Below are 57671 nucleotides of genomic sequence, written 5' to 3'. Positions count from 1 at the left end.
CAATTCATCGGTACAGCAGTCGTTGCTCTTCTCATTGAGCAAATGATTAAAAATCAGAAGATGCAGCGAAGTGTCATACAAAACAAGAAGCTTGAGGTTGTCAGTCATTTAGCTGCTTCCATCGCTCATGAGATTCGCAATCCGCTCCAGTCGATTAAAGGTTTTACGCAACTGTTGCAGCAGGAGCGCCCGACGCCTGCTAAACAACAAGAATACCTCTCCATTGTTGAAGAAGAGATAAAGGCAGCTGAACGGATTCTCAATAATTACCTCATGTATGCCAAACCAGGTACGACCACTACCACTCCGATCTACTTGGAAGATGTGGTGGATCATGTGGTCCAGCTGTTAGAGCCATATGCCAAACAGCACCATACTCAAATTTCTTTTTCACCAACTCACAAGGCCCAGCAAATAGAAGCTGACCCTCACCATCTCAGCCAATGTCTCATTAACATTGGCAAGAACGGAATTGAAGCGATTGAAGGTAGTGGAACGCTTACATTGAGCACTGAGCCAAACGGACATTACGCCCGCCTGCGCATTCAAGACGACGGCATAGGCATGACAAAAGAAGAAGTCGCTCACTTGGGCGAACCTTATTTTACGTTAAAGAAAAACGGGACGGGGCTTGGTCTTATGGCTGTCTTTACGCTCTTGCAGAACATGAAAGGCCGGGTGACGATTCATTCCGAGAAAGGAAGCGGCACAGAATTTATTATTGATCTGCCATTGGCCAAGCGACCGTCCGCTTCCGAATAGAAAAGCTTGCTGCTAACGACGCAGCAAGCTTTTTTCTTTACCCCCTAAGAATGTACAGGAAGGTAACGGTATAAGTGTAACTAAGGATCAGCCTACGCCACAGGATCGGCTTTGCCAAGTTTACTTTAGTTTTGCGGTTTTAGCTTCCAGAGTTGGGAGGCATATTCTTGAATGGTGCGGTCACTGGAAAACTTACCAGAGTGGGCAATGTTGGTCGTGCACATTTGCAGCCATTCGGTGCGGTCACGGTAGGCACGTTCCACATTCTCCTGGGCTTCAAGATAAGGTTCAAAGTCTTTTAACACAAAATAGGGATCATTATGATAGAGCAGGTTGTAATATAAGTCTTTAAATGCAAGTACTTCTGGAGCGAAACTGCCTTCATGTAATTGGTCGAGGATACGGCGTACGCGTGAGTCTGTATTGTAAAGGTCGCGCGCTGAATACTCTTTGTTTGAGTAATAGGCCTGCACCTCTTCAGCTCGTAAGCCAAAGAGAAACATGTTTTCTTTTCCGACGAGATCTCTAATTTCTACATTTGCTCCGTCGAGCGTACCCAATGTTAACGCTCCGTTCATCATCATCTTCATGTTGCCGGTTCCGGATGCTTCTTTGCCAGCGGTTGAAATCTGCTCACTTACATCGGCAGCTGGAATCATCCGTTCGGCCAAGCTTACGTTATAGTTTTCTAAAAAAAGCACCTTTAGTTTTCCGTTTACAGCCGGATCATTGTTGACCACGGAAGCCACGGCGTTAATTAACTTAATAATTTCTTTTGCTAAATAATAGCTTGGAGCCGCTTTTGCACCAAACAGGAAGGTCCGCGGTGTCAAATCTAGCTTTGGGTTATCCTTTAGTTCATTGTACAAATGAATAATGTGAAACGCATTTAACAACTGGCGTTTGTATTCATGCAGGCGTTTGATCTGCACATCAAAGATTGAGGTTTCTTCTACTCGGACGCCGGTTTCATGGTAAATGTAGCTGCTTAATTTGCGCTTGTTCTTATGCTTTACTTCATCGAGCTGAGCCAGAAACGGGGCATCATTTGCGTAGCGAAGCAAATGAATGAGAGCACTGGGTTCTTGCACCCATTTCGGACCGATGGCCTCCGTGATTAAGGAGCTTAATTCAGGGTTGGCCTGCAGGAGCCAGCGGCGGTGACTGATGCCGTTCGTCTTATTGTTAAAACGGTTCGGAAAAAGGGTATGAAATTGTTTCATTTCTTGCTGTTTTAAAATATTCGTATGCAGGCGCGCCACTCCGTTCACGCTAAAGCTTCCTACAATCGCGAGATGAGCCATTTTTACGACGTCGTGTTCGATAATGGCAAGCTCATGAATGTGCTCTCTTAGCTCTGGATGGTCGAACCATAAGCCCTGGCAGAAGCGTTCGTTGATTTCGTGAATAATCATATGAAGCCGCGGAAGGAGCGCTTGTATCATCGTTTCCGGCCAGGTTTCCAACGCTTCTTGCAGCGTGGTGTGGTTCGTATATGCGCACGTGTTAGTCGTAATGCGCCACGCTTCCTCCCAGCTGAGCCGCTCTTCATCCATTAAGAGCCGCATTAATTCAGGGATGGCAAGCGCAGGGTGGGTGTCATTGATTTGAATCGCAAATCGGTCGGCAAAGGACTCCCACCCTTTTCTGTTCTGGTCTTTAAAGGACTGGACCATGGTTTGCAGGCTGGCAGAGACGAGAAAGTATTGCTGCTTTAAACGCAGTTCTTTACCTTCGAACGAAGAGTCATCTGGATACAAGTAACCGGATATTTGCGTAATCGCATGTTCATGGTCCAGCTCATGGTAGTAATGGGTAGGCTCGGTCTGTACCGGGTCCCCGAGCGGTCCGGGAACTTCGGCACTAAAAAGACGGAGCGTATTGACAAATTGATTCTGAAAGCCGGTGATCGGCACATCATATGGCACCGCCAACACCTCATCAGCTCCGGCTAACTCAAAGTCGAGGCCACCGTCTTTATGGGTTTTCGCATGAACCACGCCTCCAAAACGAACCGAGATCGCTTCCTCTACTTTCCTTACTTCCCATGGATAAGGGTGTTTGAGCCAGTAGTCAGGCAGTTCAATTTGTTCACCTTGAATGAGGCGCTGCTGAAACAAGCCGTAGCGGTAACGAATCCCAAACCCTTTGGCGGGATAGCGAAGTGAAGCAAGCGAATCCAGAAAGCAAGCCGCCAGCCGCCCAAGCCCACCATTGCCAAGCGCTGCATCAGGCTCTTGCTCGAATACATCTTCAGGCGTAAAGCCGAGCGAGTAAATCGCAGCTAAAGCTGCTTCCAGGTAACCGCGGTTAATAAGTTGGTTTTCAATTAATCGCCCAATTAAAAACTCCATTGATAAGTAGCAGACTTCTTTATTGCCGTTGCTCTCCCGCTGGTGTTCGGTTTGTTGCCAGTCAGTGTTGACTTCTTCACGCAGACAAGCCGCGATGGCGTAATACACATCCGTGGCCGTACAGTCTTTGACGGTGGTGTTACGCTCTTGTTCAAGTTGATGTTCGATCCGGTTAAAAAACGAGCTTGCCTCAGAAGCTGTCATGCGTTTCTTCCTTTCCTCACTTCATGTAGCGAAGGTTGATCCTGTGCTAATGCATGTAAGTACAGAGAAGCATAAGCGTTAGCAGAGGCCTGCCAGCTAAATGCCTCGCCAGTTAAATTGGTGTAAAGGGTGTTGAAGCGTTCAGGGTCGTTATAGACCTCGAGGGAGTAAAGCAGAACGTGTAACAATTCGTGGGCATTAAAATGGTTAAAACTAAAACCATTGCCACTTCCTTCATACTCATTATAGGGCTGAATCGTATCTCGCAAACCTCCTGTCTCCCGGACGATCGGTGCTGTTTTGTACTGCAGGGCAATCAGCTGAGCTAAGCCACACGGTTCAAATTTAGACGGCATGATAAAAAAGTCGGCTCCGGCGTACAGCTTGCGGGCTAGTGTTTCATCAAATGCAAGCCGGACCGCCATGTTTTCAGAGTAGGCGTCCGCAAGTCCTTGAAAGGCGCTCTCAAATACTTCTTCACCCGTGCCAAGGACGACAAGCTGGACATCGTTTTGTAAAAATTCGCCTGCAATCCGAGTCAGCAAATGAAAGCCTTTTTGGTCTGTCAAACGCGAAATCACGAGATACAGTGGAAGGTCTTTATTGACGGGAAGCCCCAGCAGTTCTTGGATGTGGGTTTTGTTGGCAAGTTTACCTTCCCGCTCGTTTTGATAGGGAACAGGGAGAGCTTTGTCGTTAGATGGATTATAGCTTTCGGTATCAATGCCATTTAAAATACCGGTCAGGTCATAAGCCCGGTCATTTAACACAGGATGCAAACCTTCGCCGTAATAAGATGTTTTGATTTCCTCGGCATAAGAAGGACTTACAGTCGTAATCTGGTCGGCGTGAAACAGTCCTGCTTTTAGCAGATTAATCATGCCATCCCATTCAAAGCCATCAAAGTGTTTGAGCGGACGTTCAATCAGCTGGTCAAACGCATCATGATGCATTTTCCCTTGAAACTGCAAATTGTGTATCGTCAGCACGCTTCGCACAGGGAGAGGGCGGTCGGCGGTTTTTAAGAGGGCCAGCAGTAGAGAAGTCTGCCAATCATGGGCATGGATGATATCAGGTTTTTTAAAAAAGTAGGGCAGGGCTTGTTCAATCGCTTTATTGTAAAACACGAAGCGCTCCCCATCGTCCAAGTAACCGTAGATCCCCTCACGTCCGAAGTAAAAGTCATTTTCGATAAAATAAAAACGGATGCCCTGATGAACATAGGTAAGTAAGCGTGCTTCATGATAGCGCCAGCCAAGCCTGACGGGAACGGTGCGAATAGGCTCTAGCTTTTTGCGCCACTCCGTCCCGATATCGCGGTAAAGGGGGAGGACAACGGCCACTTCGACTTCTTTTGTTTGATTAAGGGCATGCGGGAGCGACCCGGCAACATCCCCGAGACCGCCTGTTTTGATAAAAGGAGTGGCTTCAGATGCTGCGAATAATACTTGTTTCATTGCTTCTGCCTCCAATCTGCTCAGACGAGCACTTTTCGTTTAGCCAAGGTGTATGGTTTTTCCGCTGAGCCGATCAAACGCTGATTTTCTAAAATGTGTACGTCCTTATCGAGGATCACGTTTTCTAAATCTACCCCGCTGGCTACGTCGCAGCGCTGCATGATAATCGAATCTTTTATGTGCGTGTCTGGGCTGATGTGCACCCCGCGAAAGAGGACGCTGTTTTCCACCGTTCCTTCGATTACACATCCATTTGCCACAATGGAACTGCTTACCTGGGCATTCGGACCGTATTTAACGGGAGGTTCATTGCTGACTTTCGTCAGTACGGGCGGGCGGTTCAGGAACATATTTTCATAATTAGCTGGTTTTAACAGCTCCATATTTTGATGATAAAAGCTTTCTAGCGAATCAATGAAAGCACTGTAACCGGTATGGTGGTACGTCTGTACAAACAGCTTATGCAGGTTGCCTTTTATGGTGGCTTGGAAAAAGTCTGTTTTCTCATAAGCAATGCACGCGTCCACGAGCTCAAGCAGCAGCTCTTTATGAATAATGTACGTACCGCTAAACTGGATCGGATTAGTGATGTCGTTATGGAGCGATTTGACCCAGTCATCTTCATCCAGTTCAACCCGGGGGCGCACCTGCTGATTGCCTGGCGCCAGTTTGGTCTCGGTAGTAAGAAGCGTAATATCAGCACCGGTATAGAGATGTTTTTGAAACGCAGCATTATAATCCGTGTTGGCAATGAACTGGCTGCCGCTTACCAGCACATAATCGGCTTTTGAGCGATGGAAATAGTCGCGATTGTTATGGAAATGGCGTAAATCTCCGCGGGAAATGTCACTTGGGTCGTGCCAGTCAGGCGGCAAGATGAAAAGTCCACCGTGGCGTCGAGCGAGCCCCCAATGGACACCAGTGCCTAAATGGTCCATTAACGCTCTGTATTTTTGGTTCGTAAATAAAGCTACCTCTTGAATGCCGGAACGTACCATGTTGCTGAGTGTAAAGTCAATCAAGCGGTAGCGGCCGGCAAAGGGAATGGCGGCTGGACAACGGAAATAAGTTAGCTCCTGAAATGTATCACGTTCATGTTCAAGGTTAATCAAACCCATCATTTGTTTCATTCGTGACCTCCTTTATAAATAATCAACAGTGACAGCCCGTTTTGGAAGCGTGTCATCATCGATCACCATGGGCTCATCCGTTGGAGGTGTAGAGATGACCGTTCCTGCAGGTATTGTCGTGTTTTCTTTAATGATAGCGCGTTCAATTCTGACGTTTTTGCCAATCGTTACGTTTGGATGGATGATCGAATGGCTGATTGTGCTTCCAGCTCCGACTGAAACGTTTTCAAATAAAACGGATGTATCAATCGTTCCGTTTATATAAGAACCGGAATGAATAAGGGCATTTTGAATGTTGGCTGTTTCTGCAATAAACTGCGGTGGTTCATTCGTCACTTTTGAATAGGTGCGCCATTTTTTGCAGTTTAACGACACCGACAGGTCTTCATTTAACAAGTCCATATTTGCTTCCCAATAACTTTGAATCGTGCCCACATCTTTCCAATAGCCTTCAAATTGGTAGGCGTACATGGAGTTGCCGACAGAAAGCATTTTAGGAATAAGGTCTTTGCCAAAGTCGTGCGTCGATTCGAAACAGATGGCATCTTCAATGAGATGTTTGCGAAGCTCTTGCCACTTAAAGAGGTAAATGCCCATCGAAGCCAGGTTATTCTTTGGCGCGGCTGGTTTTTCTTCAAATTCATAAATGGAGAGGGAATCGGTCGTATTTAAAATGCCAAAGCGGCTGGCCTCCTCCCATGGGACTTCGATCACTGAAATGGTGGCGTCCGCATTCGTTTCGATATGCTGTTCGAGCATGAGGTTGTAATCCATGTGGTAAATATGATCGCCTGATATTACCAAGACGTTTTCCGGGTTGTATTGATCAATGTAGTGAATGTTTTGGTAAATTGCATCTGCTGTGCCTTTGTACCAGTCCCCGCCTTCTTTAGCGGTGTAAGGAGAAAGAATTGATAGCCCTTCTGTGGGGAGGTCCAGGCCCCACGGACTGCCTGCTCCGATATGTTGATTTAATACAAGCGGCGAATACTGAGTTAACACTCCTACCGTTTCAATCCTGGAATTCGTGCAGTTACTAAGGGTGAAATCAATGATTCGGTACTTTCCGCCAAATGGAACGGCAGGTTTGGCCAGGTGCCTCGTAAGCGGTCCAAGGCGTTTTCCTTCTCCACCAGCTAATAACATGGCGACAACTTCTTTGTTCATAAGCAGATTCCTCCTTCTGATTAAACATCGAGGCGTTCGAAAATGGATAAGGCAAAGGGTGGTACTTTGATGCGGATGTGCTGGTCATATCCATGCCAGCTCTCTGGGATCGTAAAGTGCTGGTTTTCATTCAGCTGATTAGATCCGCCGAAATCAGAAGCATCAGAGTTGAAAATTTCTTGATACGTTCCAGCTTCTGGGACCCCTATTTTATAATCATATAAAACGGCTGGAGTAAAATGACAAACAATGATCAATTCACGTCCGCTCTGCGGGGAAACGCGGCGAAAAGAGATAACACTACCCTCATGATGGTCGGGGTCAATCCAGTGAAAACCGTCTGGCTCATGGTCCGCTTCATAGAGCTCAGGATGTTCTAGGTAAAAATGATTAAGGGCGCCTACGTACTTCTGCATGCTGTGGTGCAGCGGGTATTCAAGCAAATGCCAATCAAGCTCCTCTTGGTCTTTCCATTCGGCATACTGAGCCAGTTCACCACCCATAAACAGCAGTTTTTTTCCTGGGTGGGTAAGCATATACCCATATAAAAGACGCCACTGGGCAAACTGCTGCCATTGGTCGCCTGGCATTTTATCCAATAATGATTTCTTTCCATGAACAACCTCATCATGAGAGAGGGGCAGGACAAAATTTTCACTGTCAGCATACATATGAGAAAAGGTGAGAGCATTATGATGATATTTTCGGTAAATAGGGTCCAATTCCATGTAAGCAAGCATATCGTTCATCCAGCCCATGTCCCATTTGAAATTAAAACCGAGCCCTCCTGTATCTGTAGGCCCAGTAACCTTCGGCCAGTCTGAGCTGTCTTCAGCCATCATTAATGCATTCGGTTCATAGTGAAAAACGACTTCGTTCATTTTTTTCAAAAAGGCGAGTGCTTCCAAATTCTCTTCGCCGCCATAGGTATTATAGATAGGGGATTTTTCATCATTTCTGTCAAAATTCAAATAAAGCATGCTGGCGACGGCATCAACCCGCAGGCCATCCAAGTGAAATTCCTTCAGCCAATATACAGCATTAGAAATCAAGAAGCTCTGCACCTCGGGTCTGCCGAAGTCAAAGGTAAGGGTGCCCCACGTAGGCTTATCTGCCTTACGTTCATCACTGTACTCATAGAGAGCTTCGCCATCAAACTGGCGCAGGCCGTGGTCATCTCGACAAAAATGGCCAGGAACCCAATCTAAAATGACACCAATTCCTTTTTGATGGCAACAATCGACAAAATATTTAAAATCTTCAGAATTTCCGTGACGGCTTGTGGGTGCATAATATCCGGTAATTTGATAACCCCAAGAGAGATCAAATGGATGTTCACATACCGGCAGCAGTTCAATGTGGGTATAGCCTAATGATGTGACGTAAGGAATCAATTCATCAGCAAGTTCCCGGTATGAAAGTAAAGAACCGTCTTCTTTTTTCTTCCAAGAGCCAAGATGAACTTCATAAATAAGTAGCGGGCTTGAATACGGCTGATACGTCTTTTTTTCTGCTTGCCAAAGAGCGTCCTGCCATTCATAGGGAGAAGAGAGAGGTGTTAATGAAGCGGTGTTCGGGCGAACTTCCGCTTGCGTAGCGTAAGGGTCCGCTTTTAATAGGCGCTGTCCGCTCTCATGTTCAATGTCGTACTTATAACGAGAGCGCTCGGGCAGGTGAGGAATGAAAAGCGTCCATAAGCCAGCGGAACTAACCTTTTCCATTTCCCAGCCGTCTCCCGACCAATCATTGAAGTCGCCCACAACACGAACTGTGCGCGCATGCGGAGCCCATACGGTAAAACGGCATCCCGTCTGCTCTTCTGAGGAGACGACGTGCGCCCCAAGCAGACGATAACTCTCATAGTTTGTTCCTTGATGAAACAAATAAATTTCATCGTCTGTTAACGTTGACTGCAACATGAGGGCCTCCATTCGTAGGATATTTGTGAGTCGTCAAGCCGTTTAAAAAGCTTGCGATTTCCTCTTAAATTGATATTCAACAAGGAAGCTTGTTTCCCTGCACCATTTTTATAATAAAAATAAATTACCAAAATGTGAGAAATTTCTACGAAGGTATACGGGAAAGGAGGAAAGGCGGTGAATGAACAGCAGACAGTTATTCTCTTCTACCACTTCTTGAACATGATCATTAACGGGATAATTGACCGAAGAGGCTTCCTGGACATAACTATTCGATTCTTATAAACAAGCAACGTATATAGAATCTATCGATTATGATTATGATTTTCATAGAAACGGTTAAATTTATAATAGGGGTGTAAATATGAAAAAAATTGGACATAGCGGCCTGTTTTTTGTCTTCGCAGTTAGTATGGTATTAACATTACCCACTACCTCATTTGCAGAAGAGAATGAGAAGTCGGAAGACACAGAGGTTATAGCCACGCCACATGATGAAGTGGAAATTGATGAAGTCGCCGTCTTACGTTTCAGTCATTTTTGAACTGCCGTATAGTAAATCAAAAATTAAATAGATATCATTCGTTTTATTGTTCATAAAATGTCATTATGAAATTGATTCTAAGTATTTCTTTTTCATATTTAATCGTAAAAAAGCCGGCAGTGGTGTAGGAGACCAACTGCCGGCTTTGTCATTCATTCATAAGGGAGTTAGAATTACTCGTTATTTTCAGTTTGTGCTTCGTCTACAATTCGATCTTCAATACGATAATCGACCTCTCCTAATTCCGCCATGTAATCACGCAGCATTTCCCAATCCGTATAACCTACGATGGTGCCGCGGGGTAAAGAGCAGGGTAGATTTCCTTTTACGAAAAAGTGCCACCTTCTCAAATTTCACCCGTTAATAGTACGAGTTGGTCAATGAAAAAGAAGGTAACGACTAGTATTAAGAAGGAGAGCAAGATTCGGTTCCCTTCTCGACGCAAGAGAGAAGCAAACACATACAAGCAGAGAAAAAAAGATCCGGTAGCCGATAAGACATACGGCGGAAAAGTCATTGGGGAAATGAAGCGCGCTGCTATTTCAGTAAAAAGAACGAGTAAAAATAAAATAAAACTGCTCTGTTTAAGAAGTCTAAGTTTCCCCATTATCCCATTTTCCTGTATACTGCTGTCGCCTAGAATATCAGGCAGCTTCATTTTCTCCGGTGCTTGATTGAATTGTATGTACCCCGGTTGTAAGTAAGGAGCTGTTCCATCATGTGTCTGAAATCCATAATAGAAATTTTCAACGCCAAAGGTGAAGTCGGGATAGTCTTCTGGCGGCGTCACTTCCTCAAATGAGGGAGTTAGTGCCAAATTTGCATCTACGCTGAAGGCAATTCGGTTTCCTTCACTTTCTCCGAGATGCCGATTTGGTGAACCATTCACCCCCATTTGAAAAGGCAGGAGCAGACGATTGTGCAGCTTCTTTACATTATTTGCAATACTCGTATCGACCGGCAACCACCCAAATGGTTCATGATATACTTCATTCCAAGCATGAGGACCTGCCTCATTAGCCCAAGCTCCAAATAAGGTACGAGTAGGGATACCAAGTGATCGACAATATGAAGTGAATAACAGTGAAAACTCGCCGCAGTCCCCTCGCCTCGTTTCTGCCATGAAAGAAGCCCCACGCTGTTTAGGAGGATATTGATAATTCATGTGGGTCACGATATGAGTATAAATCTTCTGGATCTTTTCCCACTCTGTTTCGGCACCTGCCGTTAATTTCATCGCTTTTTGCCGCATGTCTTCATTCACTGGAGCCATCACGGTAGAGCGTAGGTAAAAGTCTCGTTCTTTTTCCGAGAGTGGAGAAAGAATGTTTACCTCCTTCTTTTCTTTTGAAGGTGATCTTCCTCTCCAACTAAGCCGGTACAGGTCAACTTCATAACTGACTGTAATTGTGTCGCCCGGATCGACATCGGCCCATAACAAATCGTGGGGGAAGCTCCATCTCTGTTGTAACAAGGAAGACACCCCGTGGCAGGTGATATTATCCTGCGTACTCGTATCGATCGGTTGTGGCAGCCAGTACCGCACTGTATTCGACTGCCGATTTGTAAATGACCAAATCCAGCGGCAGCGCTTAGTAAAAGACCGTTCTAAAATCTGTTTCACACGTTTTTCTCCTTTCCTGATTGCTCCCCAATAGAGCAGTCATCTTCACAATGCCCCACCGGAATAATTTTCCTTGATGAAGCAACGGAATCATACAAAGTCGATCCTAACCCTGTTTTTAAAGCAATCCATAAAAAAGGTAAGCTCCACCACATAAGAGGAATTCGTTTAAACATCGCAAAGAAGGTGGAGAAACCTTCCGTTTGTTGTTTGTTTTCTTCAATAATACCAATCATTCGTTCATTTGCAGCTTGTGGATCGATCTTGTAATTATTCACCAGAAAAGGATCACGGAATGTCTTCAATTTAATGAGCCCAAGAGTGTCGATAGCTCGGATACGCCTTGCTACTTGTTGACATAACGGGCACCAGCTATCATAAAAGATAATCATTCGCTTTCTAGTTATATAGCTTTGTCTACGCAGAGAACGGGTGCGGTATCTCATCCAAGACAGTATCAACCTTGGCATAAGGCTTATTCTATGACGTAAAGTCCGATATTCTGTATCAGAGATCAAAATACATTCTAGGGCTATCATTATTAATGAAAACGTTATTAACCCCATACCAAACATAATCCCTATGTGAAAAGAAAACATACACACTATAGCGATATATTTAGTGTATCGATTCCAAAGCATAAAAGGGAAGCCCAACTTTATAACTATAGAAAAATACGTAGCAAAAACCATTAAATATAAATTTGAAGAAAGTAGCTCCTGAGCATAAGGCATTGAAAATTGTTCTACTTGCAGAATATAGTATAGAGCGGTTCCGTTTTGCCACATTTCTCCCATTACCTGATAAATGCCAGACATAAAGTATAAAATAATTAATTGAAAAGCGCATGCGAAGACGGCAAGGTTGTGTATTAAGTTTCTAATTTTTTTGACCTCTGGGAAGGAGCTCAGCGTACCTTTCCTAGTAACAGAAGGTTGAATGGAAAAGTAATGTGAAGATGCTATAAAAATAAAATAAAATAATACTATCCGCAGAATATTATCTCCGCCATCTAAAATAACACCATTCCGTTCAAACAAAGACCAAATAAAAACAAACTGAAAGAGACTTGTTACTCCAGTGCGGTAGCCAAGTGTGAAAAGAATAGCTACTATAATTCCAAGGTGAAAAATTATATCAAAATAGATTGATGACGTATGATATGCATATAAAGAAAAGGGAAGGGTAATAGTTGTTTCTAAATATTCTGCGTGACTTAGGTAGCCGCTATCATGCCAAAGTGCGTATCTTTGCTGATAATGAATGAGGTATATGTATAATGTAATAATCCCTAGTGCAATTCGTAGTAGGCTGGCACCAATCAAGAACTTTGGTTGATAAAGCTCCTTAATTAAGTGTTTGGATTCCCAACGAAAGACATTCATTTGTTTCACTCTCCCAATATTAATAAGGGGATGCTACGTTTGTATAAGCTTCCCATGGAAATTCAATATATTGACTCTCAGATTCATACTCCTCATTATTTCGTTCTGAGAAAGGGACAACTTCTGTGATTTCTAAACGCAGCTGGACTTCTGCAATGTTTGTTTCTTCATACAATCTTCCTGCTTCTGAAAATGCATAGCGGTACATTTTATGTTTTGCCCTTTCTTGATGTAAATCCAGGTGATTTTCAAGATTTTCTTCTAAAGTCAAATGATTTTCCTCATTTGTTAGATTGTCTTTAATTAAGGAACTAGTGGAATCTTCTTGAAAAAGTGATATGACACTAGAAGTCGGGATACGCACAAGTCGGTTATGTGGTGAGAATAAGTTTGAATGATTTTGTTCTATCTTAGGAGAAGTAATATCATACCAATCGCTTTTTTCACCATTTTCTTCTTTTATTTGCATATAAATTGTACGATTATCAGCTACAGGATCTGGAGCGAATAATTCCCATGTTTGGTTAAATAAAGGCTCCATATATTCGTATACTTGGTTATTATGTTTGGCTGAGACAGGGTTAAAAGGGATGACATCAAGTAAGGTAAATAAGAAATGCCCCACAAACAAGGTAATACAAAAAATGCTTGTTACCCTGAATACCAATTTCTTTGCCATATAATAGTCCCCTTTTTCAAAATTGCTAAAGTGGCATGAAGTATTGCATGCCCCTTTAGCAAAGAAATAAAGTAAGTAATGTCTTAGTTGTCAAAAACAAAATCTAAATCTTCTTCAGAAGCAGCGGCAACACTATCGCCACCGAATGTAGTCCCTAATGTAGAGTTGTAAGCATCTGCACCAGCTGCAGCTGCGGCACCAGCTGCGGCACCACCTCCAACCCACTTAGCGCCCTTTACTGCTGCTACCCCAAGGGCTGGAACAGCTTCAGGTTCTACGGACTCTTCTTCAAGTGTTTGTGCCTCTACAGAAAGAGATTTCGCACTAAAATCCTCCGAATCTGAGGAGTCGGCAGAAACTGAAGAGCCAATTGTACCGCCAATAATGCCAGTAATAGCTAAACATAAGAAAATCTTTTTCATTTGGTTCACCTCCCTCTTTTAATTAATGTATTGTCAAAGCCATCTAATATTTCTTCTAGCACTCTAGAAGAAGTAGGGTTATATATCTTTCAACCCCTGTTAAATAGCTATGAATGTAATATAGCATAAGCCTTAACATCCTGAATTTTTAATAATAGTCTTTGAGCGACATTTGAATAATATGTAAAGGGGGATTTGCAGTTGATTCTAAGAATAATATACGTTTTGTTATAAAAGGCACTTGAAGTGGGGGTGACTATGATAAAACATTCTCACTGGAAGAATTGTTATATTAAGTACAATAGTTGAAGCTGCTCAACCAAAGTACCTAGAGTACTAACCACTAGAAAATCATTACTCGGCATGTCTAGCAGGGGGATCTAAATGAAGTTGAGTATCTGTGCCATACAGACAACAATTCGGTTTATAGATGCGCAGTGAAACGATTGAAAGGAAATTTGTAGAAATAAAAGAGAAGCATGATCGATGAATTTAAAGAAAATGGCCATGTGAGAAACGGAAATCCACATGGCCACGATTTGTTTTTTAGTTCATTTGCCTAAGTATGGCGTTAAAGATTTAATAAGCGTACATTTCCAAAAATCAATAGATGCTACTGTTAGTAATGACGCGGAGGTATGTTTGAAGGAATAATTTCTAGGATGGTTTCAGACTCAATCTTTTGTTCCAAATTCACTGATGCCTCGGTCGTTTTAGTTTCTGAGAAAAGACCAACTCCTACCAAGAAACAAGCGGAAAGTATTGCATATTTAAATTTCTTCAACTGTAGATCCTCCTTTAGAATATGTGTGCTTTTATTATAAGCTTATATAGTCATTTGTGTTTTCGCCATAAGAAAAGATGACGTACAAATAGCTAGATATATATCCTTTTTACGTATATGTTGTTTTATAGTATACTTTTTATCATAATATGGTAAGGGGATTAAATAATGTATATGCATAATTTTGAAGAAGTTCTAGGATCTACACTAAAATATTTAAGGAAGCAGAAAGGAATGACACAAAAAGAATTGGCTTTAGGTGTCTGTACCCAAGCGCAGATTAGTAGGATTGAAAATGGAGAAATGCTTCCGAGTGCACTTATTTGTTTTGAACTTGTACATAAATTAGGCATGGGTACTGATTATTTTTATTCATTAGTGAAGAACCCGCGAAGTGATTATATGCTTGTGTTTAAAGAGGAAGTAGGAAGGTTGATTCACAATAGAGATTACGAAGAACTTGATAAGTTAATGCAAAGTGAGAAAGCCAACCCACTTTTTCAAAACCCTGACGATCAGCAGTTTATGTTATGGCATGAAGGTATAGCATCTTTTCATTATCATCAGGATTATAAACAAGCCTTCGCAAAATTACATGAAGCACTCAATAAAGTTATACCTTCAAATCATGAATCATTATATACCGTGCAAGAGATCAATATTATACATAGTCTTGCGATCTTCTATTATGAGTTAAAAGATTACGACGACGCATTAATTACTTTGGATCAAGCGTTAGGTTTTATAGACAAACGTTTAATTCAACCACTGAACTCACTAAAAGTACGTGTTCTATTCACTAAATCCCAAGTGTTGACAGATCAAGGTGAATATGAAGAGGCATTGAAAACTTGTGAAAAAGGGATTACATTGGTACTAAAAAACGAAACTTTCAAGTTACTAGGGGAGTTATACTACCAAAAAGGATATGTTTCCTTATTTCTTTCACAAAAAAACACCGCTTATGAATGTTTGGTGAGATCTGCACAGGTCTTTGAGATAACAAATAACCCCCACATGACAGTATATCCATATGAAATAATAAGTTCTTATGACTTAGATGAAACAAAGTAGAAACTAACGAAATAAAAAAGCCTATATATAATGTTTCAGTCATTTAAAATTTCAATTACCACATTGGTTTTCTAAATCAGTCTAAATTGTAGGTTATTGGAGGGCTCGTTTATGGTCGACAAATTTAACACCCAAGCAGCGTACGAAAAACATGAAGGCCATAACGTCGGTATCGAAGCTGTAGGATATACCTTTCTCGTATTGGCTTTAATTCTGAATGGGAATCTCTACTAATGAAGAAAAAGTAATTTTAAAATGGTAAATCATCCACCTTTTCCTTCTTCACTCATCCTTCAACATGTTCATTTTGTATATAGAGTCAATCTTCCTCGATTGAAAGTATAGTAACCACCTGCCTCCCTGTTGCTGTCCATCATATTGGTGACTCTTGGTTCCTAGCCAGTTTCGCTTCCCAAAACTCCCGGTTTGTCTTCGGAATATTACTATGCAGCGGACAGACATGCCAGAAACAGAAGTCGATAAAAACGACCACTTTATACTTCTTCACCGCGATATCAGGCTTTCCTTTTAAGTCTTTTGCATTGATCCCCACCACCATAACTCCGAGTAAGGTACTCCTCATATTCATCTAGCAACACTTCTAACATTTGAATAAATCTCTGTCCCTCTTTTTCTGTCAGTAACCATCCGATAATATAAATAGCAGCAAAGATTGATTGGTCATTAATGAGTTCTAGGTCTTCTTTAAACAGTCGCGGCTTAAATACAAGATGTTTATTATACAATCTTCCATAATGAGCATGGATGATGACTCCCTAGAAGAATTTATTAACATTCTTAAGATTGATATTTACGCTGTAGATTACGAACAACAGTTGAAAAATATCATGAGCATGTTGGAATCACACTTTATTTGCTCTTCTTTTGAAGCTGAGTACTTTTATTACAATAATGCAATTCACACGCTTAAAGAAATTGCTGCTTCACCAGACTTGGCTAGTAGGATAATACGAAAAAAAGACTTTTTGAAAAAATAGATACGAAAAAGATACTGTTTAATGAATGGTTTGTATTTTATAAAGGGAAGAGAAAGTTACTAAAAGATCTAAGGAAAGAGTATTTGACTAGCTTAAATACATCCCCCTTTGAAAGGTTTTTCTTAATTGAAGTAGACACTTATATTAGAGCAGAATTAAAGGAATTGATTATTTTGATTTCAGAAAAGTGGTCACGTATTAGTAAAAGAGAGATCACACCTTTTTGGCCATATGTATATATACATAATATTTCGAACGATGAGCACAAGAGTTAAAGGTAGAGTTACATTCAGAAGGTTTTAAGTTTATTGACGGGTATGACTTTTTTGGAGCACCTTTTTCAATACAATCTATTTGTCAAACGGCAAATCATTCAAATCAAATCAAAGTAAAAATTCTTAATGATATTGAAAAAATAGACAAAAAAATAAATTCGATAACTAAAACTAGAGAAATTTATGAATTTTATCATGAAGATTCTTATTTTGAGTTAAATAATCCTAGTGTAAAACACGTGCAAATTCAGATCGATGATTTTAAAGATATAAAGGAGATAATTTAATGAGTAATGTTATGAGTAACCCCCAGGACAAATTTGAGATTCTTCTGTATGTGTTTAAAAAGTGGTTTTTTCATAATCTCCGATATACATTTGGTGATCAAAAGTCGGCCAGCCTTCCATATCTTTTGTATGATCAACATCTACGATCAACACATCATAATTCTCATAAGATTCCTAGTTCGATTGTAAATTCTGAAGAGCTGCGGTTTATATGTTCAAGCTAGTAGACAAAAGGTTCTCGTATGTTGGAGAGTTTCGCTTCAAGCAACCTTGGCATTTACAGCACTTCTCAAAAAGGAATGGCGTTTTATTCTGTAGAAGGTAATACTAGGCATTCTAGTTGTCGAGACATAGCACAGATTTGGTTCCGCAGTACGGGCAGAAAAGGAGGAGCTATGAATATCTTTCGGTTTGGCAAAAAGGTCGGAAACAGGGTGACAGATCACGAGTCGAACTATTTGGTCTCTCGGATCATGCAGACAAATCAACCGCTCCAGCTTCAAGGTATCTATTTGGAAGAGGGAGGGGTGATTGGCTATCATAAAACAGAAACGGCCCAGCTCTTACTTGTGGTAAGCGGTAGAGGAAGCGTAAAAGGAAAAGAAAATAAAGTATACGCGGTTGAAGAAGGTGAAGCGGTGTACTGGCGTAAAGGCGAAGCCAAGGAAGCAAGCAGTGAAACAGGCTTAACTGCTATTGCCATAGAAGGAGAAGAGCTCGACCCTTTTTCCTTTATGCCGCCGGGCGAGAAATAACAGCTTACTGACAGTCGCTGATGTGCAGACCTGGGAAGCAAACGAAATTACAGAGAAAAAAGAAAGCTTGGTTCAGCATACTTTTTCGTACTGGCAGGGTATATAGTATAGAATACATGAATACAAGGAGAAGGAGAGCGCTGATGAAACCTCTACAGGCCTGGCTTGAATCGATAAACAGCATCAAAGTTGACTTGGACTATGAAGACGTAGAAGTAAAAGCACCGGACATGGTATCTATTCACACGCAAGAAGAGACATTTACGATCACTATTTTACAACCGGAAACGCATCATCTGTGGATCCAAACAGCTGAGCCCCTGCCTTTACATACCCATTTGGCTGTCACTGTCGAGGGGGTTACGCTACCAGTCTATTTTGGTGCCGTTGTGCGCAGCAAGCCGTTCCAACAGGTATTTGCAGCCCCAGAAGAAAAATTGGGCGTCTTTCCTTCTAAAAACGAAACCCAATTTGCCGTGTGGGCGCCGGGTGCTGAACACGTTGGGCTTTATGTAGACGAGACCTTTTATTCGCTTCGCAAAAAAACGAACGGAATCTGGCATGGCACTGTGCCCTACAATGCGCATGGCCACGTGTATTACTACGAGGTCACGCGTAACGGTGAAACGGTGAAAGTTATAGATCCCTATGCCCCGTCCCTTACGGTCAACAGCAACGAAGGCATTGTGATTGATCCCGCTCAAACAAAACCACCAGCGGACGATACACGCGAACAGGCGGCGGTAAGTAGTCTGGAAGAGGCGAGTATATATGAATTGCATGTACGTGACGCTACCTCTCATCCAATGAGCGGCGTCCAGCCTCAGTACCGCGGCAAATTTCTAGGTTTGACCGAGACAGACACGAAAACCGGAAACGGTTATTCAACCGGTCTTTCTTATCTGAAAGAACTAGGCGTGAGCCACGTGCAGCTTTTGCCGCTCAATGACTATGGACGTGTTGACGAACGAAACCCCGCCCCTTATTACAACTGGGGCTATGACCCGTTGTTTTTCCAGGCGCCGGAAGGAAGCTACGCCACCACTGCAAGTGATCCTCTCCTGCGCGTCACCGAATGCCAAGAAATGATCGAAGCCTTTCATCAAGCAGGGCTCTCCGTCATTGTGGACGTCGTCTTTAACCATGTGTTTATTCACGAAAGCTCTGCCTTTGAACAGCTCGTGCCCGGTTATTATTTCCGCTATGATGAGAACGGAGAATTAAGTAACGGCACCGGGGTTGGAAACGATATTGCCAGCGAACGGCCGATGGTACGGAAATTTATTCTGGATACGGTCGATCATTGGCTTTTGAATTATAAGGTAGATGGTTTCCGCTTCGATTTAATGGGCGCACTTGATATCGAAACGATGCAGGCGATCCGCGCCCGCTGCGACCAGGAAAACGTGCCAGTTCTCCTGTTAGGGGAAGGCTGGGACCTCCCCACAGCGCTCAACCCAGCCCGCAAAGCAACCAGCTTTCATTCCGCCAAATTGCCTGGCATTGCTTTTTTTAATGATGCTTTCCGTGATATTGTGAAAGGCTCCACCTTTGCAGAAGAAGCGCAAGGCTACATGAACGGAGAAGGAAAGGGAAAAGAAAACCTCTATCACTTGTTTGCCGGCTCCACGCCGCGTACACCCGGCCTGCTTCACTTTGAAGACCCGCGCCAGTCCATTAACTACGTCGAAAGCCATGACAATCTGACCCTGTTTGACAAACTGGCACTCAGTAACCGGGATGACAGCCTCGAGACGAGACGCCGCATTCATCAGCTTGCTACCTCCTTTACGATCTTGAGCCTAGGCATCCCCTTCCTCCACGCCGGCCAGGAAATGTACCGCACAAAAGGCGGCGATGCGAACAGTTACCTCTCCGGCGATAGCGTGAACGCTCTCGATTGGCAAGCACGGGAAGACGAAGACCAGACCATTTCTTTTGTGAAAAAACTGCTAGCCACACGCCGAGCGCAGCCTTTATTCCAACTTTCTGACTGTACAGCTATTGAAGCGCGCGTTCACGAGCTGACGCTTCCCGGAACAGCGTTTGGGACCGTTTTGACAGGGGAGAAAGAAGATATTACTTGTCTTTGGAACCCCGAAAGAACCGAGGTGGAAATCCGCCTGCCCCGTCCCGGCCGCTGGCAGGTACGCGTAACAAATGAAGGTACGTTACCGACAGAAATACAAGGCGAACGATTGACCTTGCCGGCCCTTACTTGTGTTGTTTTAGAGAGGCGACATCGGTTAGGGTAAGCGAACGGCCTCATAGACTTGGTGACGTAGCAGTTTCCATGTAATAGGGGGCGGGGCATGCGGATAAGTTAACGACTTAAAAGAAGGAGGTGCTGGAATTGGTCCGCCTTCTTCTTTTTTGTCGTTCCAGAACAGCCTGTGTGTAAATGGCCCGCCTGTTAGTCAGTATTTTTTTGTAAGGCAGCCTTCATTTCTTTAAATTTTTCATTATGGGAGGAGACAACCCCTGTTGTCCTCGCCTCAGGTTGAATGTAACGTTTTGCCTGATTCACAGCATTAGCGGCATCTTGAAAGGCCCCAGCAATTAAATGAAGCTTCCCTTCATGAGCGAGTACATCTCCAGCTGCAAAGACTCCTTCCACAGATGAACAGCCAGCAGGCGTCACGAGCTGAGTCCGTAGCGCATCATAAAAGCAGAAAGTCTTTCTTGTCTCTGATCAAAGCGCCTCCGCTTTTCTGTGTCCAGCTGCGGGCGCCATTGGCTTGTGATCCCTTTTCCCCGCCCTGCGGCGGCAACAGCCTCCTCGGCGGTGAAGAAGGGCCCTGCGCCAATGGTCAGGCGCCCTTCGCTTTTCTGTCTAGCTACGGCGCTTAGATGCTCGAGGTTTTTTCTAGCACTGACTTCGCGTTGCAAGCAACGCTGCACAGTTCTAGAAAAACTTGTCGCATCTGAGCAAAGCGCCTCCGCTTTTCTTGTCCAGCTTCGCGGGCTAACGACTTGAGATCCCTTTCTCCCACACTGCGGCGGCAACAGCCTCCTCGGTGGGAGAGAAGGGCTCTGCGTCGTTGACCAAGCCCGCTCCGCTTTCTATTAAGTGTTATGTTTTGTGATTGTGTTTTGGGTGTGCTATTTTCATGGTAGAGGATTAACGAGGAGGTATGTAGTATGCACGTTAAAGGGATTCATCATTTATCTGCTATTACAGCGGATGCACCGCTTAACTTAGATTTTTACACACAGACGCTTGGAATGCGGCTTGTCAAAAAAACGATCAATCAAGACGATACATCGGTCTATCACCTGTTTTATGGTGATGAAAAAGGTAACCCAGGAACGGAACTGACCTTTTTCGAAATTAAAAATGCGGGTTTGCGGCATACCGGGGTATCTAGCATCTCGGCCACATCGCTCAGGGTGAAAGATGATGCGGCACTCCAGTATTGGCAAGAAAAATTAACAGAACTTGGCATTGACCATGAAGGGATTAAAGAGCGCGCCGGCCGCAAGACGATTTATTTTCAAGACCCTGAAGGGCAGCGCTTGATCTTGGTTTCGGATGAAAACAACGACGGGGTTCCAGGCGGCACGCCTTGGGAAAAAAGCCCGGTGCCGCAGGAGAAAGGAGTCCGCGGGCTCGGTCCGATTCGTTTAACGGTAAGACACCCGGAGCGGACGGCGAAAGTATTAACGGATTTGCTTGGCTTTGAAAAAGTCGGCTCCTATTCGGCAGAAGTAAACGGGCAGCCGGATGTCGAAGTGTACGCGTGCGGAGAAGGCGGAAGCGGCGCGGAAGTTCATCTGGAAACACGTAACGACCTGCCGCCGGAACGGCTTGGGCGTGGCGGCGTTCACCATGTAGCCTTTCGTGTCGATGATGAAGAAGAACTACGGAAATGGATTGACCGCGTCTCGGAAGCAGGCTTTCCAAACTCTGGCTTTGTCGACCGCTTTTACTTTCGCTCCCTCTATTTCCGCGAGCCAAACGGGATATTATTTGAACTGGCCACCGATGGCCCAGGCTTTGATACCGATGAAGACTTGGAGCACCTGGGGGAAAGCCTGGCGCTGCCGCCATTTTTTGAAGATCAGCGCGAAGAAATTGAAGCCGGCCTTACGCCGCTCCCGTCCCCTACACAAGGAAAATAAACACAGAGCCCCGCTTCCAGTCAAAGGAGTGGGGCTTTTTTGAAAAGACAACGCAGCCATTTCCAGAAACTGCTTCTTTTTTTGCCTGCTGATTTTCATTATAATAGAACTTCTCCCCACCTTACACATTTAATAGAAGGGGGTTTCAGGTATGGCAAGAACAGCATTAGTTACCAAGCACAATAAGAAACAAAAGTTCAAAGTGCGCGAATATACTCGCTGTAACAGCTGCGGACGTCCACATTCTGTGCTCCGCAAATTTAAACTTTGCCGCATTTGCTTTAGAGATCTTGCGCATAAAGGCCAGCTTCCTGGCGTAAAAAAAGCAAGCTGGTAAGGCGGTCATGGGACCGTTTCGCCAATGTCGCTTTATATATATTGAATATAGGAACTAACAATTAACATGGTAATTAGAATATAAAATGCTCAGAGTTTATAAATAGACTCTGAGCACTTTTATTCTTTTATGTACTATAAGTTTTTTCGCCTTTCCACTTTTTGTAATGATAGGCTAGGTTCAGCAAGACAAGGAAGGAGAATATGGTTGTTATTTTACAAAACGAATAATAAGCGGGAACTTGAAAAATTTCCCTAATAAAGCGCCGATGCTCGCCGCTGCCAGCAAAGCGTACCAGGCAAAACCGGCAAAAATGAGCAGCCCGAACAAGCCGACACTCATCAAGAACCCGGAAACGGCAAGAAGGTCAGGCAGCATTTCCTGCGGCAACATGTTAAGTACGTTGGTGAAAATAAAGACCAAAATAAAAGCCGCCAATGTATATAATTGAAAGCTGATTTGAAAGTTGATATTTTCCTTTAAATGGTGGTCAATAAACCGTGACTGATCTCGAAACACAAGCCAAAATAAAAAAACGGCCACAATGCTTAAGATCGGGACTGGAAAAAACATCGCTAGTATATAACTTAGAACAGCAATTAGTTTATCGTACGTTGAACTAGACATAACAACCTCACTACTACAAATTAGAATATGGGAAAATTGTACCATATCTATAAACTAGAGTACAGGAGCGTAGTTTATTGTTGCATGTTGTTATACGAGAATAATTGAAGCTGCTCTTGCCCTGAGTCGGGATAAGGAAATGAAAACTCTTCATTTATTCCGAGAAGCTATCGTCATCTATTCTTAACGTGGTTGGCACTTGTGAAAAGATGAAGTGAGTCACTGTTTGAGCATACGGATTTACTTCTTCTATGAATTGCTCTGCCTTTTTAAAGGTGTCGAAGTGCATTTTAAGCATATAGCAAGCATTGCCTGCTATACGATAACAGAACTGTACGTTTGGGAAATGTTGAATAAAACTTTTAAAAGAATGGTAATCTCCGTTTTTTACGGTTGCTTCGATTATACATTGGATAGGAAGACCTACTTTTTCATAATCAATATCTAAGGTGTAGCTTTTTATAATACCAAATGACTCCATTTGTCTGACCCTCTCTGTTACAGCAGGAGAAGATAAATTAACTCTTTTTCCAAGTTCGCGCATAGAGAAGCGGCTGTTAGTATGTAATTCATCCAATATCCGTTTATCAATATCATCAATTTTCACTTTTAAAGAAATCCCCCTCTTGTTGTTAATTATGTAAAGAATAACTGAACTTTTCCTTTGTTTCTTTATGTATGTAAAGCGTTATAGTATCTATAATTTAATATAGCAAAGGGGGATTTCAAATGGCAAGAATCAATGAATCAAACAATGGAAATACACCATTTCAACGACTTTTAGGACATCATGATGAAGTGATGCAAGGCTGGACTCAACTGAGTCATGTTTTAGAAGCAGAAGGAAAGCTCTCTGTTGAATTAAAAGAACAAGTTAGGAGGACATTGGCCCAATGTAATGGCTGTGAATATTGTAAAGCGAAAGGGAAACCAGATCGGGATAAGTTTGATGAAAAAACGTCTATTGCGGTTGGATTTGCCGAGGTATTTTTAAAACATAAGGGAAATATACCAAAATCGATATTTGAGGTGTTATATGAGTATCTGAACGAAGAAGAAATAAGCGAACTTTGCGCGTTTATTTCTTTTACAACGGCTTCACAATATTTCGGTGCAATGATGAAGCTTGAACCTGTAACGCAATCATCATAGCTATCTTGTTTCTTTCAAGTGTAGGTAATCTGTAGCAAAAGTGGTTTTAAATTCGTTTAATTGGGGGATATATAAAAGAATTGAAGCACACAGGCAATAGTTCTATTGCTTTCATACAAAAATGCGTACTAAGTTTGTTGCCTATAAACTAGCAGTCTGAAAGATTGGTTTTTCTCAGCTGGCTTTTGTAGAAAGGTTTTGCTACCTTTTCAACTAAAAAAAGACCCAAGGAGTAACCCTTGAGTCTTTCTAAGCTTAGTACGTAATTTCAACGGTGCGCGTGTTGCTGTTCCAATTGACATTTGCACCCATAGATTCACTGACAACGCGGAGTGGGACCATCGTACGTCCATCTAGAACTTTAGCTGGTTGGTCAAGTTGGACACTGGTCGTGGCAGTATAAGCGACGTTATTACCGACCGTGAGTGAAAGTACTCTGTTCCCCTTGGTGGCTCGCACTGCTTTTGTTGCTTGATTCCAAGTGACAGTGGCGCCTAATTCTTCGAAGATCGCACGCATCGGAACGACGGTACGTCCTCCATTCAATAAAGCATCCTGGTCAGTCGCTAATGCTTGACCATTAATCGTCACTTCAACGGGTTGGCCGCTGGTCTGGCTTGCAGAGACACTATTATCTTCAATTACGCGGCGAGCTCCAAGATAGCGTGGAGACCAATATGTATTGCCTAAGCTGGCAATAGAAACGCCTCTGGATGAAGAAGAGTGGATAAATTGATTGCCTCCAATGTAAATTCCGTTATGTGAGGCGTCGGATGAGGTAGTGCTAAAAAAGACCAAGTCACCAGGTTGTAAATTCGAGCGAGAGACCGGTGAGCCGACTTGATATTGTTGGGACGCTGTTCGAGGTAGTGAAATACCTGCTTGTTGAAACGCGTACCGGGTGAAGCCCGAACAATCGAATCCGGAAGGGGTGGTCCCTCCCCACTGGTAAGGCGTGCCGAGCTGGGATTTCCCCGCATCAATAACGGTTTGGCTTGTGCTCGCTGAAGCTTCTTCTGTTTGAAAGAATAAAGGTATAATAAGTAACGCAGACAAGGCGACTATTAGTTTTTGTTTCATGGTTGTTACCTCCTGGTAGTTTCACATCAATGTTCGTGATCACAAAACATAGTCTACCACCGCTTTGCATGTCATGGGTGACAGGAGCGTCACAATTTGATAGCAAAGGTGTAACAGATATTACATAGAAGAAATATTTGCTCCATTTAATGGAATTTTGTCGAAAGAGACAGCTGAGTTCAACTCGGTGTCTTTTTTTGTATCCTCTGTCATGGTAGATTAAAGAAATAGAAGGTTATATAAAGAGGTGGGGACATGAAAGACCAATCAGAACGAGTTGTCTTAATTGGTTTTATGGGAGCGGGAAAAACATCAGTAGGGGAGCAGTTAGCCGAACGGCTGGGCTTTACGTTTCTTGACACTGATCATGAAATTGAACGAAAAACAGCGCGAACGATTCCAGAAATTTTTCGTGAAGACGGTGAGCCAGCGTTTCGTCAAATTGAACGCAAAGTCATCGCAGAGCTGTTAGAGGAAGAAAAAAAGGTGGTTCTATCGTTGGGAGGCGGGGCGTACATACAGGAGGAAGTGCGCCAAGTCGCAAGCGCTAAGGCAGAAGTCTTCTTTCTTGATATTTCTTGGGAAGCGTGGAAGGAACGGCTTCCAACCTTAATAGAAGGTAGGCCAAAGTTGGAGAGTCAAACATTGGAAGATTTATATGCCCTCTATCAAACACGCCGTGTCATCTATGCAGAAGGATCTAAACATATACTCACGGACGGTCTTACTATAGAAGAAGTCGTTGAAAAGCTGGTACATACGTTGAGCTGAAAAGTAAGAAAGAAGAAGGGGCTATTATTGGGAAACGTATGTTGATAAGCAAGGTGGATTAAGGATAGCCCGTACTCCACCAGCTGACTTTTTTTTTTAGTAGTTCTGCTTGCAGGATGTCATTCTAAGGAAAAAAGGTGAAACGTCAGAAGGTTATCGCGATGAAGTCGTGGCTATTGAGGCAGAACATAACTTTGAATTGAAAGAAGCCGATTTACTTTTGAAAGAGCAGCATACGAGTTGAGCGGATGTTTAGCTCACGGTAACTATCCTGTGAAAACACTGGCGGAGTGCTGAAATGAAAGCATGTTCTTCAAAGTCCCGGAGACTCCCTCTGGAAAGGTAAGAGCGCAAGAACTGCTGCCTGCCTCGGATATGCCCCCCTTCCCTACCGCCACAAAGAAGTCGAGAATATATCTCGGCTTCTTTTTTTGAAGTGGCTCTTATTCTATGAAAACAAAATAAGCGAGAGGCCTGCTAAAAAGACGAGCGCCATTGCAGATTGCTGCACCCGTCGTTGCGAGAGCCGGTCGAAAAAGAGGAGGCCGACGCGGGAACCTAGTATGACGCTTGCTATCCCGATGAGGAAATAAACGAAGAAATCAGGATTCAAATCTCCGCTCGTGCCGTGTAGCACGAGTGTGAGCAAGCTGGTGATAAAGAAACTTGCCTGCATATTGGCGTTATAGCGATGTTTGTTTTGATAGAGCATTAAAAAGTAAACGACGAAAAAGGGGCCGCCCACGGCAAACACGCCGCCGACAAATCCGCCCACTAAGCCGAGAAGTACCGGAGTGAGCGGATGAAGCATCAAACGAGATGGCCCCTCTCCTTTCTTTTTAAAAAATAAGTAGAGAACCATTCCCATCAGAAAGAGGCCAAGCACATTTTCTAGTTCTTCGAGCTCTCCAAAGTTGGTGAGAAAAAAGAAGGCGCCGATCCGTCCTACGATGGCAGCACTTAAAATGACCGAAAGGCCTTTTATATCGAGGTGTTTATATTCTTTAATTAAGATGGAGCCGGCGAGGACAATGGCCAGCGAAATAACGAGCAAGGTACTGTCTTTAACTGTAAATAAAAAGGGGAGAAGCCCCATAGCTACCAACCCGAAGCCAAAGCCGCTTACACCTTGAATAAAACTACCTATTAATAAGACAAAAAAGACAAATAGAATCTCTATCCACATAAGTAACGTCCTTTATCGAAAATATGTATCTAAATTACTGTAACACAAAACGGATATTTTTGATAAAAACTGACAACTCATTGCATCTGCAGGGTCTCCTGCTTCCATTTATATCCTTCTTTTCGTTTTCCTTCTCCCCTAATCATTTCCTCTTTGTTCATGTTTTCCCTGTAAAAAGCTATTTCTAAGTGCTAGTTCATAGATATGTCTATGTAGAAAGAGATATTAAAAGATAGGTAGGGCTTTTGTCGAATCATGTGAAAATATCGCAAATTGCGAAAGCATGAAGAGACAGATTGTATTTTACTTTTGTGCATTAAATGACTAACATTTATAACGTTAAATAAATATTGAATATAAATTATATTTTATATTAATTAAATGAAGGGAGGTTGCTATGAATTCTTATTTGCAGATTAATGAATCATCGTGGGAGGTCGAAGCTGTTCTGTTTGATAAAGACGGGACGCTCGTTGATTTTCCATCACTGTGGGTGGATTGGGTGAAAGGGATTGTTGCGGATGCTTCAAATGAGGAGACCATTCAGCGAGTAGAAGGGGCACTGGGCCTATCTATTAAAGACAGGGTCGTTGATCCAAATGGGCCGCTTGCGATTGGGAGTATGGCAGAAGTCCAAACCATTTTAGCTGGAGCTCTTTATGAAACAGGATGGAGTTGGGACGTAGCTAGGCAGACGGTACATATAGCTGTTGAAGATATGGAAGAAAGGGAGAGCTATATGCAAGGGTTACGGCCACTGCCCGGACTCCATGATTTTTTGCTGCGGCTAGAACGAAAACAGATTAAACGTGCAGTAGTCACTGCTGATGATACAGCAATCGCCGAAAAACACCTGGAGGCGCTTAGCCTTCACTCGAAATTTCAAGCGGTGATAGGCGCTGATCAGGTGCAAAGAGCGAAGCCAGAGCCGGATATGCTGCTTAAAGCTTGTGAAGAGCTTGGCGTTGCCCCGGAGAACTGCTTGATGATTGGTGATACCAATTCAGATATGAAAACCGGCCGGTCTGCCGGCACGAAAGCGGCGGTCGGTGTAGTGAGTTATACCTTATATGATGATCATTTGTGCGATGCAGATGAAATTATCCACCATTATGATGAAATTCAAGGATAGGAAAGGGATGGAGAAGATGAAGAAATGGATTGTAGGACTTGCAAGTGTACTAGTACTCAGCGCGTGTGGGAGCTCAGGAGACAATACGGTCACGATGTACACACACAATGATGAAGAAGAAATGCAGAGCTTTGCTTCTGCGGTTGAAGAGGAAACGGGTGTAAATATTGATGTGCTCAGAATGTCGAGTGAAGAGGCATGGAGCCGGATTGATTCAGAATATCCGGATGTCAACGCGGACATGATGTGGGGCATGCTCCATAGCTTTGCGCTTGTGGCTGAAGAAGAAGACATGCTCGAGCCTTACGAGTCAGATACATGGGATGATGTGCCGGACGAGTTTAAAGACCCGGACGGCCAATGGTACGGCTGGTCGTATTGGTTTAACGCGGTAGCAATTAATGAAGATTTATTAGACGAGCTTGGACTCGACCGTCCTGAATCTTGGGAAGACTTACTTGATCCACAGTATGAAGGTGAAATTGTACTTCCAGACCCAGGTACGTCAGGTACAGCATTTTTATTCGTATCGACGTTAATGCAAGAGATGGGTGAAGATGAAGCGTGGGACTACCTTGATGAACTTGATAATAATGTTGGCCAGTATTCACAATCCGGTTCTGCGCCAGCGCAAATGACCTCCCAAGGTGAATATGCAATTGGTATTACGTGGGACCAAGCTATCTTTGACCGCATGGAAGAAGGTTACCCAATTGATATTATGATTCCAGAAGAAGGCGTAGGCTTTGACTTGGACGTGGCCTGGATTTTCCAGGATGCTGACAACCAGGAAGCAGCTGAAGAGGTAATTGACTTTATCGGTACAGATGAAGGAATGGAACTTGCGGCTGAATACCGCTCTATGGTTACGAAGCCGGATGTAGAAGGCACCATCGATTTCGAACCGAACCTGATTGATTATGATGCTGTTTGGGCTGCGGAAAACCGCGAGCGGATCATGAATGAATGGCAGGAGAAGTTTGACTAAAGATTGTAACGGAGGACGACACCGATGAGTGAACTAACTGAACAAACATCGGTTCCAATAAAGAAAAAAGCGAAAGTAGAGAAAGGCTTTTTGGCGGCAACCTGGGGTATTGCCGCCCTTCTCTTCGCTTTTATTTTGGCACCGGTGCTTGCAGTCTTCGTACAGAGCTTTGGAATTGGCAACGGAGGCTTTACTTTTGAATATTACGCACGTTTCTTTTCCAACCCCTCTTATTTTCAAGCATTATTTAATAGTGTAGCGGCCGGAACGGTTTCTACGTTAATCATACTCATGATTGCAATTCCGTTTGCTCTCTATGTGACACGTTCGAACACGTATTTATCGAAAACGTACCGGGGAATCGGCCTCTTGCCGCTTGTGGCCCCGCCGTTTATTTTCTCGCTCGCACTTATTATTTTATTTGGGCGCCGCGGGGTTGTGTCACAGTGGATTGCAGATTTTACCGGGATTGAAATCAGCATTTACGGTTTTTGGGGCGTAGTGATTGCCCAAATCTTAGGCTATTTTCCGATTGCTTATATGATGATTGAAAGCTCAATGCGCAACATGAATCCGAGCCTGGAACATGCTTCCCAGGACCTCGGAGCCGGACAGGGCCGCACCATTCGCAAAGTCACCTTGCCGCTTGCCGGCACAGCGATTTTAAAAGCGGGCCTCATCGTTTTTGTTATGGCGCTCGCTGACTTTTCCAACCCGCTGATTATCGGGGGCGGCGAGAACTTCTTGGCGTCTGATGCATTCTTGCTTGTAACTGGGCAGCAAAACCTTGAAATGGCAGCCGTATTAGGTGTGTTCCTAGTACTGCCTAGCTTTCTTGTCTTCTTGTTCCAGACGTATATCTTAAAAGACCATGAAGTTGCCACGACAACGGGAGGTGCTAACAATCCGCTCCATCCGAAAGTAAAAGCGGCTATGTTCGGTGTTTCCACTGTAATGGCACTTTTTATCGTTGTTATGTTTGTCATGGTCGTTATGAGTGCATTTGTACAAATTATCGGCATTAACAATGAATTGACGCTTGATCACTTTTCAGATACGTCCGGATGGGGCTTCCTCTGGAACAGTGTGATCGTTTCATTCTTTGCGGCACTTCTTGCCGCCGGACTTGGTATTTTGCAAGGGTATATGACAGCCCGCAAAAACGTGCCCATGAAAAAACTGACAGAGTTCACCGCGCTGTTCGGGCTTGCCATACCAGGGACGGTGATGGGTATCGGGTACGTCTTGATTTTCAACGGCGCGCCGTTTTTCCTTACCGGCACGATCTTTTTGCTCGTCATGAACATGGCCTTTCGCAAAATCGGGGTCGGGCTTGAAGCAGGGATCAGTAAAATGCAACAGCTCGATGTCTCCTTGGAAGAAGCATCATCCGACCTTGGCTCCGGACCGTACCATACGTTCCGCCGGGTGGTGGCGCCGCTTCTCACCCCAGCCTTTATGGCCGGGTTTGTGTACACGTTTATGACCTCGATGGTATCTGTCAGCTCGGTCATTTTCTTAATATCACCAGGAACGAACCTGGCCGCGCCGTACATTTTGAACTTGGCCGACCAGGCCGCAGTCGGGCGGGCCTCGGCGATGTCCTTTATCTTGATTGTGATTGTGCTGGCCTGCATGGGACTGTTAAAGCTTATTGAAAGACGCAGTGGAACGAGTGTTTAGGAGGAATCTATATGAGTGAAGAACCCATTTTGCAGCTGAAACAAATCGAAAAATCATTCGGGGAAACAACTGTGCTCCGTGACATCACCCTTGATGTGAAACAAGGGGAGCTCATCACCTTTATCGGCCCGAGTGGAAGTGGGAAATCGACCCTGCTGCGCGTTGTCGGCGGCTTCCACCCTCAGACAGGCGGCACCGTCGTGCTCGGCGGCAAATCTATTGACGCCCTTCCGCCGGAGAAGCGCAGCACCGGCATGGTTTTTCAAAACTATGCACTATTTCCTCATATGTCGGTCTACGACAATGTGGAGTACGGGCTTAAAATCCAGAAGGTAGGCAAAGCAGAAAAGGACGAACGCATCCGCGAAGCGCTTAAACAGGTCCAGCTCGACGGCTACGAAGACCGGAAGCCGAGTGAGCTGAGCGGCGGGCAGCAGCAGCGCGTGGCGATCGCCCGCTGTCTTGTGTTAAAGCCGGAAGTCCTCCTTTTAGACGAACCGCTTTCCAATTTGGACGCGAATTTGCGAGTGATTATGCGTGATGAAATTCGGCGCTTAAAAGAAGAGCTCAATTTGACCATTATTTTTGTCACCCACGACCAGGAAGAAGCGCTCAGCATCTCGGACCGCGTCCTCGTCCTAAAAGACGGCATCGTCCAACAGCTTGACGCGCCTTCTGTCATTTACCAGCATCCGGCCAACGAGTTCGTCGCCAACTTTGTCGGCCATGCCAATTTAATGGAAGGAACCTTTAAGGTCGAAGACGGCCAGACCTTCTTTCAGGCAAAAAAAGAAGAAGGACTGCGTTTTCCAGTAGAGGGAGAAACACCTTCGAATGACAGTGGAACGGTGCTTCTGCGTCCGGAAATGATTGAACGCGACCCGGAAAGCAGGCATCAAGGCACGGTCGAGAAAGCGGTCTATCACGGCAATTACGTCCGCTATTACATCTCGCTGTACGGTGAATCGCTCTTTCTCGATGACAATAATCCGTTTCACAAATCACTTTTACAAAAAGGTGAAAAGGTGGGAGTAAGCTTCCCTAAACACCTACACGTCTTGCCGGGTAAATAGGAAAGGTTAAAGTCAGGACGGATGGAAGAATATGTATTAGTGAAAGCAATGGGAGTGCCCATTGCTTTTTTCTAATTAGAGCTGCAACGGAAGGGTTTCTTTGTTATCGGCCGTTCTTTCGGGAAAACTTCAATAAAGTGCCAATATATTGTGTTTATAGTCCCGTTAAGCGGGTTCTTTTTAAGGAATAGTCCTTGTTTACCCGAACGCTTATCAGTGTTGACGGGGTAGAGGAAGCAGCAATAAAATTGGAAACAATCTGATATTTAAGGGGGAGGTATACATATGGAACGAGCGAAAGGGAAGGGGAAAATGTTTTTGTCTATTCCGCTGGCGTCTACGGCGGCATGGTTAGCGTTTACCTCGGTTGCAGGAGCCGGGAGTGACAATAGCTATGAAGATGTCGAGGGAGACGAGTGGTATACCGATGCTGTAGAAGCTTTAACGGAAGAAGGGGTTTTTGAAGGAAGGCCCGACGGAACGTTTGGTATTGAAGCGCCTATTGAGCGCCAGCATACGGCCGCTGCCTTTCAACGTGCTCTAGGTTTAAGCAGCACGGACCCCGGCGTACTTGATGACTATGAAGATGTAGAAGAAAGTGACTCTCATGCAGACGCTATCGCTGCAGTGACAGAAGCAGGGATATTTGAAGGCGACGGAACCCTCTTTGCACCAGAAGCAAAGATCACCCGCGAAGAAACGGCTTCCATTTTAGCTCGCGGCTTTGGTTTAGATGAAGTAGAGACGGAATCAGAAGAAATTAACCTTGAAGGTGTACATGAAGCACATCAAGAGGATGTTCAAATCTTTGCTGATTTAGGGCTTACTACCGAGTTGGATGATTTCAGAGCAGAAGATGAAGTAACGCGTGCAGAATTCGCAGCATTTTTGTATCGTGTATGGGAACTTGGCGAAGAGGCAGATGATTCGGAAACCACGAGTTTAAATATTTTCCACACCAATGATTTGCACGGGCGGACAGATGCCTACCCACAACTCATAACTACATACGAAGCCGCTCAAGAGGAATATGGGGATGACGGCTTGCTGCTCGATGGTGGAGATGTTTTCTCCGGTACCCTGTACTTTAATGAGTTTCATGGCCAGGACGCTGTACAGTTTATGAATATGATGGAGTATGACGCATTTGTACCTGGCAATCATGAATTTGACCTAGGCGATGAAGAAGAAGGCCATCCGGAACTTGCCGAATTTTTTGCGGAGGCGAACTTTCCGATCGTAGCTTCCAATATGGATTTTTCAGCCTATGAAGAGTTTGTAGATGATGAAAAAGGCGACGTGTCTTTTGAATCAGAAGACGGCGCTCTTTATGACGGAATTGTAGAAGAAGTGGACGGAGAAGAAGTCGGCATCTTTGGGTTGAACACCGAAGATACTGTCGATATCTCAAGTCCTCAGGAGGTAGAGTTCCACGACTATATTGAAACGGCAGAAAAGATGGTTACTCAATTTGAGGAAGAGGGCATTGATAAAATAGTAGCGCTCACGCACCTGGGCTATGATTCCGACCCGAGTGTAGGTAATGATAATCTCCTTGCTGAACACGTGGAAGGCATTGATGTCATTATCGGCGGGCATAGTCATGATGAAATTGAACCGCCCACTTTAATAGAAGAGAATGCTGATGGTGAAGAAATGGAACCGACAGTCATTGGCCAAGCAGGAGAATACGGTGAGCACGTGGGAGCCATGCAGGTTGATTTTGATGAAAATGGGGTGGTCACGAATGTCGAAGGTGAGCTTTTTGCCACAGAGGACTATGATGAAGACCCGGAAGCTGCCGAAAAATTAGAACCATATACAAAAGCCATTGAAGAGATCGAAGAAGAACCAGCCGGCTCAGAAGTCATCACTGAACTTCCTAACCCGCGCGGTGATGAAACGAGTGTGCGTGCTGCTGAAACGGCGTTGGGTAATTTAATCACTGATGCGCAGCTCGACGCGGCGTTATCAGCTGATGATGATGTCGTAATGGCTCTCCAAAACGGAGGAGGCATTCGCGAACCGATTGCAGAAGGAGAGGTTACTGTAGGTGAATTGATAAATGTGCAGCCTTTCGGAAACAGACTTGCTCTTTTAGAATTGAGTGGCGAAGAAATTTATGAGGCGTTTGAAACTAGTGTTCAAGACGTACCGGATGAAAACGGAGGCTTCTTGCAAGTTTCGGAAGGGACGCAGGTTACCTTTGACAGCGACAGTGAACCTGGAGAACGCGTGAATTCGGTTGAAATCGAAGTAGATGGAGAATATGAAGCGATTGATGAAGATGAAACTTACACCATTGCTACCAATAACTTTACAGCAACCGGCGGGGACGGTTTTGAAGTCTTTGCTGATGCTTATGATGATGGACGTGGCACCATCATAGGTCATACGGATTGGGAAATGCTGCGTGATTACATGGCAGAATTAGGAGAGGTCGACTATCATATTGAAGATCGTATTGTAGATGAAGCTCAATCTGAAGATAATGATTAATCATAACGCTCCTATGAATGAATAGCAAAGCCGGCAGCTGGTCTACTACTATAGCTGCCGGCTTTTTTTACGATTAAATATGAAAAAGAAATACTAAGAATCAATTTCATCATGACGTTTTATGAGCAATAAAACGAATAAAATCTATTTATTTTTTATTTACTATACGGAATTTCAAAAGTGACTGAAAAGTAAGACGGCGCCTCCCAGAGGATAAAGCGCAGTCTGAAGATCCACTTTTTCGCATGGTTACCATCGAAAAAGTTAGCTGAAGACAAGCCCTCGGGAAAGCGTCCTTCTGAAGTGAAGGTCATATTCATTATTCGGATTTGAATATCTTATTGTGAATTATGAAATTGATTCCTTATATAAAGAGATGTGGGAACATGTTATTTTAAATAGGTGATCATTTCGAACTACTAGGAGGCAACCTCATGAAATACATACGGCTGATGATTCTCATTCTGATGCTCACCGGCTGCGGCTTGGGCCTTACAGAGGAGCACCCTCAATTGTCTGACGATGTGAAGGATGCTGTCGCTTCCGGCGAGGAATCCGTCTCACTTACTGATTATGGGGATGATGAATGGAAGGAAATGTATTTGTTTTGGCCATACACACAAGATGATGCCGTGGAAGAGAGCCTAGGCACGAGCTTTAATGGACCGTCCGTGAGTTTAAGCGACAGACATTTTCTGTTAGTTCTTGTAGATGCAGAGGGAGTTAAGTACGCACTTTTACCGCGCAGTGTCGCAAAAGCTGGTGGAAACGATGCTGGTCATGAAGAGTTTATTAATACAGATTATTCGTTGGACAGAGATTCAGAGGAAATTATTATCGACTACCGCTCGTGGTAAGACTTTTTTAAGTTGATAAGCTTGTAAATTGATATAAGAACTGTCATAAGGAGAAGTGATGCTTATTTACTTCTTTAACAGTAAGGTGATTGAATGCTAGAAGATGAGGGAAAGAAAACGCCAATGTCATTACTATTTCAGCTATGTTGAGTAAGTGCGTAGACCATAGAAAAAAAGCAGGGACCGGTTTAGTTAACGGGTTTACTTCATAGGTGCAAACAATAAAATATCAAGGCAAATCGCACGGTATTTCACAAGGAAATTCACCGTGCGTGTTTCATTGTCATATTAGGGACTATGGGTTTTTTATTATAAATTCACATAATAAATCACAGGTAAATTCACAGAGGCGGAAATAATTATTAGAGGGTATGTGAATTTGTTGTGATTTTGTGTGCGAATCATAGTGCGCTTACCAAGATTTTTGGATATTTATGTTAAAATAATATTAAGAGTACCAGAGAGTTTGTGAAAAAATGTATAATAATATAAGGTATTAAGCTAACGGGGGCTTTAACAAAAGAAGGTGTTAGGTAGTTATGAAATATTTAATTTTATTGTTTATTATGACTATATCAGTTGCTTGTTCAAGTGAGGTTACTAATGACGAAGGTATTGAGAAATTAGAAGATGTAGATGTAGTGGCAACCGTAAAAGGTCAAGAGATTACTTTAAAAGATATTCGTTCGTTATATTTTGTAGAAGACGAAGATGTTCCTAAAATGGTTGAGAATTTTGTTGAAGAAGAAATTTTGGTATTAGAAGCAAAAAGTTTAGGTATTGACGTAACTGAGGAAGTTGAAATGATGGAATCGTTATTTCCACTTGGTGAGAGCGGAAATGAAGAGTTTTTTGAAGCTCAAGCAGATTATTTAGGTATTACAGTTGAGGAATATTATGACACCTACTTTAAGGAACGTATTGAACGCGATGCTTATATGAACCATTTAATTGATGAAGTTCTAGACTTACAAAATTATGAAGTGGATGATGCAGAATTAGTGGATAACGAAATTAACGACTTTATTAATAATCTTTTAGAAGAATATGAAGAGGATATAGAAATCCAATTATAATCAAAATTCTTTCAACTATAGGGTGCGTTAATTGAAGAAGAAAATTACAAACAATAGGCATGGAGAAAAGCTCCATGCCTATTTCATTGCTAAATATATTTTGTTTTAGGTTGTGAAATCTTTGTGAATTAGAGCATGTTTTTTATTGTGATTTAGCATTTTGCACCTCTAAAGTGAACCCGTTACGGTTTAGTGTCCCTGCTTTAATTTAAGAATTCATTAATCTATTTTAAGATATTTTTCTTCTAACTTTTCAATTTTTTGGAGATGAGTTAATCGATTCCTTTCTTTCATGCTAATCATATCGTCAAGCATGTGCTGTGTTGTATTTTCTTGTTTTAGGGAAAGTAAGGCATCTTGCATGGCTTTTATCGATCTTCTTTGTAGGAAGTTTGCATATAATACTATTCGATACCCTAAATCTTGTAACTCTTTATTATCCTTAAGTGGTGTTAATCCATGTTCCACCATATTAGCTATTTGGGGTGTATGAGGTAATCTGGTTATTATTTTTTTCATCTCTTCGGTCGTTTGTGGAGCTTCCACAAAAGTAAGATCTGCACCGGCTTCGATATATTTCTCTGCTCTTTCAATGGCTGCGTCGATACCTTTTAACGCCCTAGCATCAGTTCTTGCGATGATTTTAAAGTTTGTGTCTTTTCTAGTCTCTGTTGCCGCCTTGATTTTTTGTTCCATTTCTTCAGTACTTACGATTTGTTTTCCACTAAAATGACCGCATTTTTTTGGAGTGATTTGATCTTCAAGCTGAATAGCAGAAACACCGGCATGTTCAAATTCTTTAACTGTTCTCACGACATTGATTGCATTACCAAATCCAGTATCTGCGTCTGCGATCACCGGAATATCTACTGCATCAGCAATATATTTCACTTGGTCTAGCACTTCTTTAAAAGAGATGAGTCCTACATCTGCTAAGCCTAACATCTGATTTGAGAGACCAGCACCTGTTATATAAACGGCAGGAAACCCGGCCTCCTCAATTAAATGAGCTGTTAAAGCATTAGCAGCACCTGGAGCAACTAAAATTTCATTCGAATGTGTAAGTAGATTATTTAACTTTTCATTTTTAGTCATTATTTTCATCCCTATGTAAGTACCATTGCATTGCATTTTTATATAATATTTTCTCAGCATCGTTTTTAGGTAAAGCTTCTTGTATGATTGAAATGTCATTTTTATGAAACGGTCTAGGGGCACGTGTTGAAGGTAAGTCCGTCCCAAACATTAAAGCATGAGGATGAACCGAATGAATTTTTTTTATGGGTTCCAAAGGGTCTTCAAACTCAATTCTCCCAAAGCCAGTAGCTTTTACTCGAACTCCTCCTTTTTCTACTAGCTCAAGCAAATGAGGAAGCCCTTCTTTTGAAAGTCCTAAATGGTCAATCGAAACAGCAGGGAGATCAACTAGTGTTGAATGAAGATCCTTTAAATGAACAGAGTTTATATACAATTCAACATGCCAATGTGCTAATTCATATACTCGTTTAGCAAAATATTCTAAGTTGGATAAATCTTCAGAACCCCCACGTTGAACGTTGAACCGAACCGCCCTTACACCATATTCATTTAAACGAAGAATCTCTTCATCTGTTGTATCATGCGGCAATTGTGTGACCCCTGCAAAATTTTTGCCGAGTTTTTGTAGTGAGTCGATTAAATAGGATTGATCAAATTTTTGAAATGAACCTGATACAATGGCTCCACCTGCAATATTTATGTTATTTCGTTCGGTTTCTGTTTGATAATCTTCAACTGTAAACTGATTTGGTAAAAAGCCTTGATTTTCATAAATAGGGAAATTCTTATCGATAATGTGTAAATGGGAGTCGAATATTTTCATTTAATATCACCTCATATGTGTTTTTAAATACCCAAATTTTAGAGTGTCGATTTTCAATGATTTTTAGAAATTAGAATATTGTAATAAGGCTTGAAGGCCAATCTAAGTCCAAGTAAATAGACAACAAGCATATAACAGTGACTCCTATGCTTGTCGAAAGTATAGATTTGATCCAGCCAATTTCTGCTTCCAATAATAGAAATAACAACAAATAGATGGTGATGGCTGGTATGAGACCAAATATATATATAAGAATCACGAAAAATAACAACCATCCTGCATATCTGATTACTCTACCCAAATGATTATGAAACTTTTCCGTCTCTGGTCCTTTTTTCTTTGCATCTTTTATTTCTTTAAAAATGGTTATTATCATAAGGAGGCAAGCGAGTAATCCAACATAAAAGGGGAAATATCTTGCTTGTTCCTGGAAGTTTAATGCTTCAATGATCATCCAAACAAAAATCATGAGAAAAACAATATTAAAGGCAATGGAAGTATGTGATTTTTTCATGACTTCACCCCGCTATCATTCGTTTGGGTCATAGATTGTTTTTTCTTACTCTGTAAAAGGCTGCTGATGACAACAACAATACAGAGAAGTGCAATAACAATGACGCCTGGACGAGTTAACCACTCGACTCCATAATGAGAAAAAGAAATCCATAGATACCTTTCAGCTGACATGGCTAACACAAACCCAATTAAAATAGGGGCACGAGGCCAATCTAATTGTTTCATAATCCATCCTACAATGCCGAGTGCGAGAAAAAGTAAAATGTCCCCCCAATGTTGTGTTGTTTGGAACGCTCCCACCACGATGATAATTGTAATAAACGGTACTAATTTCGTTGGATGCACGGTGCTAAACCAAGCAATTGGTTTAGTTAGAGACAAGCAAGCGATAACCCCTATAATATTGGCAATAATTAATGTCCATATGATCGACATAGTAATTGGAAGGTCATCTGTAACCATTCGTGGTCCTGATTCAATCCCCATTAAAATAAGACCACCTAAGAGAATGGCTGTTGTTCCGCTCCCAGGAATTCCAAACATTAAGGTAGGTATTAAAGTGCCGCCTTCTTTGGCATTATTGGCACTTTCAGGAGCTATCACGCCACGAATATCTCCCTTACCGAAATTTTCTGGATTTTCACTCGTCTGTTTACTAATACCATAGCTAATCCAATCGACAACACTTCCTCCAAGGCCAGGGATAAAGCCAATGGAAGCACCGAGCACTGCCGATCTAACAACTAACCATTTGTTTTTAATCGAGTCTTTTATCCCCTGAACCCAACTGCCTGTTAATTTTGCCCCTCTAGAAATACTCTCATTTGATGCCAATAAATCAATAAGAACTGGAAAAGCGAATAATCCTAAAGCGACGAGAGGAAGTTGAATCCCGTTATATAAATATAATGAATCAAATGTATATCTATACTCAGGTACGGCTGGTGCTGTTCCCACCGTTCCTAACAGCATTCCGACAAGACCAGCTAAGATACCTAAAATGGGTCTTTTACCAGCTAAGATTCCCACAAAACTTAACCCAAGCAGGGCGAGCATAAAGAGTTCCGGAGATCCAAACAAAAGAACGAGAGGACGTAATAAAGGAATCACTAAAAATAGAATAAGTCCTCCAATAACACCACCGACCATCGAACAAAAGAAAGCAGCTCCTAATGCCCGTACTGCCTGACCTTTTTGCGCTAATGGATAACCGTCCATGATAGTTGCTTGAGATCCTGAAGAGCCTGGTATTCCCAATAAAACCGAGGGAAAGGTATCCCCAGAATGTAAAACGGCCATCATGCCTATGAGTAGCGCAATTCCAGTCGCTGGGTCCATACCAAAAACAAAGGGGAGAAGTAACGACATGCCTACCGTTCCGCTTAGCCCTGGTAAAAAGCCAATGGTAAGACCTATGAATACACCAAGCACCATAAAAAGGATACGGGATGGTTCTAAAACGGTTGCGAACGTTTCAATCATCGTTTCAAACAAGGACGTCACCTCTTTTCTTTATACGATAGTTATAGAACCACTTAAAGAAGTGGTTCCATGTTACTGACATTATTCAAGTGTCTCATCATGTTCTTGTTCCAAATAATTAAGGGTCCATTCTTGAACTTCATCATCCAAATCTAATAACTCTTCTAGTTCATCTTCTAATTCTTCACCGTATACCGGATCATAACCAAATACTTCTTCGCCTTCTTCTTTATATTCAGGATCATTTACCATCCCCTCAACACCCTCTTGTAAGGCCGTTAATGCTGCATCCGGGATATCATCATGAACATATAGAACCTTCTGAATGGTATAAACAGCACCTACAAACGACTTAAATGCATCCCATTCTGGTCCTGAAGGCTCTTCTCCATGCTCTTCTTCATAAATTTCTTTAACAGTAGGCAATTCAGGAAATTGTGGATCACGTACTAATTCACCGTCTTCGATAACCCCTATGGAATAAAGCGGAACAGCACTTCCATCTTCTACTAACGGCTCTACATTAGAGAAATAAGAGGAGGTCGTTTGAAAGTCTATATTCGTTTCCCCTTGTTCAAAAGCTACTCGAGCTGGTCCGCTACTTTCGTAACCAAATACTGAGTCAACATCTAAACCTAATACCTCAAATGAAAGAATCGTCGTTAGAGGTAATCCTGTTGCACTTGTTCCCCCGTACGTAAGAGGTTCTTCAGTTTCCATTAAATCGTCTGGTCCTGTGACTCCAGTATCAGGAGAAACATAAACAACTCCCCCATCCGGATAACCAAGTATAGGCGTCATATCATCGTAATCAAATTCTATTGCAGGGTTATCTAGTAAGTATGCTGTAGTCGTTGAAATACTTGTCCAAAAAGTCGTTTCACCGTCGGCTTCTCTACCAAGTGCGAATTCGTTTGCACCCGTGATTGTGCCTCCACCTTCAACATTTTCTACTTGTGTTGCAGGTTCACCAGAGATGTGTTTGTTTAAGAATGGAGCCATAAACCGTGCCATAATATCTGATCCGCCCCCACTACTTGTTGGCACAAGGATTTCAAGGTCATTGTTTTCTTCATAAAAAGTTTCTGGGTCGGATGTGGTTTCTTCACTTGAGCAGCCAATCATTCCCATAAATGTAGCAGCCATAAAACTTAAACCTATGATTTTTTTGTACACTACTAAAACCTCCTAATGATTTGTGCTTTTACGTTTGATACAATGTTTAAAACTCTTAAACTCCTTCTACCTCCATTCGGTTTTTGAAAGCGTATTCATTTGTGTGTTCTATCGTAAATGAAGAAGGGAAATAGGTGAATATTAATATAGTTTTCATCATTTTTATTATAAAATTCATTTATCCATTTTATGGAATAGAAAGGGTGGATTGGGTATATTAAACATCAAGTTGAGTACCAAGATTATAATATTGACTGTATCAGTCGTTCTGCTTTGTCTTACTGTATCGACCGTTTTACTCTTACATGCTTTTCAAACGACAGTGCAAAACCATTTCGGTGAAAGGGCGATGCATGTTGCTCAGCTCGCCGCCGACACACAAGAAATTAAGGAAGGGCTTGAACAAAACTCCTCAACTATCATTCAGCCAATAGCGGAGGAAATAAGGGAGGGCACAGAAGCAAGTTATGTCGTTATTGGAGATATGAATAATATTAGACAATCACACCATGATATCGATAAAATCGGTGAAAAATTGGGGACGAGTAGTGAGGAAGCTCTTAAAAATGAACAATCGATTATATATAAAGATGACGGAGTTTCGGGAAAAGCCATGAAAGCAAAGACACCTATATATAATGAAAGTGAGGAGGTTATTGGTGTCGCTTCAGTGGGTTTTCTTACGGATAAAATTGAGAATGAATTTGCTACTTATCGGGCCTCAACTTTAAAATATTACAGTGCCGCTCTATTTCTAGGTATACTAGGGACAATGTTTGTTGCTAGAAACATCAAAAGAACAATATTCGGACTCGAACCTTCAGAAATTTCGTATTTGTTTGAAGAGAAAAAAGCGATACTAGAATCAATGAATGAACCGATCGTGGCCGTCGATGATCAAGAGAGGATTGTCTCTATCAATAAAAAAGCGCGGGCTATCGATCACTTTAAAGAGTCAAACATAGGGGATCCGATTACTCACCCCCAACTTATACAAGCGTTTGAAAATGCTTTTTCATCTGTAGAAGAGGATTATGATTCAACGGGAAAATTGTTGATGGATAACAACATTTATATTATGGATTACTCGATCATAAAAACGAATGGGAAAAAACTAGGGGTTGTGTTTATTTTACGGCCGATCTCTGAAATCGAAGAATTAAAGAAAGAATACTCTACCATTAAAACGTTCGCTGAAGATATGAGGTCTAACAACCACGAGTTTCAGAATAAGTTGAATACGATTTATGGATTACTGAAATTAGGGAAAACAAAAAGAGCTATGCACCTGATTTCGAAAGAAGTAGAAGATCACCAAGATTTCATTGTATACCTTATGAGTTCAGTGAATAGTCCCATGATTGCCGCTTGCTTACTTGGAAAATTCAAGCGTGCCGCTGAAATGAAAATCGCATTGAATATTGATCAAGAAAGTGAATTATCAGAGCTTCCGGATGATATTAATGAACGGGAACTAGTATCTGCACTAGGTAACATTATTGATAATGCAATCGAAGTCGCTTATTACAATCGAGGCAGAGACGGGATGGTAAATATCTCATTTACAGACTTGGGCCCTGATTTAGTCTTTGACATTGAAGATAATGGACCCGGGGTTCCCCCTGAGAAACTAGATATGATTTATGAAAAAGGATATACAACGAAACCCAGCACAAATAGTGGTATAGGATTATCGATTGTTCAAAATAATTTAACATCGTTGGACGGTGAGCTTTACGTATCAGAAAGTCCATTAGGTGGGGCGCATTTCACGATCATCATCCCAAAAAGGAGTGGATGAAGGTGGATAAATCTAAATCTCTCATTGATATTTTAATTATAGAAGATGATGAGTTAACGGCTGACATTTATTGTGATTACATTCAGAACCTTAAGAACTTTGAGGTTCGATATGTAGCGAATAATGGGAAGCAAGCTCTTAACATTTTAGAAAAATATCAGCCACAATTAATCCTTCTCGATGTTTATTTACCTGATATTCATGGCATCGATTTACTTTGGAAAATACGAACGTATTATCGAGCTATAGATGTGATTTTAATCACCGCTGCTAGTGACGTAGAGGTTGTCGGAGAAGCCATTCGAGGCGGAGCTTTCAGCTATATTATAAAGCCTGTCATGATGAACAGAATGTATGGGACATTACAGAATTATGAGGCTGTCGTGCACCAGCTGGATAAACAATATTATTTAAGACAAGAAGAAGTGGATAATCTATTTAAATCACCAAACAAACCGAAAATGACTAACAAAGATCAAAATGAACTTCCTAAAGGAATTGACAGCTTTACGTTAACAAGGGTGAAAGAAAAACTACCATTGATAAAAGAAGCAGTAAATGCGCATGATTTTGCAAAGGTGATAGGAGTAAGCCATTCTACAGCGCGTCGCTATCTAGAATATCTAGTCTCAGAACAACTCGTTGAAGTAACTGTTCATTATGGAACGATTGGTAGACCTGAAAGAAAGTATTACTACAAAGCATAACAGTTTTCTCAGGAACTATTTGTTATCCCCTGATGGAATTTTTCCTACTTAACTGTTCGCAAAAAAAGCCAAATTAAAGCACGTCACCCTTGAGTTGGGATCGAATGCCGCAGTGATTGTAGAGCAAGGTGTTGATGTGAAAATCAACCCCTCGCCAGGTAGTAAGGAGATTTTGTATTTACTCATAAACAACACCACAACACATGATATTTTGTTAGATGCACCGGTCGATTCGTTAAATCTTTTCGTTTTCTAAATCGTTGCTGCCATCTCTCCGATAGTGCTTTTCGTACAAATGACCACAAAGCAACCGTTTGTGATGAACATTGTCTAATTTCCTACGAAGAACAAAATTTTCAAAATGGCTGATAAGATAGCAAAGAAGCTCTTAATTAAACTAAGAGCTTCTTTTTTATTGGCTGTTTTCGCAAACGTTGCTATTAATAATTATGCGAAAAGCGAAAGGTGGCAACTCACCCCAGTCAAACGAGGATTGGGATTTATAAAAAGGGCTTATGGCCCTTTTTATTTTTGGCTCTGTTAAAGTTTAATGTTGATAGTAGTTAAAAATTCACCCTCGTATCGACACAACTATTTTAAACATTCTATCTATGATTAAAATACGATGAAAAAAACGCCACAAAATAAATGACTGCGAAAATCGTCCAGTATAATGTGAATGCATCAGGAGAAAGGCCAGATGTATTTATGACAATTATGGAATAACCTATAATACATACAAACAATCCAAACCCCAGGGTTAACGCTAACACTCTTTGCCTGTCTCTATGCTTGAATCCTGTGATTAGACCCAATAAAAAACAACTTGCTGGTATAAATATCCAATTAATAAAAAAGAAAACTTCAGGACTGTATATTAATTCCACTAACCCTACCCCATTCTATTCTTTGTTTATAATGTTTACTATAAAGTATTTTAACATTATTTTTCCATTTACCTTCAAAAAATAGCCCACCATATTTTAAGTGAACTATCTAAAGTAAATTATATCTTTTATATCAAACACATTATCGGTAATTCCCAATCGTTGTGCTGGTGTTTTTACTGTTTTCTTTTTCCTGCCTTAATTGTAAATGGCGTACAAAAGTTGTAATGCGTTCGAAGTATTATGAGAGCCATCTGAGCATACTTCGGATTAAAATTGGAATAAATATAGCTTTTACCCTCTCCGCGAACACACAGGAGATAGAGTTCCTTAACTATATTGAAACAGCAGAAATGATAGGCTCAGTTTGAGGAAGAGGGCATTGATAAAATAGTAGCGCTCACGCACCTGGGCTATGACTCCGACCCGAGTGTAGAAAATGATAATTATCGACTACCGCTCGTGGTAAGACTTTTTTAAGTTGATAAGCTTGTAAATTGATATAAGAACTGTCATAAGGAGAAGTGATGCTTATTTACTTCTTTAACAGTAAGGTGATTGAATGCTAGAAGATGAGGGAAAGAAAACGGCAAGTGAAGACTACCAACAAAAAGAAAGGGGGAAGACTAGAAGGTACTTAAGCATATAGCTGGCTTCACTTGATGCTCGAATAGAAAACGAAAGTGGTAGATGGCTTTTTTAAGCACTATAACGGACAGGGAGAGGAGAGTGTCTCATGTTCTACATAGAGAAAGTGTCCGTGAGGCCGAAAAGGATTGACCCAAGGCGCTATTATCGTCATAGAGGCTATATTCTTGTAGCCGCTGTATTGTTGTTTTTGGTAACAAGCGGTTGTGCCCCGGATGAAGAGTTGAGTGACGAACCAGAAGAACCTCAAGACGAGGAAAATGATACTGAAGAGGAAGAGGAGAACGCTGAGGGTGAGAAAGAAGAGGCTGAGGAGCGTCCGGACAGTAAGGATGCTGATAACGGTTCGGAAGGGGAGGAAGCCGACAGCCCGTCTTCTTACGGAGTAAACGCCGGACATCCGGCTGCAGTTGATGCTGGCATGGAGGTGTTAGAAAACGGCGGAAGCGCAGCTGATGCGGCGATTGCAGCTGCTTATGCGGTGTCGGTGGTGGAACCATTTGCTTCTGGGATCGGCGGCGGTGGCGTGACCTTGATTCAAGAGCAGGGAGAAGAGCCAGAGGCGTATGATTACCGTGAAGTGGTGCCCGAGGGCGGGGTTCCTGCATCTAATATAGGTGTGCCAGGCTTTGTGAGCGGAATGACAGAGTTACATGCTGACTACGGGGCGGCTGAGTGGAAAGCCCTGCTGGACCCAGCCATTGAACTAGCTGAAAGTTCTGAAGTCTCAGATCTTCTTGCCACCCAGCTTCAATCAGCACAGGCTCGTCTGCCGGTGCAGCAGCTTGATCATTTCTACCCTGACGGTGCTCCTTTGGGCGCCGGTGAAACACTTGAACAAGCTGAGCTGGCTGAGACCCTGCGGGAAATCCGTGACAATGGAGGCCAAGCATTTTATGAAGGAAATTTCGCCGAAGGGCTTGCTTCCCAGGTGGAAGGACTTGATATGGAATCATTTTCAAACTTTGAGGTGGGTCAGCATGAACCAGTCTCTGGAGAGTTTGCGGGATACGAAGTGATCGGTGCACCTCCGCCGCTTCCTGGCGCTAGCGTCATTCAGATGCTTCAACTCATCGAAGAACGGGGCAGCGCGCAAGCAGAACGAAACAGCATAGACTGGTTCCATGATATTGCGATGTCTTGGAACCTGTCACGCCAGTTTCTTGAAACGGACTTCGGAGACCCCGGTTTTGTTGATGTGCCGGTTGAGAACATGACAGATGCCCAACGAAACGCGTCATTGGCTGAAGAATTGTCGAGCGACAGCCTGCTCTCTGTTGATCCTGGGCAGCCTTACGGTGGCTTTGATCCGAACACCACCCACATTACGGCTGTGGATGCTGAAGGAACAGTGGTCTCTATGACGAATACACTGACAAGTTTCTGGGGGTCGGGCGAATATTCGGAAGGCTTCTTTTTTAATGATCAAATGGCCAGGTTCAGCATCGGGCAAGGAGATAACAATGAAGCGGAGCCCGGACGCCGTTCGATCACCTGGTCGTCACCGATAATGATTGCGGATGAAGAAGGGCCAGTCATGGGGATCGGAAGCCCGGGAGGTGAGCGGATTCCGGCTATGCTAACACAAGTGGTGGCAGACTGGGCGCAAGGAACAGACCTAGAGAAAGCAGTGGAAGCTAATCGCTTTCATATAGAAGATGATGCTCTCATTATGGAGGAGCAGCCTCCGCCTGAGCAGCGAGAAGAGTTGATGGCCATTGGGTACAGTGAGCTTCGTGACCCTCCTACTCCGCTCTATTTTGGTTCGGTTCAGGCTTTGGCGATCGACCGTGAACAAGATGAGCTTTTAGGGGCCACCGACCACCGGCGTGAAGCTGAATGGCAGATGGAAACAGCTGAGTAAGCCATTAAAACAACGATTGAAAGAAACACCGCTGTGATCGAAGAGTCAGCGGTGTTTCTTGCGTTCGGCTGATAATATTGGCGATTCTTTATAAAGCAAGAGAATGATTAGTAAATTCCGTCGAATGATTAGTAAATCAGCAAGAATGATCAGTATTTTTCTTCGAATGATTAGTAAATGACCATAGCTGCCGGGTAGGCGAAAAAAACTGTGCTTCCTCCTTTGAACAGAACGGAATCGGCACGCTTTTGTTAAGTGTCTGCCTTTTCGCTTGCTTGAATTTTCGGTAAACTAAAGGTGGAGTAACTAATGGAGAAGGGAACGAGATGCTGTATGAATGAAACGATTGAGACGATTTTAAACCACCGTTCGATTCGAAAATTCAAAGACGAGAAATTGACAGAGGAACAGGTTCGCACGCTTGTAGAAGCAGCGCAGGCCGCGCCGACATCGAGCTATGTGCAGGCGTACTCCATCATCGGTGTAACCGATAGGACAAAACGCGAACAATTGGCCAAGATTGCCGGGGACCAGCCATATGTCGCGGACAACGGACACTTCTTCGTTTTTTGCGCCGATTATTACCGCCATGAAAAAATCGCAGAGTGGAAAGAGCGTGAGATTACGTCTTCCATTGAAGGAACGGAGCAGTTCATGGTGGCGGTGATTGATGCCACACTGGCGGCGCAGAACATGGCAGTGGCAGCAGAGTCGCTCGGGCTTGGCTACTGTTACATTGGCGGTCTTCGCAACAATCTAGAAGGGGTGAAAGAAGTGCTGGAAACGCCTGAGCGCGTGCTGCCGCTCTTCGGCTTCGCAGTGGGCGTGCCGGCGCATGAATCCTCGAAAAAGCCGCGCCTGCCATTTGAACATATCTATCACGAAAATACGTACGAGTCAGATGTCACAAAGCAGAAAACGGGCATTGATGAATTTGACGCGACGGTGAAAGCGTATTACCAGGAGCGATCCGGCAACCCGCGCGTTGAGACGTGGAGTGAGCAGATGATGCGTCTGCTCGAACAAGACCGGCGCTCGTACATGAAAGACTTTGTGGAAGCGCAGAAATTTAAGCTGCGGTAGGGGGTAAAGAGGTACTGAAGAGGAAACTAACAGGTAGAAGGAGGAAAGGGTTGTCCAGGCGGGCAGCCCTTTTTTTGGTGATTATACCTGTTTAAAGGCGGGGCAAAGAGCGGCGTTGAAATCAGATGAAAGAGTGATACTTCCCCCAGGCCATCAAATCGGCATCTTCATTTTAAACACGACCGGACGTCACCTACTTCCAACAGCCTCCTGTAGACTTAAGCATCATCATAGCTTAAAAGAGTAAAAACTCTTGGAAGCGGTCAAGCGGTTTTTCTGCCCACAAAAAAACAGCCGAAACGCAAGCTTGCGGCTGTTTTATAATTAAATGCATCCGTTCTTTTAGGAGTGAGCTTTACAATTGAAAACTGAGCTGTGGAGCAATAGAAACAAGCTTGTTGATCTTCAATTTGAAATTGAATTCATTGCACTGATATACCCTGTTCGTATAGGAGGGACACCAGCCTTGCGTAATTACAGGCAGCCACTGAAGTTCCTTAGGGCCAGAGACATCTGCTGTAATAGTTAGTCCGATTACTTCAGGGGGACACGGTCTTCTCCATTTCTTTGGTACCAGCCTTTATTTTCAACCTGAACCATTGAGGTGTCTTCTGCTTGGAGTTATAACGATGAAGCAACGTTGTTCGTAAGGTGGATATGAATTGAATAGTTTGATGGTGAAGGAGGAAACGTTTTGAGTTAACGATTTAAACTCTTTTATAATCAATGGTTCATCATATGTTATGTAGAAGAAAGAAAAATAGAAACGGCGCTCGTACACTTTGGAACAAGCGAGGCAAAAGGAGCTGTCTTTTTTAGAACAGCTCCTTGATTAATAGGTTTTTATCTTTCGTAATGAATCGCTTCATCACTTGTGAAGTTTTCTTTTTTGCCGGCGCGTTCGCGAAAGGCTTGCATAGTTTGAAGGATGCGGTGTTCTTTAAACGGCGAGAGGTTGTCGAGTTCTTTTCTGCTTTTCTCTTTCGTTTTGTTCGGGGCTTTGGTCTCGTTTAGTTCCAGTTGATATTTTTCTTTTAATAGAAGGCCGAGCTGGCGTTTCATCATTAAATAACGGGCACCGACGATAATAAACACCGTGAAAAAGAGAAGTGGCAATAGATTGACCAAAGCGAGCCACGTTTCTGCTTCAATCGGCGGCCAGAAGTAGCGGCTGAACGAAAGAAGACCTGCCACTAATAGGATCATAAAATACGTATCCATACTTTGGCGCAGCTGAAATTCCCGCTTTAAGAGCTCAACCTTTGGCAGCAGTGCTTTATAAGCCGGGTCTTCGGCTTCCAGTCTTTCCAGCAAAAATTTACGCTGGGTACTGCGGCCGCGGCTTGTACGTCCCACAAAGATAATTGCAATTAATAGTAAAAAGAATCCGAGAGTGCCCCAAATATTTTCTAGTTCTAAAAACATAGCCCTAATCCTTTCCGTTCTGCTAGATTGTAGAATTGCTAGCATTTATTGTTTTCGTCCGTTAGTATATCGGGTTGATGGAGAGCTGTCTACAAACCGGCCGGCTGTTCATTGATTCTATGAACAGTAACCTGGTTGATGGCACGCTTTTTATGAAAAGAATATAAATAATACGAAAATTTCTTTATTGCTTTAAACGGATAGTCATACCGATTTGGCAAAATCTTTGGTAAAGTAAAGGGAGACGAAATAATCTATGACGTAGGAGGCGACAACGAGATGGAAGTACGCATTGATCAAGTAGAAGAGCGAAAAGAGAAGCCGGATTACAATGCGCTGCAATTTGGCAAGCATTTTACAGATCACATGTTTGTGATTGAATATACACACGGGAAAGGGTGGCATGACCCGCGCATTACTCCATACGCACCGCTTACCATGGACCCGGCCTCGCTTGTTTTTCATTACGGACAAGCCGTATTTGAAGGGTTAAAAGCGTATTATGCGGATGGAGAAATTGTTTTATTTCGGCCGGAACAGAACTTCCGCAGACTCAACCAGTCCAATGAACGGATGACCATTCCCCCTGTAGATGAAGACTTTATGGTTGATGCTTTGAAGCAGCTTGTGCACGTAGACCGGGAGTGGGTACCAACCAAAGAAGGTCAGTCTCTGTACATTCGGCCGTTTGTTATTGCGACAGAAGCAGCGTTGAGTGTGAAACCTTCCGCTCACTATACGCTCATGATCATAATGTCACCGGTGGGAGCTTATTACGCGAGCGGGGAGCAGATGCAGCCGGTTTCTATTTATGTTGAAGATGAATATGTGCGTTCCGTAAAAGGCGGGGTCGGCTTTACTAAGACATCCGGAAACTATGCAGCTAGCTTAAAAGCTCAGTCAAAAGCAGAAGCGCTTGGATACGATCAGGTTCTTTGGCTTGACGCGGTAGAAAATCGGTACGTAGAAGAAGTAGGCAGCATGAATATCTTCTTTAAAATAGGCGGGAAAGTGTTAACGCCGGCTTTAAATGGAAGCATTCTTGAAGGGATTACGAGAAAATCTGTGATCGAACTGCTTCATCATTGGGGTTACGAAGTGGTAGAAGCACACATTACAATGGAAGACATTTATGATGCTTCCCAGTCAGGGAAATTAGAAGAAGTCTTCGGAACAGGGACGGCAGCGGTTATTTCCCCAGTAGGTACATTAAAATGGAAAGAAGAAGAAATCGCCGTAAACGGCCAACAGGCGGGAGAGCTTTCAAAACGCTTGTATGAAGCGATTACCGGCATTCAAACGGGTGACAAACAAGATGAATTTAACTGGACGGAAACCATATCAATGAAGTAAGAAAACATTTAATAGCTGCGTAGTAGACAAAACGTCTTCTCAACGCAGCTTTTTCTTTTCTACTAGGTTGTAATATGAGTAGGCGTAGTGCTCACATTGTAGAATAATGGTGGTTTATTTCGTTCTGCGATTACGTAGATGATCTTTCTTGTGTACAAACAATTAGTACAATGGATGTCATAAAATTCTATAATTATACATAAAAGCGGATAAAAAGTTAGTGCATGTTGTGAAAGGTCAACAAAATACTATATAATATAGGCAATGGGTCAGGGGCAAAGGGGGGAAGTAATGTGGATGTCTTAGTGGCGAGACAACCAATTTTAGACCAGCACTTACATACATACGCATACGAATTACTATATCGCAATGAAGAGATGCATGAAGGAAAACCGATCGATGGAGATCAAGCGACCGCAGATGTGTTGTCTGCTAGTTTCGTAAACATCGGACTTGAAACGCTGACGAATAACAAATGTTTTTTTATTAATTTTACCGAACGACTACTTCTTTCCGACGTGCCCCTCCTCTTTCCTACCGATCGGCTCGTGATTGAAATCCTTGAAGATGTTCCGGTAAGCCAGGCAATTATTGAGCGTCTGCAGTATCTAAAAGGACTTGGCTATACGCTTGCGATGGATGATGTCACAGCTGCCATGATAGATCACCCATTTTTATCTTATGTGGATATTATAAAAATCGATTTTCTACTAACGACCGAAGCTGAGCGCAAAGAGATGGCTGCTAAGCTCCTTAACGTGAAGAAAACCCTCCTGGCTGAAAAAGTGGAGTCGAAAGAAAGATTTGAAGAAGCTATAACGTTAGGATGCACGTATTTTCAGGGATTTTTCTTTAGTAAGCCGGACATCGTTTCAGCGGCTGACCTCCCGATTCATTCGCTAAGCTATGTGCATTTGCTTCAAGCGGTAAATGAACAAGACCCGGATATGACAAAGATCTCTCAACACATTGAAGCGGATGTGTCCCTGACTTATAAATTGTTTAAGCTGATGAATTCGAGTGCATTTATTACGAGAGGCAAGGTGGATTCTGTCCATCAGGCTGTTGTTATGTTGGGCATCAAGGAACTGCAAAAATGGCTTTCCATTCTCGCCCTGCAAGGGCTGCGTCCTCATCATCCGGATGAAGTTATGACACTCAGCCTCGTTCGAGCCAAATTTGCTGAGCAGCTTGCTGTGCGGGCAGGGTTTCAGACTGAAAGCTCTCAACTGTTTATTGTGGGCATGTTCTCCATCATGGAGCGGCTGCTCAATCAACCGATGGATGAGATTGTCGATACCCTCTTACTTCCTGAAGAGACGAAGGCTGTCTTATTAGGAGAAGTCAACCGGTATTTCCCCATTTATCAGCTTTTTCACAAACACGAAGAAGGGGACTGGGAGAAGGTTAATGTATATCAACACCAGTTAGGCTTAACGAAAGAAGATGTAACAGACAGCTATCATGAAGCGGTTGAGTGGACGAATCAACTGGATGCGCAGCGTCTGCTGTAAAATCGGGAAGAACTGAAACTGCGGGGGAGTAGGTCATTTCCAGAAGTGGGTTGGAGAGGATAGGTCTATCGTTTTCTGACTTCTTGAAAAAAGGGGCAGCAGGTTATTGTCAACCGGCCTGCTGCCGAAAAAGTGAGTGGTTTATGACGCCGCAGTAAGCGGTTTTTACGCATGACAAGAATTAAACCGCTATCTGCGGTAAAGAAAACACGACGAGGTCAAACGAAGTAAAGACCAAATCGAAGTCTGCCTTGTGCCCGGGGTGAAAATATCTGCTTGGAGGCAAGTACTGAAATCACTATATTGAATGGTCACACAACGAGTGAAGAACCTGTGACAAGTTTTGCAACGCTAGTGAAAGCCTTTCTCATAGCGTCACTACCTTCACGACGGGCATGTGTTAATCTCCGCCTCGCGCCTAGTTAATCTTCAAAAATGGTAGCTGTCTCACTAGCTGTGGGGCTGCTAGATGCTTCATTAGCGTAGCTTTCGGCATATGTGAGGACATCTTCAACATACCAGTCGGCCCGGTTATAGGCGAATACGGCTTCTTCAACTGCCCCTTCAGAAGCCCCATTTGCTTGCAAATAACGGGCGGCAGAATGGACGGCATCTTCAATGTTCCATGGATTTGCTTGTCCATCCCCGCTGGCGTCGACCCCGTACCCGCCGTACATCGCGATTGCGTCTGGGTCACGTTTGGTCTCTTCGGGAATCTCTCCTTTTCCTACATCATCACAGCTCGGATGTCCCCAGCCTGTCCATGTACAAGGCATAAACTGCATATGACCTACGGCGCCCACTTCACTAACCATCGGATCTGCTTCTGAAAAACTCGTCTCTACCCGATGGATCGCCGCTAGAATTGACCAATCGACTTGGTAGGTTTCAGCGGCCTCAAGATAAACATCCATATATTCCTCCGGTACTTCGCCAGGTGAATCTTCTACATCATCTTCTCCAACATAAGAGGGATCGCCCTCTGTAAGAAAAGAATTACTAATCAGCACAAACGCTACAAATACGAGGGTACTGACTATAACGACCGGCAGTGCGCGATAGGATCCGCTTTCTGAGCGCAGAATGGTAGAAAACAAGAAGGTTTGGTTAGCTTTAGTTGTTTTATGGTTATTCATACTAGGTTCTCCTTTACCCGTTTCCTCAACCAAGAGCTCATAGATTGGCAGGATGAGCTCCCTCGGTATGAAGTCTAGTTCTAGTATAGCCAATGCTTATTGATTATAAAAGGTTAAAAGAATTGAAGGGCTGACTGTTTAGTCGACTCATTCTCTATCTACCTCTTACCCGGTTTCTTCGCTAATTTTTTTCCAGACGTATTCCGGGTCGGTGACGGGCTGATCACAGGTAAAGTGACGGCAGACGTAATACGTTGCCTGGTTATCTTTAGGGGCATAATCAGCAGCAAAAGGAGCAGCTTCTGCTAACTCTTCGTCTCCTTCTATTTTCGCAAGGACACGGACATGCGGATAAAACCCTTGCTGCCAGTCGCGAATAAAGGGGTCTTCCTTTGGATTTTCGTGTTGAGGAAGAGCGACGACAACTTCAATGGAAGCCATTTCTTCCAGAAGGACGCTTTGCATAAGATGTGAATGGCCATGCGGATAGTCCTGCAATGAGGTGGCAGCCGCTTCAGCGGTTCGTTTCGCATACTGTTCAAATGCTGGATCGCCTGTTAACTGTGATAATTCTTGGAGCTGGACAGCTGCTACGTTGCTGCCTGCAGGCATGGCGCCGTCGAACGTTTCTTTCGGGCGAACCAGCAGTTGTTCCTGGTCATGTCCATATAAGAAGAAGCCGCCGTTTGCGTCGTCCCAGAATAAGGCGATCATTTGCGTGGCAAGTGTTTTGGCCCGTTGTAGAAAACGTGCTTGCAACTTGGTTTTGTACAGTTCTATATATGCCCAAAGCAAATTGGCATGATCCTCGATAAAACCGCGGTGGGCCGTGTGCCCGTTGCGATGTCTGGCCATTAAGCGATTGCCTTGATAAAGGTTGGTTTCGATAAACGATAGCGCCTCGTCGGCCGCTTCGGTATAGCCTTCATCCTGAAATGCGCGGCCCGCTTTTGCCAGCGCACCGATCATGAGACCGTTCCAGGAGGTTAAGATTTTATCATCAAGGTGAGGACGCGGTCGCTTTTCTCGCTTTCGAAAAAGTGTTGCTTTCAAGTCTTCGAGCTTTTCTGTCACCTTCTCTTCAGTCAGTCCATATTTGTCTGCGAGCATGTTTTTATCGATTAACAACGCATGCGGTATCGATTTTCCTTCAAAATTTCCTTCTTCAGTAATGTCATACGCATCACAAAACAAAGAACCGTCTTCTTCGCCGACTGCAGCAATAATTTCCTCAGGCGTCCACACATAAAACGTACCTTCTACGCCTTCAGAGTCTGCGTCTTCGGCCCCATAAAAAGCGCCGCCTGTGTCTTTTAAATCACGAAGGACATACTGTATGATTTTGTTCGCGGTAGCCGAAAAGGTGGGGTCCCCGGTCACTTGATACGCTTCGACGTACGAATGCAAAAGCAAGCCATTGTCATAGAGCATTTTTTCAAAGTGGGGGACAAGCCAATACTGGTCAACCGAATAACGGGAAAAGCCGCCGCCAAGCTGGTCGAAGATGCCGCCTTTCGCCATCATTTTTAACGTATGGCCAGTCATGGACAGACCGGCTGGTTTGCCCGTATGGTGAAAATACCGTAACAGAAACTGAAAGTGCTGCGGCTGCGGGAACTTGGGCGCGCTGGAAAATCCGCCGTTTACAGGGTCATAACTGCGCGAGAGAGCGGTAAAGGCGCGCTCTGGGAGCTTCGGGTCAAGCGTACGGCTTTCCTCGGTAGCCAGCGCTTTCTGCAGCGCATCATAGATTTTTCCTCCCGTTTGTTCAATCCGTTCCGGTTCTTGTTGATAGACTTGCGCCAGCTGTTGGATCACGCTTTTAAACGCAGGCAGCCCGTGTTTTTCTTCTTTTGGAAAATACGTGCCCGCATAAAAAGGAACTTGGCCCGGAGTCATAAAAACAGAGAGAGGCCAGCCGCCGCGGCCAGTCATCGCCTGGCACGCTGTCATATAAATGGAGTCGATATCCGGCCGTTCCTCGCGATCCACTTTAATAGAGACAAAATGTCTATTTAAAAGCTCTGCCGTATCTTCGTCTTCAAAGGATTCCCTTTCAAATACATGACACCAGTGGCAGGTTGAATAACCGACTGACAGAAAAATTCCTTTCCCTTCATTTTTCGCTTTTTGAAAGGCTTCTTCTCCCCAAGGGAACCAATCTACAGGGTTGTAAGCGTGCTGTTGTAAATACGGGGAAGCTTCATGGATTAAACGGTTTGCTCGCTGTGCTGTCATCGCTAGACCCTCCTGAGCAGGAAAAAATAGTCATACATAGAACCAGGGAAAAATTGCTTTCAAGGTAGCTGAACGTTACAGGACAGTCGATACATAGGTGTTTATAAATGAACAGTTAAGATTGTAGTTCTATTGTTTCATATCCTTCCATCAAAGGACAAATAATCTTGTTAAATAAAAAGCTTGTGGCACAGCCTGATTTCTTACATTTGTTTAGGTACGTTCCCGCGCATTCTTTTTCGGTCCTATAAGGCCAGCCGCCAAGCCTACTAAGCCATAAAGTATAAAAGAAAGAGTGTAGCCCCAGTTCTCAATAAGCATTCCAGCAAACAACGCCCCTATGACTTGCCCCACTGCCAAGAGCAAAAAGGGAATGCCAATGCCTAATGAAGCGTTCTTAATAAATACTCGAATGCCCCACACCAGCAGAACGCCTGTTAAAAAAATATAAGAGCCGCCGAAAATACCAGCCGACGCGTAAGACATAAGCCAGTTTCCAGGTTCAATAGATAAAATAATTGATGCTGAAGCAATCGATACACTCCCTAATTTATAAGCAAAAGGCAGTCCACCTTTTTCAATGAGAGAACCAGAGAATCCACCCAGTACACCAAATACTCCGATGACCACCCAGAACCCTGATAACTGCCAGTCACTATAATTACCAGCCACTTCTATAAAAGAGCGGGAAAATGTCCAAAACGCCGCTGTGGAAATCCCTAAGGTCAAAGAGGCAAAAATTAAAGGGTACCCCCCTTTTATCCCTCTTATCGAGAGGTTCCCTTTTTCAAACACCACATTATTTGCTTTCTGCTCCGGTTTCGGAATTGCCCGGTAATTCCAGATCAATACTAGAAGGGCTAAGACAGCATAGATCACATAGGTTAGTCTCCAATGTGGTGTGAGTAAAATCGCTCCTAATCCAGAAAGGGCTATGCCGAAACTTGTGCCTGAATTAATCCATGTATTAGCTCTCCCTTGTTTATCCCGCTGCATCCAAAGCGAGATCGCTGCGCCGTAAGGAGGAGATATCAAACCTGTGCTTCCTCCAGCTAACAAAACACCTAATGCTAGAACCCATGGATTTGGCGTTACAGACATCAACAGCAAGCCAGCAAAGGCAGATAATCCAGCTAAAAGGATCATCCTTCTTGGTCCTTCTCTTGTGGTAATCACAGTGGAGAAGACGATCGTAAAGCAATAAGCTAAGTAAAACAAAGAAGAAATCGTCCCTGATACCGACTCCGACATTTCAAGGGATTGGTTGATATCAGGGAGAAGCAGCCCAAAACTAAACCTCGCCAGTCCGTACGTAACTGCAATCATGGTAATCCCAGGTAAAACTAACGTTGAAAATTTCATACTATCCATCCTAAATTAACGTATTATATAGAATGACCTATCTAATTTAGTGAAAAAAATGACGGGTGTATTTTCTGCGCCACCTCGACGTCGTTACCTTCCCTTTCCTTTGAGCCAATTGCTGCTACTAGTTGAGCAATTGGCTGTTGTCTTCTGTTGAAAAAATTTCAACTCTATGATGTGGTGTCTCATAATCGCCTCTCGCTTTTCGTAAC

Annotated in this window: 47 protein-coding genes and 2 pseudogenes (1 of these 49 running past the window's edge); 23 read left to right on the top strand and 26 right to left on the bottom strand. The window is 43.2% G+C overall.

All coding sequences use genetic code 11. The features are described 5' to 3' along the window. A protein-coding gene (locus D469_RS0108300) for an ATP-binding protein (RefSeq protein ID WP_018922928.1) crosses the window boundary here: on the top strand, window positions 1-762 show its 3' portion. 522 nt of this gene lie to the left of the window's left edge; 762 of the gene's 1284 nt are visible here — the last part of the coding sequence; its start codon lies beyond the left edge, outside the window; its stop codon occupies window positions 760-762. Window positions 763-887: 125 nt separating this feature from the next. On the opposite strand, the gene D469_RS0108295 is transcribed toward D469_RS0108300, so the two are convergent. From D469_RS0108295 to glgB, 5 genes are read right to left on the bottom strand one after another with little or no spacing between them, the layout of a single operon-like run. Further along, entirely contained in the window at window positions 888-3320 is a 2433-nt protein-coding gene (locus D469_RS0108295; protein ID WP_018922927.1) for a glycogen/starch/alpha-glucan phosphorylase, read from the bottom strand. Beyond that, window positions 3317-4777, bottom strand: coding sequence for a glycogen synthase (locus D469_RS0108290; RefSeq protein ID WP_018922926.1), 1461 nt, complete (start codon window positions 4775-4777; stop codon window positions 3317-3319). Before D469_RS0108290 ends, D469_RS0108295 begins: the two co-directional genes overlap by 4 nt. Window positions 4778-4797: 20 nt before the next feature. Further along, complete coding sequence (gene glgD, locus D469_RS0108285) at window positions 4798-5907, bottom strand: glucose-1-phosphate adenylyltransferase subunit GlgD (RefSeq protein WP_018922925.1); 1110 nt, start codon at window positions 5905-5907, stop codon at window positions 4798-4800. A 12-nt stretch (window positions 5908-5919) separates the two neighbouring features. Then, on the bottom strand, window positions 5920-7074 hold the full coding sequence (locus D469_RS0108280) for a glucose-1-phosphate adenylyltransferase (protein WP_018922924.1): 1155 nt from the start codon (window positions 7072-7074) through the stop codon (window positions 5920-5922). Between the two features lie 20 nt (window positions 7075-7094). Further along, a complete protein-coding gene (glgB, locus tag D469_RS0108275; protein WP_018922923.1) occupies window positions 7095-8993 on the bottom strand; it encodes a 1,4-alpha-glucan branching protein GlgB in 1899 nt (632 codons plus the stop codon). Window positions 8994-9357: 364 nt separating this feature from the next. Between glgB and D469_RS0108265 the strand changes: the two genes are divergently transcribed. Then, entirely contained in the window at window positions 9358-9537 is a 180-nt protein-coding gene (locus tag D469_RS0108265) for a hypothetical protein (protein ID WP_018922921.1), read from the top strand. A 346-nt stretch (window positions 9538-9883) separates the two neighbouring features. Here D469_RS0108265 and D469_RS0108260 read toward each other — a convergent pair whose 3' ends face one another. From D469_RS0108260 to D469_RS22025, 5 genes are all read right to left on the bottom strand, one after another. Further along, window positions 9884-11161, bottom strand: a complete 1278-nt coding sequence (locus D469_RS0108260; RefSeq protein WP_018922920.1) for a transglutaminase-like domain-containing protein — start codon at window positions 11159-11161, stop codon at window positions 9884-9886. Further along, window positions 11158-12546 (bottom strand): DCC1-like thiol-disulfide oxidoreductase family protein, encoded by a 1389-nt coding sequence (locus D469_RS0108255; protein WP_018922919.1) that lies wholly within the window; start codon window positions 12544-12546, stop codon window positions 11158-11160. Before D469_RS0108255 ends, D469_RS0108260 begins: the two co-directional genes overlap by 4 nt. A gap of 19 nt (window positions 12547-12565) precedes the next feature. Then, window positions 12566-13225: a DUF5819 family protein gene (locus D469_RS21065; RefSeq protein ID WP_018922918.1), complete on the bottom strand. Its 660-nt coding sequence runs from the start codon at window positions 13223-13225 to the stop codon at window positions 12566-12568. Between the two features lie 83 nt (window positions 13226-13308). Then, a complete protein-coding gene (locus D469_RS0108245) occupies window positions 13309-13647 on the bottom strand; it encodes a hypothetical protein (RefSeq protein WP_018922917.1) in 339 nt (112 codons plus the stop codon). Between the two features lie 619 nt (window positions 13648-14266). Continuing rightward, on the bottom strand, window positions 14267-14431 hold the full coding sequence (locus D469_RS22025; RefSeq protein WP_018922916.1) for a hypothetical protein: 165 nt from the start codon (window positions 14429-14431) through the stop codon (window positions 14267-14269). 168 nt (window positions 14432-14599) lie between these two features. On the opposite strand from D469_RS22025, the gene D469_RS21060 reads away from it, so the two are divergent. Next, window positions 14600-15505 carry a helix-turn-helix domain-containing protein gene (locus D469_RS21060; protein WP_018922915.1) on the top strand — a complete coding sequence of 302 codons (906 nt, stop codon included), beginning with the start codon at window positions 14600-14602 and terminating at the stop codon, window positions 15503-15505. A 111-nt stretch (window positions 15506-15616) separates the two neighbouring features. Further along, a complete protein-coding gene (locus D469_RS22685; RefSeq protein WP_018922914.1) occupies window positions 15617-15739 on the top strand; it encodes a hypothetical protein in 123 nt (40 codons plus the stop codon). A 151-nt stretch (window positions 15740-15890) separates the two neighbouring features. Here D469_RS22685 and D469_RS21560 read toward each other — a convergent pair. Continuing rightward, window positions 15891-16049: pseudogene (locus tag D469_RS21560) on the bottom strand (very short patch repair endonuclease); the annotation flags it as partial. A 1411-nt stretch (window positions 16050-17460) separates the two neighbouring features. Between D469_RS21560 and D469_RS0108210 the strand changes: the two are divergent. Further along, a complete protein-coding gene (locus tag D469_RS0108210; RefSeq protein ID WP_018922910.1) occupies window positions 17461-17820 on the top strand; it encodes a cupin domain-containing protein in 360 nt (119 codons plus the stop codon). Window positions 17821-17963: 143 nt separating this feature from the next. Next, entirely contained in the window at window positions 17964-20075 is a 2112-nt protein-coding gene (gene pulA, locus D469_RS19915; protein ID WP_018922909.1) for a type I pullulanase, read from the top strand. Between the two features lie 158 nt (window positions 20076-20233). On the opposite strand, the gene D469_RS0108200 is transcribed toward pulA, so the two are convergent. Further along, complete coding sequence (locus D469_RS0108200; protein WP_018922908.1) at window positions 20234-20437, bottom strand: hypothetical protein; 204 nt, start codon at window positions 20435-20437, stop codon at window positions 20234-20236. 524 nt (window positions 20438-20961) lie between these two features. Here D469_RS0108200 and D469_RS0108190 point away from each other — a divergent pair. Next, on the top strand, window positions 20962-21942 hold the full coding sequence (locus tag D469_RS0108190) for a ring-cleaving dioxygenase (RefSeq protein WP_018922906.1): 981 nt from the start codon (window positions 20962-20964) through the stop codon (window positions 21940-21942). A gap of 151 nt (window positions 21943-22093) precedes the next feature. Continuing rightward, window positions 22094-22279: a type Z 30S ribosomal protein S14 gene (locus D469_RS21555; RefSeq protein ID WP_083910755.1), complete on the top strand. Its 186-nt coding sequence runs from the start codon at window positions 22094-22096 to the stop codon at window positions 22277-22279. Window positions 22280-22489: 210 nt separating this feature from the next. Here the strand turns inward: D469_RS21555 and D469_RS0108180 are convergent, their stop codons facing one another. After that, window positions 22490-22906 carry a DUF4870 domain-containing protein gene (locus tag D469_RS0108180; RefSeq protein ID WP_018922904.1) on the bottom strand — a complete coding sequence of 139 codons (417 nt, stop codon included), beginning with the start codon at window positions 22904-22906 and terminating at the stop codon, window positions 22490-22492. 154 nt (window positions 22907-23060) lie between these two features. Beyond that, complete coding sequence (locus D469_RS0108175) at window positions 23061-23513, bottom strand: Lrp/AsnC family transcriptional regulator (RefSeq protein WP_018922903.1); 453 nt, start codon at window positions 23511-23513, stop codon at window positions 23061-23063. 122 nt (window positions 23514-23635) lie between these two features. Here D469_RS0108175 and D469_RS0108170 point away from each other — a divergent pair, with 122 nt between their 5' ends. Continuing rightward, a complete protein-coding gene (locus tag D469_RS0108170) occupies window positions 23636-24058 on the top strand; it encodes a carboxymuconolactone decarboxylase family protein (RefSeq protein WP_018922902.1) in 423 nt (140 codons plus the stop codon). Window positions 24059-24313: 255 nt separating this feature from the next. On the opposite strand, the gene D469_RS21550 is transcribed toward D469_RS0108170, so the two are convergent. Continuing rightward, window positions 24314-25138: an NlpC/P60 family protein gene (locus D469_RS21550; RefSeq protein ID WP_018922901.1), complete on the bottom strand. Its 825-nt coding sequence runs from the start codon at window positions 25136-25138 to the stop codon at window positions 24314-24316. Between the two features lie 255 nt (window positions 25139-25393). On the opposite strand from D469_RS21550, the gene D469_RS0108160 reads away from it, so the two are divergent. Beyond that, window positions 25394-25909: a shikimate kinase gene (locus D469_RS0108160; protein ID WP_018922900.1), complete on the top strand. Its 516-nt coding sequence runs from the start codon at window positions 25394-25396 to the stop codon at window positions 25907-25909. A gap of 448 nt (window positions 25910-26357) precedes the next feature. Here the strand turns inward: D469_RS0108160 and D469_RS0108150 are convergent, their stop codons facing one another. Continuing rightward, a complete protein-coding gene (locus tag D469_RS0108150; protein WP_018922898.1) occupies window positions 26358-27095 on the bottom strand; it encodes a sulfite exporter TauE/SafE family protein in 738 nt (245 codons plus the stop codon). Window positions 27096-27492: 397 nt separating this feature from the next. Between D469_RS0108150 and D469_RS19905 the strand changes: the two genes are divergently transcribed. The 7 genes from D469_RS19905 to D469_RS0108115 all read left to right on the top strand — a co-directional run bounded on the left by D469_RS19905 (window position 27493) and on the right by D469_RS0108115 (window position 36403). Then, the gene (locus tag D469_RS19905) at window positions 27493-28227 is read left to right on the top strand and encodes an HAD family hydrolase (RefSeq protein WP_018922897.1); all 735 of its coding nucleotides are present in this window, start codon (window positions 27493-27495) and stop codon (window positions 28225-28227) included. A 16-nt stretch (window positions 28228-28243) separates the two neighbouring features. Then, entirely contained in the window at window positions 28244-29215 is a 972-nt protein-coding gene (locus D469_RS0108140; protein WP_240473321.1) for an ABC transporter substrate-binding protein, read from the top strand. 24 nt (window positions 29216-29239) lie between these two features. Continuing rightward, complete coding sequence (locus D469_RS0108135; protein ID WP_018922895.1) at window positions 29240-30898, top strand: ABC transporter permease; 1659 nt, start codon at window positions 29240-29242, stop codon at window positions 30896-30898. Window positions 30899-30909: 11 nt separating this feature from the next. Beyond that, window positions 30910-31971 (top strand): ABC transporter ATP-binding protein, encoded by a 1062-nt coding sequence (locus D469_RS0108130; protein ID WP_018922894.1) that lies wholly within the window; start codon window positions 30910-30912, stop codon window positions 31969-31971. Between the two features lie 285 nt (window positions 31972-32256). After that, window positions 32257-34470: a 5'-nucleotidase C-terminal domain-containing protein gene (locus D469_RS0108125; RefSeq protein WP_018922893.1), complete on the top strand. Its 2214-nt coding sequence runs from the start codon at window positions 32257-32259 to the stop codon at window positions 34468-34470. A 434-nt stretch (window positions 34471-34904) separates the two neighbouring features. After that, a complete protein-coding gene (locus tag D469_RS0108120) occupies window positions 34905-35327 on the top strand; it encodes a hypothetical protein (RefSeq protein WP_018922892.1) in 423 nt (140 codons plus the stop codon). Window positions 35328-35866: 539 nt separating this feature from the next. Next, entirely contained in the window at window positions 35867-36403 is a 537-nt protein-coding gene (locus D469_RS0108115; protein WP_018922891.1) for a hypothetical protein, read from the top strand. A 219-nt stretch (window positions 36404-36622) separates the two neighbouring features. Here D469_RS0108115 and D469_RS0108110 read toward each other — a convergent pair whose 3' ends face one another. From D469_RS0108110 to D469_RS0108090, 5 genes are all read right to left on the bottom strand, one after another. Next, window positions 36623-37498: an isocitrate lyase/PEP mutase family protein gene (locus D469_RS0108110; protein ID WP_018922890.1), complete on the bottom strand. Its 876-nt coding sequence runs from the start codon at window positions 37496-37498 to the stop codon at window positions 36623-36625. Then, window positions 37491-38264 (bottom strand): amidohydrolase family protein, encoded by a 774-nt coding sequence (locus tag D469_RS0108105; protein ID WP_018922889.1) that lies wholly within the window; start codon window positions 38262-38264, stop codon window positions 37491-37493. The genes D469_RS0108110 and D469_RS0108105 overlap by 8 nt, the downstream gene beginning before the upstream one ends. Before the next feature lie 70 nt (window positions 38265-38334). Continuing rightward, the gene (locus D469_RS0108100; protein WP_018922888.1) at window positions 38335-38778 is read right to left on the bottom strand and encodes a tripartite tricarboxylate transporter TctB family protein; all 444 of its coding nucleotides are present in this window, start codon (window positions 38776-38778) and stop codon (window positions 38335-38337) included. Then, the gene (locus tag D469_RS0108095) at window positions 38775-40283 is read right to left on the bottom strand and encodes a tripartite tricarboxylate transporter permease (RefSeq protein WP_420834851.1); all 1509 of its coding nucleotides are present in this window, start codon (window positions 40281-40283) and stop codon (window positions 38775-38777) included. The genes D469_RS0108100 and D469_RS0108095 overlap by 4 nt, the downstream gene beginning before the upstream one ends. Before the next feature lie 60 nt (window positions 40284-40343). After that, the gene (locus tag D469_RS0108090; RefSeq protein ID WP_018922886.1) at window positions 40344-41438 is read right to left on the bottom strand and encodes a type 2 periplasmic-binding domain-containing protein; all 1095 of its coding nucleotides are present in this window, start codon (window positions 41436-41438) and stop codon (window positions 40344-40346) included. 250 nt (window positions 41439-41688) lie between these two features. Here D469_RS0108090 and D469_RS0108085 point away from each other — a divergent pair, with 250 nt between their 5' ends. Together D469_RS0108085 and D469_RS0108080 are read left to right on the top strand one after the other, a co-directional pair. Further along, window positions 41689-43239 carry an ATP-binding protein gene (locus D469_RS0108085; protein WP_156816937.1) on the top strand — a complete coding sequence of 517 codons (1551 nt, stop codon included), beginning with the start codon at window positions 41689-41691 and terminating at the stop codon, window positions 43237-43239. A gap of 2 nt (window positions 43240-43241) precedes the next feature. After that, window positions 43242-43946 carry a response regulator gene (locus D469_RS0108080; RefSeq protein ID WP_018922884.1) on the top strand — a complete coding sequence of 235 codons (705 nt, stop codon included), beginning with the start codon at window positions 43242-43244 and terminating at the stop codon, window positions 43944-43946. 992 nt (window positions 43947-44938) lie between these two features. Here D469_RS0108080 and D469_RS22530 read toward each other — a convergent pair. Continuing rightward, a pseudogene (locus tag D469_RS22530) lies at window positions 44939-45153 on the bottom strand (insertion element protein); the annotation flags it as partial. A 416-nt stretch (window positions 45154-45569) separates the two neighbouring features. On the opposite strand from D469_RS22530, the gene D469_RS19900 reads away from it, so the two are divergent. Both D469_RS19900 and nfsA read left to right on the top strand, forming a co-directional pair. Next, window positions 45570-47345 carry a gamma-glutamyltransferase family protein gene (locus D469_RS19900; RefSeq protein ID WP_018922883.1) on the top strand — a complete coding sequence of 592 codons (1776 nt, stop codon included), beginning with the start codon at window positions 45570-45572 and terminating at the stop codon, window positions 47343-47345. A gap of 333 nt (window positions 47346-47678) precedes the next feature. Continuing rightward, window positions 47679-48428: an oxygen-insensitive NADPH nitroreductase gene (gene nfsA / locus D469_RS0108070; RefSeq protein WP_026286160.1), complete on the top strand. Its 750-nt coding sequence runs from the start codon at window positions 47679-47681 to the stop codon at window positions 48426-48428. Window positions 48429-49271: 843 nt separating this feature from the next. On the opposite strand, the gene D469_RS0108065 is transcribed toward nfsA, so the two are convergent. Further along, entirely contained in the window at window positions 49272-49853 is a 582-nt protein-coding gene (locus D469_RS0108065) for a hypothetical protein (RefSeq protein ID WP_018922881.1), read from the bottom strand. 279 nt (window positions 49854-50132) lie between these two features. On the opposite strand from D469_RS0108065, the gene D469_RS0108060 reads away from it, so the two are divergent. Further along, on the top strand, window positions 50133-51206 hold the full coding sequence (locus D469_RS0108060; protein ID WP_018922880.1) for a branched-chain amino acid aminotransferase: 1074 nt from the start codon (window positions 50133-50135) through the stop codon (window positions 51204-51206). 293 nt (window positions 51207-51499) lie between these two features. After that, on the top strand, window positions 51500-52720 hold the full coding sequence (locus tag D469_RS0108055; RefSeq protein ID WP_018922879.1) for an EAL and HDOD domain-containing protein: 1221 nt from the start codon (window positions 51500-51502) through the stop codon (window positions 52718-52720). Window positions 52721-53142: 422 nt separating this feature from the next. Here D469_RS0108055 and D469_RS0108050 read toward each other — a convergent pair whose 3' ends face one another. The 3 genes from D469_RS0108050 to D469_RS0108040 all read right to left on the bottom strand — a co-directional run bounded on the left by D469_RS0108050 (window position 53143) and on the right by D469_RS0108040 (window position 57456). After that, entirely contained in the window at window positions 53143-53856 is a 714-nt protein-coding gene (locus tag D469_RS0108050) for a lytic transglycosylase domain-containing protein (protein WP_018922878.1), read from the bottom strand. Between the two features lie 165 nt (window positions 53857-54021). Further along, window positions 54022-56094, bottom strand: coding sequence for a thioredoxin domain-containing protein (locus tag D469_RS0108045; RefSeq protein ID WP_018922877.1), 2073 nt, complete (start codon window positions 56092-56094; stop codon window positions 54022-54024). A gap of 213 nt (window positions 56095-56307) precedes the next feature. Next, window positions 56308-57456, bottom strand: coding sequence for an MFS transporter (locus D469_RS0108040; protein ID WP_018922876.1), 1149 nt, complete (start codon window positions 57454-57456; stop codon window positions 56308-56310). Between the last annotated feature and the right edge of the window lie 215 nt (window positions 57457-57671).

It is taken from the genome of Salsuginibacillus kocurii DSM 18087 (assembly GCF_000377705.1).
GTDB lineage: Bacteria > Bacillota > Bacilli > Bacillales > Marinococcaceae > Salsuginibacillus > Salsuginibacillus kocurii.
The sequence above is the reverse complement of the archived record's forward strand: the minus strand, read 5'-3'. Positions and strand labels throughout refer to the sequence as shown.

Bases quoted from the DNA above. Each gene is read 5' to 3' on its own strand.
- D469_RS0108295 (WP_018922927.1), bottom strand. From the start codon at position 3,320: ATGACAGCTTCTGAGGCAAGCTCGTTTTTTAACCGGATCGAACATCAA.
- D469_RS0108290 (WP_018922926.1), bottom strand. From the start codon at position 4,777: ATGAAACAAGTATTATTCGCAGCATCTGAAGCCACTCCTTTTATCAAA.
- glgD (WP_018922925.1), bottom strand. From the start codon at position 5,907: ATGAAACAAATGATGGGTTTGATTAACCTTGAACATGAACGTGATACA.
- D469_RS0108280 (WP_018922924.1), bottom strand. From the start codon at position 7,074: ATGAACAAAGAAGTTGTCGCCATGTTATTAGCTGGTGGAGAAGGAAAA.
- glgB (WP_018922923.1), bottom strand. From the start codon at position 8,993: ATGTTGCAGTCAACGTTAACAGACGATGAAATTTATTTGTTTCATCAA.
- D469_RS0108265 (WP_018922921.1), top strand. From the start codon at position 9,358: ATGAAAAAAATTGGACATAGCGGCCTGTTTTTTGTCTTCGCAGTTAGT.
- D469_RS0108255 (WP_018922919.1), bottom strand. From the start codon at position 12,546: ATGAATGTCTTTCGTTGGGAATCCAAACACTTAATTAAGGAGCTTTAT.
- D469_RS21065 (WP_018922918.1), bottom strand. From the start codon at position 13,225: ATGGCAAAGAAATTGGTATTCAGGGTAACAAGCATTTTTTGTATTACC.
- D469_RS0108245 (WP_018922917.1), bottom strand. From the start codon at position 13,647: ATGAAAAAGATTTTCTTATGTTTAGCTATTACTGGCATTATTGGCGGT.
- D469_RS21060 (WP_018922915.1), top strand. From the start codon at position 14,600: ATGTATATGCATAATTTTGAAGAAGTTCTAGGATCTACACTAAAATAT.
- D469_RS22685 (WP_018922914.1), top strand. From the start codon at position 15,617: ATGGTCGACAAATTTAACACCCAAGCAGCGTACGAAAAACATGAAGGC.
- D469_RS0108210 (WP_018922910.1), top strand. From the start codon at position 17,461: ATGAATATCTTTCGGTTTGGCAAAAAGGTCGGAAACAGGGTGACAGAT.
- pulA (WP_018922909.1), top strand. From the start codon at position 17,964: ATGAAACCTCTACAGGCCTGGCTTGAATCGATAAACAGCATCAAAGTT.
- D469_RS0108190 (WP_018922906.1), top strand. From the start codon at position 20,962: ATGCACGTTAAAGGGATTCATCATTTATCTGCTATTACAGCGGATGCA.
- D469_RS21555 (WP_083910755.1), top strand. From the start codon at position 22,094: ATGGCAAGAACAGCATTAGTTACCAAGCACAATAAGAAACAAAAGTTC.
- D469_RS0108180 (WP_018922904.1), bottom strand. From the start codon at position 22,906: ATGTCTAGTTCAACGTACGATAAACTAATTGCTGTTCTAAGTTATATA.
- D469_RS0108170 (WP_018922902.1), top strand. From the start codon at position 23,636: ATGGCAAGAATCAATGAATCAAACAATGGAAATACACCATTTCAACGA.
- D469_RS21550 (WP_018922901.1), bottom strand. From the start codon at position 25,138: ATGAAACAAAAACTAATAGTCGCCTTGTCTGCGTTACTTATTATACCT.
- D469_RS0108160 (WP_018922900.1), top strand. From the start codon at position 25,394: ATGAAAGACCAATCAGAACGAGTTGTCTTAATTGGTTTTATGGGAGCG.
- D469_RS0108150 (WP_018922898.1), bottom strand. From the start codon at position 27,095: ATGTGGATAGAGATTCTATTTGTCTTTTTTGTCTTATTAATAGGTAGT.
- D469_RS19905 (WP_018922897.1), top strand. From the start codon at position 27,493: ATGAATTCTTATTTGCAGATTAATGAATCATCGTGGGAGGTCGAAGCT.
- D469_RS0108140 (WP_240473321.1), top strand. From the start codon at position 28,244: ATGAAGAAATGGATTGTAGGACTTGCAAGTGTACTAGTACTCAGCGCG.
- D469_RS0108135 (WP_018922895.1), top strand. From the start codon at position 29,240: ATGAGTGAACTAACTGAACAAACATCGGTTCCAATAAAGAAAAAAGCG.
- D469_RS0108130 (WP_018922894.1), top strand. From the start codon at position 30,910: ATGAGTGAAGAACCCATTTTGCAGCTGAAACAAATCGAAAAATCATTC.
- D469_RS0108125 (WP_018922893.1), top strand. From the start codon at position 32,257: ATGGAACGAGCGAAAGGGAAGGGGAAAATGTTTTTGTCTATTCCGCTG.
- D469_RS0108120 (WP_018922892.1), top strand. From the start codon at position 34,905: ATGAAATACATACGGCTGATGATTCTCATTCTGATGCTCACCGGCTGC.
- D469_RS0108115 (WP_018922891.1), top strand. From the start codon at position 35,867: ATGAAATATTTAATTTTATTGTTTATTATGACTATATCAGTTGCTTGT.
- D469_RS0108110 (WP_018922890.1), bottom strand. From the start codon at position 37,498: ATGACTAAAAATGAAAAGTTAAATAATCTACTTACACATTCGAATGAA.
- D469_RS0108105 (WP_018922889.1), bottom strand. From the start codon at position 38,264: ATGAAAATATTCGACTCCCATTTACACATTATCGATAAGAATTTCCCT.
- D469_RS0108100 (WP_018922888.1), bottom strand. From the start codon at position 38,778: ATGAAAAAATCACATACTTCCATTGCCTTTAATATTGTTTTTCTCATG.
- D469_RS19900 (WP_018922883.1), top strand. From the start codon at position 45,570: ATGTTCTACATAGAGAAAGTGTCCGTGAGGCCGAAAAGGATTGACCCA.
- nfsA (WP_026286160.1), top strand. From the start codon at position 47,679: ATGAATGAAACGATTGAGACGATTTTAAACCACCGTTCGATTCGAAAA.
- D469_RS0108065 (WP_018922881.1), bottom strand. From the start codon at position 49,853: ATGTTTTTAGAACTAGAAAATATTTGGGGCACTCTCGGATTCTTTTTA.
- D469_RS0108060 (WP_018922880.1), top strand. From the start codon at position 50,133: ATGGAAGTACGCATTGATCAAGTAGAAGAGCGAAAAGAGAAGCCGGAT.
- D469_RS0108050 (WP_018922878.1), bottom strand. From the start codon at position 53,856: ATGAATAACCATAAAACAACTAAAGCTAACCAAACCTTCTTGTTTTCT.
- D469_RS0108045 (WP_018922877.1), bottom strand. From the start codon at position 56,094: ATGACAGCACAGCGAGCAAACCGTTTAATCCATGAAGCTTCCCCGTAT.
- D469_RS0108040 (WP_018922876.1), bottom strand. From the start codon at position 57,456: ATGAAATTTTCAACGTTAGTTTTACCTGGGATTACCATGATTGCAGTT.